Genomic DNA, 56,795 nt, shown 5'->3' on the forward strand with positions numbered 1-56,795 from the left:
CGTATGCGTACAAGCAGTGGGAGCCTACTTTGTTAGGTGACTGCGTACCTTTTGTATAATGGGTCAGCGACTTATATTCAGTGGCGAGCTTAACCGAATAGGGGAGGCGTAGCGAAAGCGAGTCTTAATAGGGCGCTTTAGTCGCTGGGTATAGACCCGAAACCGGGCGATCTATCCATGGGCAGGTTGAAGGTTAGGTAACACTGACTGGAGGACCGAACCGACTACCGTTGAAAAGTTAGCGGATGACCTGTGGATCGGAGTGAAAGGCTAATCAAGCTCGGAGATAGCTGGTTCTCCTCGAAAGCTATTTAGGTAGCGCCTCATGTATCACTGTAGGGGGTAGAGCACTGTTTCGGCTAGGGGGTCATCCCGACTTACCAAACCGATGCAAACTCCGAATACCTACAAGTGCCGAGCATGGGAGACACACGGCGGGTGCTAACGTCCGTCGTGAAAAGGGAAACAACCCAGACCGTCAGCTAAGGTCCCAAAGTCATGGTTAAGTGGGAAACGATGTGGGAAGGCTTAGACAGCTAGGAGGTTGGCTTAGAAGCAGCCATCCTTTAAAGAAAGCGTAATAGCTCACTAGTCGAGTCGGCCTGCGCGGAAGATGTAACGGGGCTCAAACCATGCACCGAAGCTACGGGTGTCACCTCTGGTGACGCGGTAGAGGAGCGTTCTGTAAGCCTGTGAAGGTGAGTTGAGAAGCTTGCTGGAGGTATCAGAAGTGCGAATGCTGACATGAGTAACGACAATGCGAGTGAAAAACTCGCACGCCGAAAGACCAAGGTTTCCTGCGCAACGTTAATCGACGCAGGGTTAGTCGGTCCCTAAGGCGAGGCTGAAAAGCGTAGTCGATGGAAAACAGGTTAATATTCCTGTACTTCCAGTTATTGCGATGGAGGGACGGAGAAGGCTAGGCCAGCTTGGCGTTGGTTGTCCAAGTTTAAGGTGGTAGGCTGAGATCTTAGGCAAATCCGGGATTTCAAGGCCGAGAGCTGATGACGAGTGCTCATTAGAGCGCGAAGTGGTTGATGCCATGCTTCCAAGAAAAGCTCCTAAGCTTCAGATAACTGGGAACCGTACCCCAAACCGACACAGGTGGTTAGGTAGAGAATACCAAGGCGCTTGAGAGAACTCGGGTGAAGGAACTAGGCAAAATGGCACCGTAACTTCGGGAGAAGGTGCGCCGGTGAGGGTGAAGCACTTGCTGCGTAAGCCCACGCCGGTCGAAGATACCAGGCCGCTGCGACTGTTTATTAAAAACACAGCACTCTGCAAACACGAAAGTGGACGTATAGGGTGTGACGCCTGCCCGGTGCCGGAAGGTTAATTGATGGGGTTAGCGCAAGCGAAGCTCTTGATCGAAGCCCCGGTAAACGGCGGCCGTAACTATAACGGTCCTAAGGTAGCGAAATTCCTTGTCGGGTAAGTTCCGACCTGCACGAATGGCGTAACGATGGCGGCGCTGTCTCCACCCGAGACTCAGTGAAATTGAAATCGCTGTGAAGATGCAGTGTATCCGCGGCTAGACGGAAAGACCCCGTGAACCTTTACTATAGCTTTGCACTGGACTTTGAGCTTGCTTGTGTAGGATAGGTGGGAGGCTTTGAAGTGGGGACGCCAGTTCTCATGGAGCCATCCTTGAAATACCACCCTGGCAACCTTGAGGTTCTAACTCAGGTCCGTTATCCGGATCGAGGACAGTGTATGGTGGGTAGTTTGACTGGGGCGGTCTCCTCCCAAAGAGTAACGGAGGAGTACGAAGGTGCGCTCAGACCGGTCGGAAATCGGTCGTAGAGTATAAAGGCAAAAGCGCGCTTGACTGCGAGACAAACACGTCGAGCAGGTACGAAAGTAGGTCTTAGTGATCCGGTGGTTCTGTATGGAAGGGCCATCGCTCAACGGATAAAAGGTACTCCGGGGATAACAGGCTGATACCGCCCAAGAGTTCATATCGACGGCGGTGTTTGGCACCTCGATGTCGGCTCATCACATCCTGGGGCTGAAGCCGGTCCCAAGGGTATGGCTGTTCGCCATTTAAAGTGGTACGCGAGCTGGGTTTAGAACGTCGTGAGACAGTTCGGTCCCTATCTGCCGTGGACGTTTGAGATTTGAGAGGGGCTGCTCCTAGTACGAGAGGACCGGAGTGGACGAACCTCTGGTGTTCCGGTTGTCACGCCAGTGGCATTGCCGGGTAGCTATGTTCGGAAGAGATAACCGCTGAAAGCATCTAAGCGGGAAACTTGCCTCAAGATGAGATCTCACTGGGATCTTGAATCCCCTGAAGGGCCGTCGAAGACTACGACGTTGATAGGTTGGGTGTGTAAGCGCTGTGAGGCGTTGAGCTAACCAATACTAATTGCCCGTGAGGCTTGACCATATAACACCCAAGCAATCTGCGCACGAAAGCAGATTGTGGTGGTGAAGACGAAAGACCCGAAAGTTCGCAACATCACAAATCACATATCCGAATTGGCTGAGGGTGCTGCAAGGCATTCACGGCAACAGAATTTCTTGACGACCATAGAGCATTGGAACCACCTGATCCCATCCCGAACTCAGTAGTGAAACGATGCATCGCCGATGGTAGTGTGGGGCTTCCCCATGTGAGAGTAGGTCATCGTCAAGATTCATTTCGCAAAACCCCTATCTGCGCGAGCAGGTAGGGGTTTTGTCTTTTCTGCACTCCAAAAACAAACACGTCCCCCCTGTAAGAGCGGCCTCGCCGAGGCGTCGGACCAGTCGAAATGGGGCGCGCAGCGGCCCCAGGGTTTGTGCATCACGCTGATATCGCCGGGGCCGCTTTGCGGCCCTTTCCGACCGGTCCGACGCCTCGGCAAGGCCGCTCCACACAGGGATCCGTTTGCTGACGATCATGCAAATATCCCTTGCTCGTCGGCTACCTCACATCGCTTCGTCACAGGTGCGACAATATTGCCGTCACAATTAAGTGACTTCCCCGCACCTACCCTGCGTCAAGGCTTAGGTTCGGGGCAATCCTGGCCCCCGGACAGAGCGATGCCAGCGTACCGTGCTGCGCATTTCTGGACTTTCAACCGTCCTATTACTTGAGGTAAGAAGCAAGATGGCCAAGGCCGCCGATGTCGTTGTGCAATGCCTGGAAAACGAAGGTGTCGAGTATGTGTTCGGCATCCCCGGCGAGGAGAACCTCGACCTGCTCGAGTCCCTGCGCAAGTCGAAGATCAAGCTGGTACTGACCCGCCACGAGCAATCCGCGGGCTTCATGGCCGCCACCTATGGCCGCCTGACCGGCAAGACCGGCGTCAGCCTGTCGACACTCGGCCCCGGCGCGACCAACCTGGTGACCGCCAGCGCCTATGCCTACCTGGGCGGCATGCCGATGATGATGATCACCGGCCAGAAGCCGATCAAGAAGTCCAAGCAAGGCCGTTTCCAGATCATCGACGTGTGCGGCATGATGGACCCCATCACCAAGTACACCCACCAGTTCGCCTCGGCCGACAACATCCCGGCGCGCATGCGTGAAGCCTTCCGCCTGGCTGAAGAAGAGAAACCGGGCGCCGTGCACCTGGAACTGCCGGAAGACATCGCCGCCGAGCAGACCGACGCTCTGCCGATCCCGCGCAGCCTTCACCGTCGCCCGCTGGCCGAGCACGTGGCCATCGAAGCCGCCGTGCAGAAACTGCAGAACGCCCGCAACCCGATCCTGGTGATCGGCGCCGGCGCTAACCGCAAGATGACCGCCAAGGTCCTCAAACAGCTGATCGACAAGACCGGCATCCCGTTCATCACCACCCAGATGGGTAAAGGTGTGGTCGACGAGCGTCATCCGCGCTTCCTGGGCAACGCCGCGCTGTCCTCCGGTGATTTCGTGCACCGCGCCGTCGAAGCCGCCGACCTGATCGTCAACATTGGCCACGATGTCATCGAGAAGCCGCCGTTCTTCATGGTCCGTGGCGGCACCGAAGTGATCCACGTCAGCTTCCGTTCGGCCGAGGTCGATGCCGTGTACTTCCCGCAGGTGGAAGTGATCGGCGACATCGCCAACGCCGTGTGGCAGATCAGCGAAGCGCTGACCGACACCAGCCACTGGGACTTCACCCGCCTGATGGCCATCCGTGAAGCCAACGAAGCGCAAATCGCCGAAGGCGCCGACGATGACCGCTTCCCGGTCTACCCGCAGCGCATGGTCGCCGACATCCGTCGCGCCCTGCCGTCCGAAGGCATCGTCGCCCTGGACAATGGCATCTACAAGATCTGGTTCGCCCGCAACTACAAGGCGCACAAGCCTAACACCGTGCTGCTGGACAACGCCCTGGCGACCATGGGCGCCGGCCTGCCATCGGCCATGGCCTCGCACCTGGTGTACCCGGATCGCCCGGTCATCTCGGTGTGCGGCGACGGCGGCTTCATGATGAACAGCCAGGAGCTGGAAACCGCGGTGCGCTTAGGGATGCACATCACTGTGGTGATCCTGCGTGACGACGGCTACGGCATGATCCGCTGGAAACAGGCCAACATGGGCTTCACCGATTTCGGCCTGGACTACGGCAACCCGGACTTCGTCAAGTACGCCGAAGCCTACGGCGCCAACGGTCACCGGGTGGAAAGCGCCGAAGCTTTCCTGCCGCTGCTCGAGCACTGCATCAAGACCCCGGGCGTCCACGTGATCGACTGCCCGGTGGACTACAGCGAGAACGACCGCATCCTCAACAGCGAGCTGCGTGAGCGCGCGCTGGCGGTCTGACGGCTGACGGCCCTATCGCGGGACAAGCCCGCTCCTACAGGGATTGCACAACACCTGTAGGAGCGGGCTTGTCCCGCGATTGCTTTTGTTCTGGTTACATTTCCCTCAATGCCTTCCCCCATGTGCTAGGGTGCACCCAAATTTCCGCCCTAGGACACCCGCCATGCTCCCCGCACTCAGCGAAAAAGAACTCGACCGCCTCGAAGACCTGCTGATCACCTACGGCAATGACTATTCGGTGCTCAATCTTGCCGAGCTCAATGGCTTTTTCACCGCTTTGGCCAGCTCCCCCAACAGGGTCAACCCCGAGCAATGGCTGCCTGCTGTCGCCGGCGGCAAGGTGCCGAAGTTCAAGAAGCCCGCCCATGAAGAAGCCTACACCGCGCTGATGCTGCGTTATGCCAGCCAGGTGGCGGAAGAACTGGCCGACGATCCCGAGCACTTCGAACCGCTGTTCGAGCAGAGCGAAGGCGAAGAAGGCCCGACGATCATTCTCGAAGAATGGTGCTTTGGCTACATGCGCGGTACCCAGGTGGCTGAGTGGAGCGAATTGCCGCCGGAGCAGGATCGCCTGCTCAAGGCCATTTCCCTGCATGGACTGGAAGACAATTTCGAGCTGCTCGATTCGATGAGCTTCGATGAGCATCAGGCTTGTGTACCGCTGGTGGTCGAGGCGGCGCAAGGGTTGTATCAGTACCAGAAGCAGCACCGTCATTGAGATCGTAAGCGCGGGCTTGCCCCGCGAGTGTAATTATTCCGCCTGGCGAAATACTGGATTGCTCCCAGCACTGATTCTGCTGTCGGGCGATTCAGTGCAGCATGTCCTCCAGCAGCGCCACTCCCGGCGCTGATCCGGAGCCCCGCACATGCCAAGCCCGATCAAGCTGTACAACTTCCCCAAGTCCGGCCACGCCCACCGCATCGAGCTGATGCTGTCGCTGCTCGAACTGCCCACCGAGCTGGTCTTCGTCGACCTGGCCAAGGGCGAGCACAAGCAGCCAGAATTTCTCGCCATCAACCCGTTCGGCCAGGTGCCGGTGATCGATGACAATGGCATCGTTATCGCCGATTCCAACGCTATCCTGGTCTACCTGGCCAAGGCCTACGGTGGTGAGCGCTGGTTACCTGCAGATCCGGTCGGTGCCGCTCGTGTGCAGCGCTGGCTGTCGGTGGCCGCAGGTCCCCTGGCCTTTGGGCCGGCAGCGGCACGTCTGGTGACGGTGTTCGGTGCCTCGTTCAACACCGATGAAGTCATTGGCCGTGCCCACACCCTGCTCAAGGTGATCGACGCCGAACTGGCCAAGGGCCCATTCCTGGTCGGTGACCAGGCGACCATCGCCGATATCGCCAACTACTCGTATATCGCCCACGCGCCGGAAGGCAACGTGTCGCTGGAGCCATACCGCAACGTGCGCGCCTGGCTGGCCCGGGTCGAGGCGCTGCCGGGCTTCGTGCCGATGCCGCGCACGGTCATTGGTTTGCAGACCACCCTCTGAGTCCCGAGGAATGCCGCCATGCAATCGCCCTGGCATGCAGGTGAAAAACGGCTGCAGGAGCACGTCGGTGTTGCAGAGCGCATGGAGGCGTTCGGGCAGAAGGTCATTCGTGACCATATGCCCGACCAGCATCGCACGTTCTACCAGCAGCTGCCGTTCATGGTGGCCGGAGCGGTGGACGCTGCAGGCAAACCCTGGGCGACGTTGCTCGAAGGCCCGGAAGGCTTCGTCAGCTCGCCCGATCCACGGCAACTGTTGATCGGCGCCGACCTCGCCAGCGACGATCCGGCCACGCCGGGTCTGGTGGCGGGTGGCGCTATCGGCCTGCTGGGGATCGAGCTGCACACGCGGCGGCGCAATCGCCTCAATGGCCTGATCCGCCGGGCCAGTTCCGGCCAGCTGGAGGTGGTGGTCGAGCAGTCGTTCGGTAACTGCCCGCAGTATATCCAGCTGCGCGAGTACACCCGCGTCGACGAACCGCCGCAGGGGCGCCGGGACTCGGTGGCTCTCGATGGCGTAACCCGCGCGATGATCGAAAGCGCCGACACCTTCTTTGTCGCCAGTTACGTCGATCAGGACGGTGGCCAGCGCTCGGTGGATGTATCCCATCGCGGAGGCCGGCCTGGTTTCGTCAGGGTCGAGGGCAATCGCCTGACCATTCCCGACTACGCCGGCAACCTGCATTTCAACACCCTCGGCAATCTGCTGGTCAACCCGGTCGCCGGCCTATTGTTCGTCGACTTCACTACGGGCGATGTGCTGCAGGTTTCCGGGCGCACCGAGGTCATGCTCGACAGCCCGCTGATCAGCGCCTTCGAAGGCGCCGAGCGGATCTGGACCCTGGACATCGAGCAGGTGGTGCTGCGCCGGGCTGCCGTGTCGCTGCGCTGGGCCTTCCAGGAATACGCACCCACCAGCCTGATGACCGGCACCTGGCGCGAGGCCGAGCAGCGCCTGCAACAGCGCGAACGGCAGCGTCAATGGCTGACCTGGCGGGTACTGCGCATCGAGCGGGAGAGTCGCGATATCCGCTCGTTCCATCTACAACCCGAGGATGGCGCTGCGGTGGCCTTCGCCCCTGGCCAGCATATTCCCGTGCGTTTGCGCATCGATGGGGAGACACCGCTGATCCGTACCTACAGCCTGTCCAGCGCGCCGTCCGACGGCTTCCTGCGTATCAGCGTCAAGGCGCAGGGGCCGGCGTCGCGCTATCTGCATCAACAGGTGAAGGTTGGTGATCGTCTGGAGGTGCGCCAGCCCATGGGCAGCTTCACCCTGGATCAGCAGAGTGACCGGCCACTTGTTCTGATCGGTGCCGGCGTTGGCATCACCCCGTTGATCGCCATGCTCCGCGAGCAGCTGGCCAAAGGGCAGGGGCAGCGTATCCACCTGTTCCACGGCGGGCGCACACTGGCTGACCTGCCGTTCCAGCAGGAGCTTGCCGCGCTCCAGCAACAGGCCAATGGCTTGCTGCGCATCCATCGTGCCCTGAGCCAGCCTGAGCCCTCGGCCGTGCCGGGGCAGGACTACGAATTCGCCAGCCGCCTGGGCATCGGGCAGATCAAGGCCACGTTGACACTGGACGACTACGACTTCTACCTCTGCGGCCCGGCCAGCTTCACCCAGGACCTGTACGAAGGCCTGCGCGGGGTGCATGTGCCCGACGCCCGCATCCATGCCGAAGCCTTCGGCCCTTCGACCCTGCGCCGCCACACCGACGACAACCAGCCCACGTTGCAGCAGCCCCCACCCGCCAGCGAGGCGGTGCCGGTGTACTTCGCCAGCTCCGCCAAGGAAGCGCGTTGGACGCCGGACAGCGGCACGCTGCTGGAACTGGCGGAAAGCCGTGGCCTGTCGCCGGACTTCAGTTGCCGAGGAGGCTCCTGCGGTACCTGCAGGACCAAACTGGTCAGCGGCCAGGTCCACTACCCGAACCCGCCCGCCGAATTGCCCGAGCCCGGCAGTGTGCTGATCTGCTGCGCCATCCCCGCCCAGGCCGAGGACGGCGTGCAGCCCCTGGTACTGGAGCTCTAGCGTGACCACGGCGATAATCGCCCCACGACAACGCGTGGGGCGCGGCATGGACCAGATCCACCTGATGAAAGTGTTCGTGGCCGTGGGCGAGCTGGAAAGCTTCGCCGCCGCCGCACGCCGCCTGGCCATCTCGCCGGCGGCGGTGACCCGCGCCGTCAGCGCCCTGGAGGAACAGCTCGGAGTCAAGCTGCTGCTGCGCACCACCCGCAGCGTGCGCCTGACCGAGGCCGGCGGGCGCTACCTGGAGGACACCCGGCATATCCTCGCCAGCATCGTCGAGGCCAACGAAGCCGCCGCCGGCATCAACGCTGCGCCCAAGGGCGACCTGGCGGTGACCGCACCGATCCTGTTCGGCAAGAAGTTCGTCATGCCGTGCATCGTCCGTTACCTGCAGCAGTACCCCGAGGTGGATGTGTCGGCGTACTTTCTCGACCGCGTGGTGAACCTGGTGGAGGAAGGCATGGACGTGGCGGTGCGCATCGGCCAGTTGCCCGACTCGGGCCTCAAGGCGTTGCGCGTGGGCAGGATGCGCCGCTTGCTGTGTGCCTCGCCCGAGTACCTCGAACGCCACGGCACGCCGCGCCATCCCTCGGAATTGCAGAAGCACGAAGTCATCGCCGCCGGCACCCTGTCGCCACGCACCGACTGGCGCTTCGGCGCCATCGACGACCCGACGCTGATCCGCATGAAGCCACGCCTGACCGTGACCAGCAACGACGCCGCCATCGCCGCGGCCAGTGCCGGGCTCGGGATTGCACGGTTGCTGTCGTACCAGGTGGCGGATGAAGTGGCGGCCGGGCGCTTGCAGGTGATCCTGGCTGAATACGAGGAAGCGCCGTGGCCGATCCATATCCTGCATCGGGAGAGTAAATATGGCTCGACCAAGGTGCGGACCTTTATCGATATGTTGGCCGAGCATTTGCGTAGCCAGGTGCACTTGGCTTGATCCAGATAGCTGGGGCTGCTGCGCAGCCCTTTCGCGGCACAAGGCCGCTCCTACAGAGAGATGCGCGTTCCCCTGTAGGAGCGGCCTTGTGCCGCGAAAGGGGCGCAAAGCGCCCCCAGCAATCAAGCGCCTGAAAGCGCCGCACACTCCGCCAGCACCCTCAACCCGCCCATCACCTCTGGCGTAATCACCCGCCCCAGGCACACCCGTAACCCAGTGCCACACTTCCCATCGGCAAAGAACATCCCGCTGGCGCCGACATTGCAGCCACGCTCCGCCGCAAGCCGCTGCAGCGCCACCACGTCCGTCCCTTCCGGCAATTCGATCCAATGGATAAACCCACCCTGCGGCGCCACATACCGCGTCCCCGGCGGAAACGCCGAGCGCACCAACGTCTCCATCACTCCGGCCTGCGCCGCCAGCCGGCCGCGTAGCTTGGCGCAGTGCTCCTCCATGTACCCCCGGCCGATGAACTCATCCAGCACCCGCTGGGCCAGGCTCGACACCGCCAGGTTGCGCGAAAACAATTGGGCCAGGATCGCATCCCGATACCGCCCAGCCACGCACCAGCCCACCCGGTACCCCGGCGCCACGGTCTTGGAGAACGACGAGCAATAGATCGTCTGCCCCGTCTCGTCGTAGTGCTTGATCGCCTTGGGCCGCTGCGCCTCGTCCACCAGGTCGAAGAAGATATCGTCCTCGATGATCGGCACATCCGCTGCCTGCGCCAACTGTGAGAGCCGTGCCCGCGCCGCGTCGGGCATGATGAAGCCCCGCGGGTTCTGCAGCGTCGGGTTGAGGAACACTACATTGACCTTGCCGCGCTTGAGGGCCCACTCCAGGTGGTCGAGGTCCATGCCGCTGTCGGCGTGGGTGCGGATGGGCAGGGCGCGCATACCCAGGCGTTCGATGGTTTGCAGGATGCCGTAGTAGGTCGGCGTCTCGATGGCCACCGTGGCGCCTGGCCGGGCGACGGCTTCGAGGGCCAGTTCGAGGGCGATGGTGTCGCCGGAGGTCACCAGGACTTCGTCCGGGCCGCAGGCAACGCCACGTTGCAGCATCAGACCGGCAAGGCGTCGGCGCAACGAGGCGAGGCCTGGTGGGGCAACCAGGCCGGCCAGCGGTTGGTCGGCCTTGGCGGCCAGGCTCGCCAGGCACTTGTTCAGCAGAACCTGGGGTGTGAGCTCGTCGTGCAACACGGCAGAGCTCAATGAGAGGTGGGTGTTGCTGGCCGCCTGGGCGAGCATCGCCACCACCGCGTGATTGACGTTGACAGTGACACTGGCCAGATCGAACCCCTGTACTGCGGCTGCGCCCTTGGCGACGAAATAACCCACTCGCGGCGTGGCCTGCACATAGGCATTGGCCTCCAGCTCCGCCAAGGCCCGCTGCACGGTGGCGATGCTGCTGTCAAACAGCCGCGCCAGTTCGCGCACCGAGGGCAGTTGCATGCCGCTGGGCCATTCGCCGCTGTCGATCTGGCGCAGCAGCCAGGCGTTGACGGTGTGCCAGCGTTTGTCGGGCTTGGGGTTGCGATCCATGGCGGCCTTGTGTGGTGTCAAGCGGGGGCCCCGGAAAGGTAGAGCAAAACCGTGCCCGTTGCAGCCACGATGACGATACTCAGCAGCACCAGGGCGAAGCCGAAGCGGATTAGCCCATGCTCTTCCTCACGGTCGGCCCCGGCCAGCCCGATGACCAGCGACAGGATCGACAACGAGCCCAACGCGCCATGCCCCGCGGCGCTGTTGGCCATGGCGGCCAGCCATGGGCCATGGGCGCTGGATAATGCCGCAATGGACGGCATCACCAGCGTGGTGCCGCCGACATTGGAGCCTGTCACGTAACCGGCCAGCCCGGCCAGCAGCGACACCGTCGAAGCCAGCGATACGCCCGACATCGCTTGCAGCGCGCGTTGCACCTCGACCAGGAAACCGGCCTTGACCATCACCTGGGAAAGCAGCAGGAACAAGAAGATCGTCGCCACTGGAAAGCGCGCCCGTTTGACCAGCGCCTGCCAGGGAAAACCCGCGCCTTGGCGCGCGGTCATCATCAGCACCACCAGCAGCAAGGCTAGTCCCGGCGACGCCAGCGGTTTCCACGACACGTTATTGCCGTGCACCACCCACAGCCCGTCCCAGCTCGACAGCAGGAACAGCCCCCGCGTGGCGATGATCACCCCCAGCAAGGCCAGGTACGGCCATGCCGTCTGCGGCCAGCGCACCAGGGCCCCGCGCCGCGCCCAGGAAAGCCCCAGGCCGACGCACACCACCGCCAGCCCGGCCAGTACCCCAGCGGCTTCGGGGCCAATCCAGCGGTTGATTACATACAACATCGCGCTGAACAACAGCGAGATCAGCCCCAGGCCGAGCCACGCCTGTACGCTGCGAACCCGTGCCAACGCCAGTGCCACAGCCGCAAGGGCCAGGAACACCGGGGCGCTGACCAGCGCCGAATGGCTGCCCAGTTCCTGCGCCGGCACATGGGCCAGCAACGCGCCGATCACCGTGGCCAGCCCGAGCGTGCCCCAGGGCATCACCACCATGCCGGCCAGGGCCATCTTCATGCCGACCTGACGCGAGAACAGCCCCATCAGCAGCGGCACCGTGGCGATCAGCGATACGCCGAAGCCGGTCATCGCCTCCAGCAACGGCGCCAGACCCAGCACGATGAAGATCACCTGCATCGGCGGCGTCCAGCCCAGCTCCCGCACCCAGGCGCCGATCGCCTGCGGGGCGTTGGCGCGCTCGACCAGGATGACGAAGGCCAGCCCCGGAACGATCACGCAGGCGGTGCTGAGGAACAGGATCAGGGTGTCTTGCAGGATGGCGCCGGACACCGCCGCCGACAGCGGCTGCGCGGCGCCCAGGCCCCACAGCAGCAAGACACCGGCCACGCCGGCCAGCGCGGCCTGCACGGGGGGGCGGCGCAGCAGCAGGATCAGGGCGATCACCAGGCCTATGGGGGACATTTGCAGCAGCAGGGCAGCCATGATGTGGGTTCCTTTAGCCATCCAGGGAGTGAGGTGGAGGGTGAAGGGCGGGCGCCTGCTGAAACAGATACAGCGCCCGGGCGATTTTCAATACAGCCCGGGAGTGGGGTACTGCGGTGTTGGGAAGGAGCAAGGGCAAAGTAGTGGTTTGGGGGAGCATCGAACGCTGATGCTGAGCAGCCCGTTTGCTCAAAGCCCCTCGCCAAGATAGAGGCGGTGTACTTCACCGATCCGCTTACTGGCCGAGACCGGGACGCCTGCATCCTGGGCAAACCGCGGCCATTGTGCGACGGCTTCGCAGACTTCCTTGATGATCTGTCGTGCGTTCATGCCGCGAACCTGGCTGGCCACGCTCAACAGATCATCGAGGGTGAAGTCGTCGCGCTTGCCGTTCACGGTCATCTGGTGGCTATCGACCCAGAAGCTGCCAGGCAGGTAGGAATAGGACACGTCATACGCCGGCGTCAGGTACCAAGTGCCGTCGGTGTCCATCATGAAGGCTGTGTTCTTGGTGTGATCGTCCTGGTTGCGCGCTACCAGGTTGAAGACCATACGGCGGTAGAACTGTTCGGCGCCATCGCGGGAAATCCGCAGTGCGCGCATCACCCCGAAGGCCTCGGCATAGGAGTATTGGCCAGGCTTGCGGAAGTCGGCGTGGTCGAGTGCGCACAAGGTCGCGACGTGGATCTTTTCACCTTCGGTCGTGCGGTCGAAGCGCCGGGTCATGAAGTGAGCGCGTCCACCTTCCTCCAGCAATCGGCACTCGGTCATGGTGATGCCGGCCGCCTTGGCCATCAGGTGGTAGGCGTACTCGATGCGCCCGTAGCCTTGCGAGTCCGCCAGTACGGTCGAGTCCTTGGCCACATCGAACTTGAGTAACCAGTACTCGAAGCCCGGCGGCGCGGTGACCTGGCCCGAACGGATCTCGCCTTCGGCATTCATGGCGATCACCGCCTTTGCCCGGGCGCCGCCTGCGCTGGTACCGATCTGGATGAGGTGCTGCAGGGCGCTGTCGTCCAGCGACGGGTCCTTGGCATCCAGGCGTTCAGCGATCGACTCGCGTTCGGACAACACCTCGCTGGCCAGGCGCACCAGTGCATCGATATGGATGCTCTCCCCCTTGTCCCGCTCGGTAGCCATCGCCGGACGATACTCCAGAGCGCCCATGCCGCGCTTGCCCTGGTACAGCAGGCGCTCGACCGGGGTGAACGTTGCCTTGTCACGCCCCTGCTGGGCCAGCCAGGCATCGATCAGCGCGTTGCCGAAATCATCGGGCAGCGAGTCGGCCAGGATCGAGGGCAGGCCCTTGAAGGTTTCGCGGTCCAGCCCCTGGAACACGTAGGTGTAGTCCTGGCGCAAGGGCATGTGGACCGGCGAGATCTCAAGGCCGGTCCTGATGAACTCGGGGGTGTATTCGAACTCTCCGATCTGGGTCTGCGTGTTCCAGTTGAGCGCGCCTACATACACATCCCAGAGATAGATCCGTGCAATCACCAGCTGTCATCCTTGTCGGGTTTCGGGCCACCAATGAGCGTGGGCTTGCCGATAGGCGTCCTGATTCCGTGTTCAGGTACCGGCGGTGTAGCCCGTGTGACGGTCGCCCGTATCCGCTGTTTGCCCTGCATTTTTGCCAGTTGCACGGGGCTGGTCCTGACGTCCTCGATGAGGGAGGCGAGACGATCAAGCTCTCCCAGCACCCTCAGGACGGCAATCACGTTCACCAGGGTGCCTTTGCCTGCCGTGAGCTTGCGGTAGGTCTCCCGGGAAATCCCGGCTTCATGGGCGACGATGTCCTGGCCAATATTACGCTTCAGGCGGATAGCCTCAATGCGTTGGCCGATCTCGTTGGCGATAGCGTCGTCAGTCATTGATATGGCTTTCATAACGCCTTGGATCCTATGCTTAAAACGCCGTTATTGACCTGAATGCCTAGGATTCTAGGCTTTGTATAGTGCGCTTGAAAGAAAAATCCGCTACTGGATAAAGACTAGTTTTATAGGCGTTAAGTGCACATTTTAGTGTTTTTACCAAGAATCCTAGGCGTTGTCTGATCCTGGTTTCCGCGGCGGATTTCAGCGATTGGTTTACCACATTTCGTTTCGCGCAGAACGGGCTACCGCATCGAACGTCCCGAAGTGACCAGACCTGCCAGCACCTTCTCCAGTTTCACCACCGCCTCCCTCATCTCAGCGGGTGTCAGTGCCGCAAAGCCCATCAGCAAGCCGGCATCGTTCCTCGGCACCGCGTACAAGCTGCCCAGCCCCAACAGATCGATGCCCACACCGCGTGCCGCCCTGACCACGGCGTCTTCAGACAGGCCCTGCACGAAATGACAGGGCATCTGCAGCCCGCCGGCGGGCACCTGCGGCACGAGAAACGCCCCCAGGTGCCTGCGCAGCAGATTCGCCAGCACATCCCGGCGCTCGGCGTAGAGCGCGCGCATGGCCCGCACATGGGCGTTGAAGTGCCCGCCTTCCATGAAGCGGGCCAGGGTCAGCTGGGCGATGGAGGCGTTATGCCCGTCCTGCAGCGTGCGGGCGGTGGTCATCGGCGCGACGAGCTGGGGCGGCAGCAGCAGGTAGCCGATGCGCAGGCCGGCGAACAGCGATTTGGTGAAGGTGCCGATGTACAGCGTGCGCTCGTGTGGGTCCAGGCCCTGCACGCAGGCGGTGGGGCGGCCGGCGTAGTGGAACTCGCTGTCGTAGTCGTCCTCGATGATCCAGGCGCGTTGCTGGCGGGCCCATTCGATCGCCAGCAGGCGCCGGTCCAGCGTCAGGGTCGCGCCGGTCGGGTATTGGTGCGAAGGGGTGAGGAACACCGCCCGGGCATCCGGCGCCAGCCGGGCCATGGCGTCCACCTGCAGACCGTGCGAGTCCACCGGGACCGGCACGCATGCCAGGCCGGCGGCGGTGACGGCTTTGCGGGTGCCCTGGTACAGCGGGTCCTCGACCAGCACCTGGTCGCCGGCGTCCATGAGCACTTGGGCGCACAGGCCAAGGGCCTGTTGCGAGCTGGTGAGGATCAGGATGCGCTCGGCGGATGCCTGGGCCCCGCGCTCGAGGTTGAGGTAGTCGGCGATTGCCCTGCGCAAGGGGGCCATGCCCTGCGGCTCGCTGTGTTCCAGCGCCTGCGTGCCGTACTCCTTGTACACCTGCCGCTCCAGCTTCTCCCAGATGGCCAGGGGGAAGTGCCGGCTTTCGGCCACGCCCGGGGCGAAGGGGCGGGGCGACTGGAAGTTGTGGACGCCACCGCTGTGCAGAATCGCTGTGCCTCGGCGGCTCAACTGCACAGGGGCTTCGCTGTGTGTCGGGCGTTGGCGCTTGCGCGACGGCAGGCACCGGGCCCGTTGCGACACGAAGCTGCCGCTGCCTACGCGCCGCTCGATAAAGCCCTCGGCGTGCAACTGGCTGTAGGCCGACTCCACGGTATCCCGCGAGACGCCCAGGGACTGGGCCAGCGGGCGCGAGGCGGGCAGCGCCTTGCCCACCGGCAGTGCGCCGTCGAGGATCAACTGGCGGATCGCCCGTTGGATACGCACATGCAAGGCCAGCGCGCCGTGGGCGGGGTCGTTGATCCAGGCTTTCACCGATTCCAGCTGCGCGTGTTTGAACATTGGCCTGATTCCCTGGCTGATGGACCTGATTTATGGCTGCCAATGCCGGGGGCGCAAAGCGCCCCCGGCAATCTCAAGCCCTACCCCTATCCAGAACCCCAAAATGGTCTGGCTATTACCAATCAATTGGCAGGTAAAAACCAACCACTTATCCGCTATAAAACCCCAGCCCGCAAGCAACCACCAAGGAAGGCAAGCGCTACGGGCAGGCCGGCCCCCTCACTCATTCACACTGCTTTGCCCAAAAGGGGTTCCACCAATGACCACCACCCAACTACCCGTCTTCATCCGCGAAGTGAAGCAAACCGACCTCCAGCCCTGGCACGACTACTGGGTGCAATACCAGGCCTTCTACCAGGTAGACCTGGGCCCAGCCATCACCGAGCGCACCTGGGCCCGCTTCTTCGACCCGACCGAACCCATGCACTGCGCCGTGGCCACCGACGGCGAACAGCTCTTCGGCTTCGTCCACTATGTGTTCCACCGCTCGACTTGGGGACGCAACGACTTCTGCTACCTGGAAGACCTGTTCGTGTGCCCGAGCGCCCGCGGGCGGATGCTCGGCAAGCAACTGATCGAGTTCGTCCAGGACCAGGCCCGGCAGCAGCAGTGCGACCGCCTGTACTGGCATACCCAGGAGACCAACCGGACTGCGCAGCGGTTGTATGACTGGATTGCCGAGAAGCCGGGGGTGATCGAGTATCGGATGCCGTTGAATATTGCTAACTAAGCCTGTCACTGTCTGTGCTGGCGCCATCGCAGGGCTGTGCGACATCCACCCATAGCGCAAACCTGTAGGAGCGGGCTTGCCCCGCGATGGGCCGCAAAGCGGCCCCAATGTACCGAATGATCGATAACTGATTCAGGCCTAGCCGTTGATGGTCTTTCGAGTGCTATTGCGTGAGGGCCGCAAGGCGCTTGGCGGTGGTCTTGCAGTGCTCTCTAGATGCGCGGCGCTTCGCGGGTAAACCCGCTCCCACAGTTTATTTCGGGCCAGTCTCTCCTGTGCCATTACCTGGTCCGCCTTGATAGTACGGCGGGGTCTCAGCGTGTGCGTTGCCGCCGCTCCACATGACTCAAGGCATGCACCAAGGCAGGCACCGGTACTTTCACAGGAACTATTGGCCCGAAACAAACTGTGGGAGCGGCCTTGTGCCGCGATGCGCCGCGCGGGCTGCGCTCGATCTGGTAGGCGCTACAGGATCCCCGACGAACACCTTTCGGCCCTCACGCAAACACTTTGAAAGCGAACACAATAAAAAAGGCTGCCCGAGGGCAGCCTTCTGGAGTAGCTGGACAAATCAGTCCCAGCTCAGAGCACCACCAGTCTGGTACTCGATAACGCGAGTCTCAAAGAAGTTCTTCTCCTTCTTCAAGTCCATGATCTCGCTCATCCATGGGAACGGGTTGGTAGTCCCCGGATACTCTTCCTTCAACCCAATCTGAGTCAGTCGACGGTTGGCAATGAACTTGAGGTAGTCCTCCATCATCGCCGCATTCATGCCCAGCACGCCGCGTGGCATGGTGTCACGGGCGTATTCGATCTCCAGCTGGGTACCCTGCAGAATCATCTGGGTAGCCTCTTCCTTCATCGCGGCATCCCACAGGTGCGGGTTCTCGATCTTGATCTGGTTGATCACGTCGATGCCGAAGTTCAGGTGCATGGACTCGTCGCGCAGGATGTACTGGAACTGCTCGGCGACGCCGGTCATCTTGTTGCGGCGGCCCATGGACAGGATCTGGGTGAAGCCGCAGTAGAAGAAGATGCCTTCCAGTACGCAGTAGTAGGCGATCAGGTTGCGCAGCAGCTCTTTGTCGGTCTCGACGGTGCCGGTATTGAACTCAGGATCCGAGATGGCGCGGGTGTACTTCAGGCCCCAGGCGGCTTTTTTCGCGACCGACGGGATCTCGTGGTACATGTTGAAGATCTCGCCTTCATCCATGCCCAGCGATTCGATGCAGTACTGGTAGGCGTGGGTGTGGATCGCCTCTTCGAAGGCCTGGCGCAGGATGTACTGGCGGCACTCGGGGTTGGTGATCAGGCGGTACACGGCCAGGGCCAGGTTGTTGGCAACCAGCGAGTCGGCGGTGGAGAAGAAGCCGAGGTTGCGCATCACGATGCGGCGCTCGTCTTCGGTCAGGCCGTCCATGCTCTTCCACAGGGCGATGTCGGCGGTCATGTTGACCTCTTGCGGCATCCAGTGGTTGGCGCAGCCGTCGAGGTACTTCTGCCAGGCCCAGTCGTACTTGAACGGGACCAGCTGGTTGAGGTCGGCGCGGCAGTTGATCATGCGCTTTTCATCGACCGCGACGCGGGCCGAGGAGCCTTCCAGCTCGGCCAGGCCTTCGGCGATGTCCAGGGCGTCCAGGGCAGCCTTGGCGCGCTTGACGGCGTCGGAGTCGGCGGCGGTGGCGGCGCGGGCTTCCAGGGCGGCGGCACCGCCGGCGCTGTCGAGCTTGTCGAGGGTGGTGGCTGCGGCCTGCGCGGGGGTGTTTCCTTTGGCGGCGACTTCACCGTCTTCTTTGTCGAATTCGTCCCAGCTCAGCATCGTATTAAGCTCCTGCGTGAGGGTTACCTACGGCAACCGTTGGATTTAGAAAGAGGTTTTGCGATACCGCATATGCCACTCGGCTTGGGTGGGGGAGGCCGACCTCCCATCGCATCGATAATCTATTCGGGCTAGTAACCACTTGTTCACGATCTGTCGGGTGTCGTAACAAGTAGGAAATGCATGGCCTCAGATACAGGCGTTTCGCCTGCATTGGGCAGCTTTTCGCCCTTTCAAAGGGCGCGCATTATACCGGAATCACTACCCGCTGGGGTAAGGCGGGATCCGGTCTGATGTACATTTCGACCGGCGTTAAGGACGGTCGTTCGTTCGCTTAGCGAGTGGTAGCGGGAAAGGAGTTTAGCTCAGAGCAACAATATATGGTGTCTTTTTTTGTCAAAAGGCACCATATGTTGATTTTGAGCAAGGCCTGCGGGGGGAGTCCCAGTGAGGGGCGCGTTGCGGAAGGGGGAGGGAGAGGCCATCCGTGGCCAACGTCACCAGCATTATTACGGGTGAGTATTTTTCCAGCCTATACGTCTAACGTGTGAGTCCATTTAGAAACGCCGGCTTTGGACAGGTAGTCGACCAATGGACGCGAGCCAAAGAATTGAAGCCTGCTTCCCAAGCGGTACGCAAGGGCTGACTGGTCGATCCTGAATCCCAGGGCTCGTGCCGCGCTTGTCAGATGGAGGAGAAGACCGTCGTTATCTCCATTGGTGGCTTTGGCATCGAAAACGGCGAAATCAATCCAGCCGCCGTTCTGTCCCCGTTCTCTGAGGTGGGCCATTCGAATTTTCATAATGCAGCCCCCTAGCGGTCTTTGTTCGATTGAGATACGAGCGAAGCAGCAAGTGACTTGCTGTTTGCACTGTATTTCTCGCTCTGAAGGACCTTGGAAGCAGTGGCCTCCATAGCAGCACCAGTTTGTTTACTGGTATGAGCCTGCGCCAATGCCGACGCGGCAAGGCTTTTTGCGATGGCTGATGCGCTGGGATCTCGAAGCGTCTCAGATGCCAGATGGGCGATGTTGTCGGAGGTGTTTTTTCTATTTGTTGCCATGGTGGTACCTATCTATAGACATGATTAAGGATCATGCTTCGAGGGACCACTGAGCAGTGAGCCATTGACGTGTTCGTCTGAATAAGGCTCAATTGCACACCCTCGAAGGCTACTCGTAACTGTTTGGCTTTGGACGGAGCGGGTGATTGCGTTAGGTCGCCAAACTCAGACGCAATCGCTCGCTAGCTTTCCAATTCCGTGTCCAGCCCTGGACACCAGTAGGTCATCGCATAAGCGATCAACCATTCTTTCAGCACAATCCCTTTGTGCCATCGCTGCCAACCTTTCCCAGCGTCCTTCTTGCTGACCACTAATCATTTAGTGTGGCTGACATTCGTATCTGTAATTTTTCAATCTTGCGTTGGTTAGTCGGGGCCGGTTAAAGCCCCGACTTTCTCAGACACTCACTGGCAGGCTTCGCAATCCGGCTCGTCGATGGCGCAGGCCTTCGGTACCGGGGCAGGGCCGGCGGCCTGGACCGGGGCGCTGTCGCCGCCGCTCGACACGGCGTTGAGCTTGCCGGTGTTGATGGTCGACTTCTCGGTGCTGGTCGCGGCCAGGGCACGGAGGTAGTAGGTGGTCTTCAGACCACGGTACCAGGCCATGCGGTAGGTCACGTCCAGCTTCTTGCCCGAGGCACCGGCGATGTACAGGTTCAGCGACTGGGCCTGGTCGATCCACTTCTGGCGACGGGAGGCGGCGTCGACGATCCACTTGGTCTCGACTTCGAACGCGGTGGCGTACAGGTCCTTCAGCTCTTGCGGGATACGCTCGATCTGCTGAACCGAACCGTCGTAGTACTTCAGGTCGTTGATCATCACCGAGTCCCACAGACCGCGGGCCTTCAGGTCGCGGACCAGGTACGGGTTGATCACGGTGAATTCGCCCGACAGGTTCGATTTCACGTACAGGTTCTGGTAGGTCGGCTCGATCGACTGCGACACGCCGGTGATGTTGGCGATGGTCGCGGTCGGCGCGATGGCCATGATGTTCGAGTTACGAATACCTTTTTGCACGCGCTCGCGCACCGGTGCCCAGTCCAGGCTCTCGGTCAGGTCGACGTCGATGTACTTCTGGCCACGGGCCTCGATCAGGATCTGCTGGCTGTCCAGCGGCAGGATGCCCTTGGACCACAGCGAACCCTGGAAGGTCTCGTAGGCGCCGCGCTCGTCGGCCAGGTCGCAGGAAGCCTGGATCGCGTAGTAGCTGACCGCTTCCATCGACTTGTCGGCGAACTCGACGGCAGCGTCCGAACCGTACGGGATGTGCTGCAGGTACAGCGCGTCCTGGAAGCCCATGATGCCCAGGCCGACCGGGCGGTGCTTGAAGTTCGAGTTACGCGCTTGCGGCACCGAGTAGTAGTTGATGTCGATCACGTTGTCGAGCATGCGCACGGCGGTGTTCACGGTGCGTTGCAGCTTGGCGGTGTCCAGCTTGCCATCGACGATGTGGTTCGGCAGGTTGATCGAGCCCAGGTTGCAGACCGCGATCTCGTCCTTGTTGGTGTTCAGGGTGATCTCGGTGCACAGGTTCGAGCTGTGGACCACGCCCACGTGCTGCTGGGGCGAGCGCAGGTTGCACGGGTCCTTGAAGGTCAGCCATGGGTGGCCGGTCTCGAACAGCATCGACAGCATCTTGCGCCACAGGTCTTTGGCCTGGATGGTCTTGAACACCTTGATCTTGTTGTACTCGGTCAGGGCTTCGTAGTACTCGTAGCGCTCTTCGAAGGCCTTGCCGGTCAGGTCGTGCAGATCAGGCACTTCCGATGGCGAGAACAGGGTCCACTTGCCGTCATCGAAGACGCGCTTCATGAACAGGTCAGGGATCCAGTTGGCAGTGTTCATGTCGTGGGTACGACGACGGTCATCACCGGTGTTCTTGCGCAGCTCGATGAACTCTTCGATGTCGAGGTGCCAGGTTTCCAGGTAGGCACACACGGCGCCCTTGCGCTTGCCACCCTGGTTCACGGCGACGGCGGTGTCGTTGACCACTTTCAGGAATGGCACGACGCCTTGCGACTTGCCGTTGGTGCCCTTGATGTACGAGCCCAGGGCGCGCACCGGGGTCCAGTCGTTGCCCAGGCCACCGGCGAATTTCGACAGCATGGCGTTGTCGTGGATCGCGTGGTAGATGCCCGACAGGTCGTCCGGCACGGTGGTCAGGTAGCAGCTGGACAGCTGCGGACGCAGGGTACCGGCGTTGAACAGGGTCGGGGTCGAGGCCATGTAGTCGAAGGACGACAACAGGTTGTAGAACTCGATCGCACGGGCTTCCTTGTCTTTCTCTTCCAGCGCCAGGCCCATGGCCACGCGCATGAAGAACACCTGCGGCAGCTCGAAGCGCACGCCATCCTTGTGGATGAAGTAGCGGTCGTACAGGGTCTGCAGGCCCAGGTAGGTGAACTGCTGGTCGCGCTCGTGGTTGATCGCCTTGCCCATGCGCTCCAGGTCGTAGCCTTTCAGTGCTGGGTCGAGCAGCTCGAACTCGACGCCTTTCTCGACGTAGGCCGGCAGGGCCTTGGCGTACAGGTCGGCCATCTCGTGGTGGGTGGCGCTGTCGGCGACGTTCAGGAAGCCCAGGCCTTCGGCGCGCAGGGTGTCCATCAGCAGGCGGGCGGTGACGAACGAGTAGTTCGGCTCGCGCTCGACCAGGGTACGGGCGGTCATCACCAGGGCGGTGTTGACGTCCTTCAGGGCCACGCCGTCGTACAGGTTCTTCAGGGTTTCGCGCTGGATCAGGTCGCCATCGACTTCGGCCAGGCCTTCGCAGGCTTCGCTGATGATGGTGTTCAGGCGGGCCATGTCCAGGGGCGCGAGGCTGCCGTCGGCGAGGGTGATGCGGATGCTTGGGTGCGGCTCGACCACGGCTTCGGCGTTGGAGCGGGTAGCGCGCTCTTTGGCGCGCTGGTCGCGGTAGATCACGTAGTCGCGGGCGACTTTCTGCTCGCCGGCGCGCATCAGGGCCAGTTCGACCTGGTCCTGGATTTCTTCGATGTGGATGGTGCCACCCGATGGCATGCGACGCTTGAACGTGGCGGTGACCTGCTCGGTCAGGCGCGCGACGGTGTCGTGGATGCGCGACGAGGCGGCGGCGGTGCCGCCTTCAACTGCGAGGAACGCCTTGGTGATGGCCACGGTGATCTTGTCGTCGGTGTAGGGGACGACAGTGCCGTTGCGCTTGATCACGCGCAGTTGGCCAGGCGCGGTGGCGGCCAGATCCTGGTTCGAATCGGCGGCCTGCGGCGCTTTGCCCTGCGGGTTCTCGCGAGTTGTGTCGGTTTGCATGGGTGGGTGTCTCCACAGTTTCTATAGTGTTCAGGCGCCTGTCGGGCGCCCACCGTTCCGTCCACTTGCTCGATGGCCGTCGCGGGGATGCGTCATGCGCGCGCATCCGCCCGCTCGGGCTTACCGACTTCGGGACAGATCAGGAATAAGGGGCAATAACCTGCCGCTCCCTGGCCGAAGTCAAAGGTTCTGGGCGTACCCAAAATCTGTTGCTGATGAGTGCTGGGCCTTGCCTGCAACACTCATACCCGAACAAGGCTGTCTGGAGCCTTGCCTCGGTCGCCGCCGCTGGAGCGGTTTGGCTGCTGGAATCACGTTAAGTTCACCCAGAAAATTCGCTTGAATTTGCCTGTTGACTTGTGTTTGTGATTTTGCACGAAACCCAATATCTAGTGGTTCGCTGCGATGGGGATACAAGATAATGCGGTATTGGGGGCTTTGCAAGGCGCGCGCCTGTGGATAAGTTGTGTGTACTTTGTGAGTGATTCGTGGGTATCGGCTGTAGGCCTTGTCCCAAGTGGTTTGCACTATTTTTACCGCTGCGGCGCCCCCGCGCAGATTTCTGCGGGCGCGCACCCTATCACAAAAAACGGTTCAGTCCAGCGGCATGCGATGTGGTTGGCAGGGGTGGGGGCGGGACGTAGTATCCGGGGCTGACATTGCGCTTTGGTGAAGGTGGATTTTCGCCGGAATCAAAGGCTTGTGCAGCCTGTACCGGCCTCTTCGCGGGCAAGCCCGCTCCCACGGGGACAGGTACAAGCAGAAATACCCGACCAGAATCACAAAACCAAAAGGGTAAGGCCATGGACCAGCCAATCAACCGCATCCTGATCGTCGAGGACGACCAGCGCCTGGCCGAACTCACTGCCGAATACCTCCAGGCCAACGGCTTCGAGGTGGCGGTGGAGGGTGATGGCGGTCGCGCCGTGCGGCGCATTATTGACAGCCAGCCAGACCTGGTGATCCTCGACCTGATGCTGCCCGGCGAAGATGGCCTGAGCATCTGCCGGCGGGTGCGCGGCCAGTACCCCGGCCCGATCCTCATGCTCACTGCCCGCAGCGACGAACTCGACCAGGTCCAGGGCCTGGACCTGGGGGCTGACGACTATGTGTGCAAGCCGGTGCGCCCGCGCCTGCTGCTGGCGCGCATCAACGCGCTGCTGCGCCGTAGCGAGGCCCCGGAGCGGCGCCAGGAGCTGAGCTTCGGCCCGCTGCATATAGACAGCCGCCAGCGCGAGGCGCGCCTGGGGGGCCAGTTGATCGAGCTGACCGGCGCCGAGTTCGACCTGCTCTGGCTGCTGGCCAGCAACGCCGGGCGGGTGTTGTCCCGCGAGGAGATCTTCACCTCGCTGCGCGGTGTCGGCTATGACGGCCAGGACCGCTCCATCGATGTGCGTATCTCCAAGATCCGCCCCAAGATCGGCGATGACCCGATCACCCCGCGGCTGATCAAGACCCTGCGCAGCAAGGGCTACCTGTTCGTCGGCGAGGCGCCATGAACTCGATCTTCCTGCGTATCTATGGCGGCATGCTCGCGGTGCTGGTGCTGGTGGCCGTGCTCGGCGTGCTCAGCCTGCACCTGGTCAACGAGATTCGCGCTGGCCAGCACCGCGAGCGCCTGGCCCAAGGCACCTTCAGCCTGATGGCCGACAACCTGGCGCAGCAGAACGCGGTGGAGCGCACCCGTTCGCTGGTGATCTGGGAGCGCCTGCTCGGCGTGCCACTGGACGTGCAACCGCTGTCGGCGTTCACCCTCGACGGCAGCCAGCGCGCGCGCCTGTACCGTGACCTGGTGGTGGTGGAAAAGACCGGTCCCCATGCCGCCCGCGTGCTGCGCCGGGTCGGCCACGAGGACCTGCTGTTGGTGGCCGAGGTCAAGCAGATCAGCGAGCAGCTGGCCCGCGCCACGCTTTATCTGTTGGCCGATGAGCTGGTGCGCTACCCGGTGACCGAGCAGCAGGCGCGTCTGGCGCAACTGCGGCGGGACAAGGGCTTCGGCTTCGACGTGGCCCTGCAGCGCATCGAGCGCGCCGCCCTGGATGACGACCAACGGCGGCGGGTGGAGGAGGGCGACACGGTGATGGCGCTGGGCCGGGACGGCGACTCGATCCAGGTGTTCTCGGGGCTGTCCGGTTCGCCCTGGGTGCTGGAGATCGGCCCGCTGTACCAGCTCAACCCTTATCCACCGCAGTTGCTGGTGCTGATCGCTTTCCTGGGGTTGTGCCTGATCGGCTTGGTGGTCTATCTGCTGGTACGGCAGTTGGAACGTCGGGTGTCGGGCCTGGAGGTGGCCGCCACGCGCATTGCCCAGGGTAGCCTTGATACCCGCGTGCCGGCCGGCGACGCCGACTCGGTGGGGCGTTTGGCCGAGGCGTTCAACGGCATGGCCGAGCACCTGCAACGCTCGCTGACCATGCAGCGCGAGCTGGTGCGGGCAGTGTCACACGAGCTGCGCACGCCGGTGGCGCGGTTGCGCTTCGGCCTGGAGATGATCGAGAGTGCCAGCACCGAGCAGGCCCGGGCCAAGCATTTGGCGGGCATGGATGGCGATATCCAGGACCTGGACAAGCTGGTCGACGAAATGCTCACCTACGCCCGCCTGGAGCAGGGCGCGCCGGCGCTGCACTTCCAGGTCGTGGACCTGGACGCCTTGCTGGCGCGGGTGATCGACGAACTGGCGCCGTTGCGCGCCGAGGTGCGCGTGCTGCGGGGGGAATGTCACGGCCTGGACGGCGGTGGTGCCTGGGTCGAGGCCGAGCCGCGCTACCTGCACCGGGCCTTGCAGAACCTGGTGCGCAACGCCATGCGCCATGCCGAGGGCGAGGTGCGCCTGAGCTACCAGTTGGGCCAGGAGCGCTGCCGCATCGATGTCGAGGACGACGGCCCCGGTATTCCGGAGGGGATGTGGGACCGCATCTTCACCCCCTTCACCCGCTTGGACGACAGCCGCACCCGGGCCTCGGGCGGGCATGGGCTGGGCTTGTCGATTGTACGGCGGATCATCTACTGGCACGGCGGCCGGGCGCGGGTCGAGCGCAGCGCCGCGCTGGGCGGCGCCTGTTTCAGCCTGAGCTGGCCGCGCGAGCAGCCACGCGATTAAACGCTGACCAGGCTTAGCAGGTGACCGTCCTGCAGGCAAAACTGGCCGTCCAGCTCGGCGCCATGGCGCCATTCGTCCGACAGGTCGGTGAGCAGGCGCAGGCGGGCGTGGCCGTCGGCGGACCAGTCGAGCAGTTCGGCGTGTTCGAAATAGAAGCGCTGTCTGGTGAGCGGGTAGAGCGTCTTGAACAGGCTTTCCTTCAGCGAGAAGGTCAGGGTCACGGCCAGGGCTTGCTGGCTGCGGTCCAGGCGTTCCAGCTCGGCGGGAGTGAGGATTTCCCCGGCCAGGCGCTCGGCGCGCTTGTCGCTGAGCAGGGTTTCCTGGTCCAGGCCCAGGCCTGCGCCTTGGGCTGATACCACGGCCGCCGCCCAGCCTTGGCCATGGGTGATCGAGCCATGGATGCCGGCGGGCCAGATGGGGGAGCGGTCCTCGTGGGTGGCCGGCACATAGTCACGGCCATCCAGGCGTTGTAGTGCCTCGCGAGCGCAGACCCGGCCGGCCAGGTACTCGGCCTGGCGCTTGGCCACCGAGCGTTGCAGGCTGGCGGTCGGCGTGATGCCGGCGCGCTGGAAGTCGTCGGGGGCGAGCCTGGCCGGGTCGAAGGCGCAACTGACCAGCACCGCGCCGGGGACCGGGCGGGGCAGGGGCCAGTGGTGCTGGAGCGGGGCGCAGCAGGTGGGGAGTCTGTTCATGGTCGGTATTGTGCCAGCCTGGTGGCTGGTGGTGGAGCAGATATTTGGGGGCTGCTTTGCAGCCCTTTCGCGGCACAAGGCCGCTCCTACAAGGCCATGCGGTCTCCTGTAGGAGCGGCCTTGTGCCGCGAAAGGTCCGCAAAGCGGCCCCGGCAATCCTCAGTCAAACGCCGTCTTGAAAAACGCCTGCATATCCTTCCACGAGCTTTCATCCGCCGCCTTGTCATAGCCGATATCCGGCCCGCCATGCCCACCATGCCCCAACCGATCCGCATCCGGATTGGTAAAACCATGCTTGGCTCCCGGAATACCGACAAACTTCATGTCGGCCCCGGCATCGTGCATTTCCTTCTTGAACGCCACCACCTGCTCTGGCGTGACCATGCTGTCGGCCTCGCCGTGTTCCACCAGGATCTTCGCGCGGATCACGCCGGGCTTGGCCGGTGTCTGGGTCACCAGCGCGCCATGGAAGCTCACCACGCCATCGAGTTTCTCGCCCCGGCGCGCGGCATCCAGCACCACCTTGCCGCCAAAGCAGTAGCCGATGGCCGCCAGCTGGTGCTTGTTGGTATTGGGCTGGATCTTCAACAGCTCAAGCCCGGCATCGAAGCGCCGGGCGGCGGCGGCCGGGTCCTTCATCGCCGCCGCCATGAATGCCTGGGCGTCGGCGGGGTGCTCGGTGTTCTTGCCGTCGCCGTACATGTCGATGGCCAGGGCGTTGTAGCCCAGCGCCGCGAGGTCGCGGGCGCGGCGCTTGGCGTAGTCGTTCAGCCCCCACCATTCATGCACCACCACCACGCCCGGGCGCTTGCCCTCGACGGCGTCGTCGTAGGCGTAGTAGCCGACCAGGCGCTTACCGTCGGCATCCTGGTAGGGGATCTCGCGGGTTTGCACCGCCGCCTGGGCAAGGCTGGCGCTGCACAGCAGGGCGAGGGCAAGCAGGGTACGCATGGTCAGGCTCCTTGTTCGGTTCGTTCAGCCAAGGTTCAGGCCGGGTTCAGCAGGGGTTCAGGGCGCCCTCCCTACTCTAGCCCCCAGACAGCAACAACGCATCCAACCCGGAGTACCTGAACCATGAAAACGCTCAACACCCTGATCGCCGCCATGGCGGTTTGCGCCGCCGGCCTCACCACCGCCGCCCAGGCCGACGACAACTTCGCCAGCCTGACCTACGGCCAGACCAGCGACAAAGTACGCAAGTCCGGCCTGCTGCAACGCAACACCGACGGTCTGAACGCCGACGGCATCATCGGCAAGGACAGCACCTGGGGCGCGCGCCTGGGCAAGATCAACGACCAGGGCCGCTACTACCTGACCTACGACAACGTCTCGGGCGACCACGGTGGCGTCAAGCTGCGCCAGGAAAACCTGCTCGGCAGCTACGACCTGTTCCTGCCGGTGGGCGATACCACCAAGCTGTTCGGTGGCGGCAGCCTGGGCATGACCAAACTGACCCAGGATTCGCCAGGCGCCAGCCGCGACACCGATTACGGTTACGCCGTCGGCCTGCAGGCCGGTGTGATCCAGGAAGTCACCGACAACACCTCGGTGGAGCTTGGCTACCGTTACCTGCGCAGCAACGCGGCCACCGAGATCAGCGCCCATGGTGGGCCCAAGGAAGGCACCCTGCGCCTGACCAGCAGCGCGCAGACCTACCTGGCGGCTACCTACAAGTTCTGAGGTCGCTGTTATCCTGTGCAGGCCTCATCGCGGGCAAGCCCGCTCCCACAGCTGGTGCACAACCCTGTGGGAGCGGGTTTACCCGCGAAAAGGCCGGTACAGGCATTCGATTTGAAAGGAGATCTGCATGAAATTGCTGGTGGTCGAGGACGAGGCGCTGCTGCGTCATCACCTGTTCACCCGCCTCGGTGAAGGCGGCCATGTGGTGCAGGCGGTGGCCAACGCGGAAGAAGCCTTGTACCAGGCCGAGCAGTACAACCACGACCTGGCGGTGATCGACCTGGGGTTGCCAGGCATGAGCGGGTTGGACCTGATTCGCCAACTGCGCAGCCTCGGCCAGACCTTCCCCATCCTCATCCTCACCGCGCGCGGCAACTGGCAGGACAAGGTCGAGGGCCTGGCCGCCGGCGCTGACGACTATGTGGTCAAGCCGTTCCAGTTCGAAGAGCTGGAGGCCCGGCTGAACGCCTTGCTGCGCCGCTCCAGCGGTTTCACCCAGTCGACCATCGCCGCAGGCCCCCTGGTGCTCGACCTCAACCGCAAGCAGGCGACGCTGGACGAGCAACCGCTGGCGCTGACCGCCTACGAATACCGTATCCTCGAATACCTCATGCGCCATCACCAGCAGGTGGTGGCCAAGGATCGCCTGATGGAGCAGCTGTACCCGGACGACGAGGAGCGCGACCCCAATGTCATCGAGGTGCTGGTTGGTCGCCTGCGGCGCAAGCTCGAGGGCGACAACGGCTTCAAGCCGATCGACACCGTGCGTGGCCTGGGTTACCTGTTCACCGAGCGCTGCCGGTGATCCGTTCCCTGCGAGTGCGCCTGATGCTGGCGGCGGCGCTGCTGGCGTTGCTGTTCATGCTGGCGCTGCTGCCGGCGTTGCAGAAGGCCTTCAGCCTGGCGTTGCAAGAGTCGATCGAGCAGCGCCTGGCCTCGGACGTGACCACCTTGATCTCCGCCGCGCGCATCGAAAACGGCCAGTTGCAGATGCCGGCGCTGCTGCCGGACGAGCGCTACAACCTGCCCTACACCGGCTTGCTCGGTTATATCTTCGACCGCCAGGGCACCTTGGTCTGGCAATCGCGGGCCACGCGCAACCGCAACATCAACTATCACCCGCGTTATGACGGGCGCGGCAACGAATTCGCACGTATCCACCAGGACGATGGCGAGGAGTTCTTCGTCTACGACGTCGAGGTCAAGCTGCTGGGCGGCAAGAGCGCGGCGTTCAGCATCGTCGCCCTGCAGCCGCTGCGCGAATACAAGGACACCCTCAGCGGCCTGCGCGAGAAGCTCTACCTCGGCTTTGGCGCGGCGCTGCTGGCGTTGATGGCGCTACTCTGGGCCGGCTTGACCTGGGGTCTGCGCTCGCTGCGCCAGCTCAGCGTCGAACTCGATGCCGTGGAGAGTGGCGCCCGTGACGGCCTGAGCCGTGAGCATCCGCGCGAGCTGCTGCGCCTGACCGGCTCGCTCAACCGCCTGCTGCGCAGTGAGCGTGAGCAGCGCCAGCGCTACCGCGATTCGCTCGATGACCTGGCCCACAGCCTGAAGACCCCGCTGGCGGTGTTGCAGGGGGTGGGTGAGAGTCTGGAGCACGCAGATCGCGAGCAGGCGCGGGTGCTGCAGAGCCAGATCGAGCGCATGAGCCAGCAGATCGACTACCAGTTGCAGCGTGCCAGCCTGCGCAAGAGTGGCCTGGTCCGCCATCAGGTCGAGCTCACGCCGTTGCTCGACAGCCTGTGCAGCACCCTGGCCAAGGTGTACCGCGACAAGCAGGTGGTGGTCAGCCTCGATGTGCCGGCCCAGGCGCGGGTGCCGATGGAGCAGGGCGCCTTGCTCGAGCTGCTCGGCAACCTGCTGGAGAACGCCTACCGGTTGTGCCTGGGGCAGGTGCGGGTGCGCCTGGAAGAAGCGCCGGGGCAACTGGCGCTGTGGATCGAGGACGATGGTCCAGGGGTGCCGCCCGACCAGCGCGAGCGCATTCTCGAGCGTGGCGAGCGGCTCGACCGCCAGCACCCGGGGCAGGGGATCGGGCTGGCGGTGGTCAAGGACATCATCGACAGCTATGACGCTGAATTGAGCCTGGGTGATTCCGAGCTGGGCGGCGCGGCGTTTCTCATCCAGTTCCGCCTTGACTGACGATCTGTAGGAGCCAGCCTCGCTGGATCCTGCAAGGTGCGGGCGGAAATCCGCCAATGCCACCTGTACGATTTCCGCCATCGGGCGGAAATCCGCCATTTCCTACCGGTATTTGCGCCCCGTCCCAGGGCATTCCCACCCCGTAAACATTGGCTGTGCACCTCGAGTGGGCATTTTGGCATCGCCTTTGCTATTCACCTGGCAGAGGCCTGCCCAGGCGCTCAAACACAACGACAAATCCCTCCGGATGCAGGAGGGTTCGCGATTCAGGTGCCCCGACATCCTGGGAAGGATGCGCCGGCCCACTTGAGGAAAATCTAGCCATGACGACTCGTCAGCCGCTGTACAAATCGCTGTATGTCCAGGTGATCGTCGCCATCACCATCGGTATCCTGCTCGGCCACTACTACCCGGAAACCGGGGTTGCCCTCAAACCGCTGGGTGACGGCTTCGTCAAGCTGATCAAGATGGTCATCGCCCCGATCATCTTCTGCACCGTGGTCAGCGGCATCGCCGGCATGCAGAGCATGAAGTCGGTCGGCAAGACCGGCGGCTACGCGCTGCTGTACTTCGAAATCGTTTCCACCATTGCCTTGATCATCGGCCTGGTGGTGGTCAACGTGGTCCAGCCCGGCGCCGGCATGCATGTCGATGTCAGCACCCTGAACGCCAGCAGCGTGGCCGCCTACGCCGCCGCCGGCGCGCAGCAGACCACGGTCGGCTTCCTGCTCAACATCATCCCCAACACCGTGGTCGGCGCCTTCGCCAATGGCGACATCCTGCAAGTGCTGATGTTCTCGGTGCTGTTCGGCTTCGCCCTGCACCGCCTGGGCAGCTACGGCAAGCCGGTGCTGGACATGATCGACCGCTTCGCCCATGTCATGTTCAACATCATCAACATGATCATGAAGCTGGCCCCGGTCGGCGCCTTCGGTGCCATGGCCTTCACCATCGGCCAGTACGGCGTGGGCTCGCTGGTGCAGTTGGGCTACCTGATGGCCTGCTTCTACATTACCTGCCTGCTGTTCATCCTGGTGGTGCTGGGCGGTATCTGCCGCGCTCATGGTTTCAGCGTGCTCAAGCTGATCCGCTACATCCGTGAAGAACTGCTGATCGTGCTGGGCACCTCGTCCTCGGAGTCGGCCCTGCCACGCATGCTGGCCAAGATGGAGCGCCTGGGTGCGAAGAAGTCCGTGGTTGGCCTGGTGATCCCCACTGGTTACTCGTTCAACCTCGACGGTACCTCGATCTACCTGACCATGGCCGCGGTGTTCATCGCCCAGGCCACCGACACCACCATGGACATCACCCACCAGATCACCTTGCTGCTGGTGCTGCTGGTGGCGTCCAAAGGTGCCGCGGGCGTCACTGGCTCGGGCTTCATCGTCCTCGCCGCGACCCTGTCGGCCGTCGGCCACCTGCCGGTTGCCGGCCTGGCGCTGATCCTGGGTATCGACCGCTTCATGTCCGAAGCCCGCGCCCTGACCAACCTGATCGGCAACGCCGTGGCCACCGTGGTCGTGGCCAAGTGGGTCAAGGAGCTGGATACCGACACCCTGCAGGCCGAGCTGGCATCCGGCGGCGCGCCGCTGGTGGACACCCGTCCGACCGACGACCTGGGCGTGGCCGAAGGCCCGGCGCGTTGATCACCTCGCGGTAAGTGCAAAAGCCCATCTTCGGATGGGCTTTTTCATTTCTGGCGTTGCTGCAACCAGGGCGAACATTCATGGGGGAGGTGGTAGATAGTTATCTACGGTTGTGACTCTGCGGTGGGTAGATTGGATTTCGCTGGGGGCACACGGCTTGGCCTGATAGGCGCTCCAGCTATCCGTATTCCGACCGAAAAAGGAAATCATCCGATGAGCAAACCCCATGATGTGCAAACCACTACCACGATCACTTTGCAGGGAGGCTGCGGTGATGACGTATTGGTCGGGGGAACTGGAAATGATGTGATTGCCGGGGGCAGGGGGCGTGATGTACTTGAGGGTGGCAAGGGCGACGACTACCTGATTGGTGGCAAAGGCGACGATGTGCTGGATGGCGGCATGGGCGCCGACCGCCTGTATGGCGGCAGGGGCCATGATGTGCTGATTGGTGATAGCGGTAGGGATGTGCTCAGGGGCGGCAAAGGCAACGATTTTCTCGAAGGGGGCCGGGGCACCGATATCCTGAGCGGTGGCCAGGGGGCGGATGTGTTCGTGTTCTCGAAGCTCGCCGATATGGGCGTGGGCACGCGGCGCGATATCGTCACCGATTTCAATGGTGCGGCCGGTGATCGCATCGACTTGCGTGGCCTGGCGAAATCCGAGGGGCTCGACGGCCTGGTCTTTGTGGGGGCTGCCGCCTTCACCGGAGTTGGTCAACTGCGTTTTGAGAGTGAGATCCTGTCTGGTAACTTACGCGGTAGCCTGAAGCCGGATTTCGAGATCAAGTTGACTGGCGTGGCAACCTTCAAGGCTGAATATCTGATGCTGTGAACCTGACGCTTGCGTGTTTATCCATCCGTTGCCGTTCCACGCGCTGGGCATGTCATTCGACCCGGGTCTCGCCGCTGTACACCAAAATCTCCCGGCATCGCCGGCACAGATAACGCCGCCCCTGGCGCACCAGCTTGTGCCGTTGCGCGGTGAACGGAAAGTCGCTTTGCGGGCACGGGCAACGGTAGATGTAGCGCGTGGCCACGCGCCGCTGCACTTCGTAGTTGTGGCAACGGTTCGGCGGCAGTTCGTAGACCCCGCGCATGATCAACTGCCACTCCTCGCCATGGGCCTGGATGCGCTCGCCGAACAGCTGGTGGGCGACCAGGTGGGCGACTTCGTGGGCCACGGTCTGGCGCAGGAAGTCTTCCTGGTTCTCGCGGTACAGCTGCAGGTTGAAGCGCAGCAGGTTCTCGTGCAGGTGGGCGACACCGGCTTTTTGCCCGCGCAGCTTGAAGCTCACCTGCGGGCGCGGGAAGGGGCGTTTGAAGAAGGTTTCGGCTTGCTGGTAACAGGTTTCGACGCGTTGTTTGAGCAGCTCGGGCATGGCGGGGCAATTCTCCTGACCGGGCATTATGCCGCAAGCGCGGCCAAGGCGCCGAACCGCTGGTCAACACGAAACGAGGCCGCCTTGCGGCGGCCTCGGCTGATGCCCCAGTGTTGGTTCGATCTAGTTGGTATACACGGGCCCCACGCCCAGCCCCCAGATGATCACGGTGGCGGCCATGATCGCCACCAGCACCACCAGGCCCACCGCCAGCACGGAGCTGGAGAACAGGAAGCCTTCATCGGAGGGTATGTTCATGAACGTCGGCAGCCCGACATACAGCAGGTACACCGTGTAGCAGATGGCCGCCGTGCCGATCAGCATGCCCAGCCACAGGTGCGGGTACAGCGCCGCGAGGCCGCCGATGAACAGCGGCGTGGCGGTGTAGGTGGCGAAGGCGACGCATTGCGCCATGCTCGGGTTGGCGTCGTAGGTGCGTGCCATCCAGTGGATGAAGGCGCCCATCACCGCCACCCCGGCGAGCATCGCCAGGTACGACATGATGCTCATCCAGATCGCGCTTTCCATGGTCAGCATCACCGCTGGCCGGTCACCGATCACCCAGCCGACCTGGGTGGTGCCGATGAAGGCCGAGACGGCGGGGATCGCCGCGAGGATCAGCGTGTGCGTCAGGTACATGTGGCTGATGCTTTCTTCTTCGCCACGGATTTCCCGCCACTCCTGGTCGGGATGGGTAAACAGCCCCACAACGTGATGAATCATGCCGGTCACTCCTATTGGTTGCCAAACGCCCCCCAGATGGAGCGCCTGCGGCCCGAGGCCGAACACCGATGCAAGCGGTAATGTGGCCTTATGTCGCAGTATAGGAAGCCGTTCCCCGCATAAAACCGGCTTTTTAGAGCAAATTGCGCTGTCAGCGGCGGTGCTGATTCCCTTGAAGTCTTTATCGGATTGGCCTACTGCCTTGCCCGGTTTGTGCGTAAAATAGCCGGCTTTTGTCACACCTCGCGGATCCAAGCGCTATGGGCACCCTCTCGGTCAACCAGAACAAACTGCAAAAACGCCTGCGTCGTCTCGCCGGCGAAGCCATCACCGACTACAACATGATCGAGGATGGCGACAAGGTCATGGTCTGCCTGTCCGGCGGCAAGGACAGCTACACCATGCTCGACGTTCTGTTGCACCTGCAGAAGGTGGCGCCGATCAAGTTCGACATCGTCGCGGTGAACATGGACCAGAAGCAGCCCGGCTTCCCCGAGCACGTGCTGCCGGCCTACCTCAAGGAACTGGGGGTCGAGTACCACATCGTCGAGAAGGACACCTACTCGGTGGTCAAGGAGCTGGTCCCGGAAGGCAAGACCACCTGCTCGCTGTGCTCGCGCCTGCGCCGCGGCACCCTGTACACCTTCGCCGACGAGATTGGCGCGACCAAAATGGCCCTGGGCCATCACCGCGACGATATCGTCGAGACGTTCTTCCTCAACATGTTCTTCAATGGCGCGCTCAAGGGCATGCCGCCGAAGCTGCGTGCCGACGACGGTCGCAACGTGGTGATCCGCCCGCTGGCCTACTGCAGCGAGAAGGACATCCAGGCCTACTCGGACATGAAGGAATTCCCGATCATTCCGTGCAACCTCTGTGGCTCGCAGGAAAACCTGCAGCGTCAGGTGGTCAAGGACATGCTGGTGGAGTGGGAGCGCAAGCACCCGGGCCGCACCGAGAGCATCTTCCGCGCCTTGCAGAACGTCGCGCCGTCGCAGCTGGCCGACCGCAACCTGTTCGACTTCACCAGCCTGAAGATCGATGAAAGCGCCACGCCGCGCTTCCTCGACGTGCTGAATATCTGACCCATGCGCGATTACCAGTGGCTGCATGAGTACTGCCTGAACCGCTTCGGCTCGGCCCAGGCACTGGAAGCCTTCCTGCCGCAGCCGCGCACCCCGGCGCAGCTGCGCGATATCCCCGACGACCGCTACCTGTCGACCTTGGCCCTGCGCGTGTTTCGCGCCGGGCTCAAGCACAGCCTGGTGGACGCCAAGTGGCCGGCGTTCGAACAGGTGTTCTTTGGCTTCGATCCGCACAAGGTGGTGCTGATGGGCGCCGAGCACCTGGAGCGGCTGATGCAGGACGAGCGCATCATCCGCCACCTGGGCAAGCTCAAGAGCGTGCCGCGCAATGCGCAGATGATCCTCGATGTGGCGAAGGAGAAGGGCAGCTTTGGCGCGTTCATCGCCGACTGGCCCGAGACCGACATCGTCGGGCTGTGGAAGTACCTGGCCAAGCACGGCAACCAGCTCGGTGGGTTGTCGGCGCCGCGCTTCTTGCGCATGGTCGGCAAGGATACCTTCATCCCCACCGACGACATGGCGGCGGCGTTGATCGCGCAGAAGATCATCGACAAGCCACCGACCAGCCAGCGCGATCTGGCGCTGGTGCAGCAGGCGTTCAATCAGTGGCACGCCGAAAGCGGGCGGCCACTGTGCCAGTTGTCGGTGATGCTGGCGCATACCGTCAACCACTGAGATCGCTGGGGCCGCCGTGCGGCCCTATCGCGACACAAGGCCGCTCCTACAGGAGTATGCGTGCCCCTGTAGGAGCGGCCTTGTGTCGCGATAGGGCTGCAGAGCAGCCCCGGAATCAGCTCCCTTCGCCGGCCATGCGCCGCTCGAACTGAAACTTCCAGCGCACATACAGTAGCCCGGCCACGAACAGCCCCAGGCTGACCAGCACCTCGACCCAGCCAAACAGCGCCCGTGCCGGATCGAACGCCGCCAGCACGCCCTTGATGAAGTAGATGTTGACCACGAAGCAGGTCCAGGCATGCGCCCGGGCGCTGCCCATGAGCATACCCGGCAGCAACAGCAGCAGGGGAATCAGCTCGATGGCCAGGATCACCTCGACCCGCGCCCCGTGCAGGTTGGCGAACCACAGGTTGTTCACCACCAGCAGGGCGATCAGGCCGAAGAAGCAGGCCAGGCTCAGGGCGCGGGTGATCCGCACCCGCGGCGCCAGCCAGTCCAATGGCGGCAAGACCTTCGGCTTTCTAGCCACGCTCGCCCCCCAGGGCCTTGGCCGTTTTCGCCAGGCGCTGCCCGAGCGCGCGGCACAGGGTGATTTCGTGTGGGTCCAGTTCGCGCTTGCCGTCGGCGCCGGCATGGTGGCTGGCGCCATACGGGGTGCCGCCACCGCTGGTCTCGAGCAGCGCCGACTCGCTGTAGGGCAGGCCGGTGACCAGCATGCCGTGGTGCATCAATGGCAGCAGCATCGACAGCAGGGTGGTTTCCTGGCCGCCGTGCAGGCTGGCGGTGGAGGTGAACACTGCCGCCGGCTTGCCCACCAGTTCGCCGCCCAGCCACAGGCTGCTGGTGCCGTCGAGGAAATACTTGAGTGGCGCGGCCATGTTGCCGAAGCGGGTCGGGCTGCCCAGGGCCAGGCCCGCGCAGTGGCGCAGGTCGTCGAGGGTGGCGTACAGCGCGCCGCTGGCCGGGATGTCCGGGGCCACGGCTTCGCATTCGGTGGAAATCGCCGGCACGGTGCGCAGGCGGGCTTCCAGGCCGGCCATCTCGACGCCGCGGGCGATGTGCCGGGCCATCTCGCTGGTCGAACCGTGGCGGCTGTAGTACAGCACCAGGATGTAGGGCTCGCTCACGGCAGGATCTCCAGGACCTTCTCCGGCGGCCGGCCGATCACCGCCTTGTCGCCGGCGACCAGGATCGGGCGTTCGATCAGCTTGGGATGTTCGACCATCGCCTTGATCAGTTGGGCGTCGCTCAGGGCCGGGTTGGCCAGGTCGAGCGCCTTGTATTCGTCTTCGCCGCTGCGCAGCAGTTGGCGCGCGCCGATGCCCAGCTTGCCGAGCAGCCGTTCGAGGGTGGCGGCGTCCGGCGGGGTCTCGAGGTAGCGCACGATGGTCGGCGCCAGGCCGCGTGCTTCGAGCAGTTCCAGGGCGCCGCGGGATTTCGAGCAGCGCGGGTTATGATAGAGGGTCAGTTCGGTCATGACGGGTCGCATCCAGCGGGGTGTGGCGGCTATTCTAACCGCAGCGACCGACTTCAATGCTTGAAAACTTCGAGAAGGATTGACCCATGGCAAGGCGTTTGGCAGCTGCACTGGCCATCACCGCGAGCCTGTTGCTCGGCGGTTGCGGTGCGGACTACGGCGTGGACCAGCACGGCAACACGGTGAAGGCTGAACAGATCGACGGGCACTGGCTGGTGCTCAACTACTGGGCCGAATGGTGTGGCCCGTGCCGTACCGAAATCCCCGAGCTCAATGCCGCGGCGAAGCAGTGGGATGCCCAGGGCATCAAGGTGGTGGGGGTGAACTTCGATGGCCTGCAGGGCGCGGACCTGAAAGCCGCCGCCGATACCCTGGGCATTGGTTTCACCGTGCTGGCCCAGGATCCGGCCGAGCGCTACGAGCTGCCGCGCAGCGAGGCGCTGCCGGTGACCTACATCATCGACGACAAGGGCAAGGTACGTGAGCAACTGATGGGCGAGCAGACGCTCGAAGGCTTGCAGGCGAAGATCAAGGCGCTCAAGGGCGTTTGAAAGCAGCTGCAAGCTGCAAGCTGCAAGCTGCAAGCTTCAAGCTTCAAGAAAAAAGTGCAGGCACCGCGATTTGCTCTTTCTTGCAGCTTGCAGCTTGCAGCTTCTGTCAGCCTTCCTCAGGCCAGAACCGCAGCGGCTTGCCCTCGGCCGGCCAGAAGCGGATCTGCTCGATCGGCGACACATCCCAGCGCTGCACCGTCTCCAGCGCCTGCAAAAAGCGTTTTTCCTGGTCCATCAGCGCCGGCGCGCACAGCTTGCGGGTCTTGCCGACCTTGCCGAAGCTGATGCGCTCGCCATCCAGCGTGTAGGGCGCGAACCAGTGGTTGCAGCCGCCGTTGCCATAGGCCCGGCCATCGCTGGCCAGGGTCAGGGTCAGGTGGCTGTAGTCGATCAACGGGCGCTCGCCGATCCATTCCAGCAGGTAGCTCTGCTCCTGCTGCAGTTTCGATGGCGGCGCGGCACAGCCGATCAGGCCGGTGGCGATCAGCACGCCGGTCAGCAGCTGTTTCACTCAGGCACGCTCCCGGCACTGCGGGCACAGGTGCTTGTCGCCTTTGCTGGCCCAGCCCAGTTCCTGGATGCGCGCGCTGGCGGCCGGGGCCTGGCCTTTCTTGCCCAGCTTGGCGTCGTTGGCGAACTCGAAGTCCAGTACTGCATCGCAGCTGTCGCACTTGACCTGCCACTGGAGAATTTCCAGCTCATTGAAGACCGGGCCCTGGGCCACGGCGACCCACTGGCCGTGTGGGTTGATCAGGTGACGCACGGTCTCGACGGTCAGGCGCATGGACAGGTCCTTGCTGCCCTTGAGGGTCACCAGCAGGACATCGCCCTTCTGGATCGAGCCGCCGTTGCCGGTGACCTGATAGCGGCCGGGTACCAGGGCGCGGCACTCGATCAAGGTGTGTTGCGGGTTGAAAAGGGTGTAGCGGAAATCGTGTTCGACCATGGGTCCTCCAGAAATGCCGCGTATCCTAGCATCATCCCGTGACCAGATTCTGCGGATTGCCTGCCGCCCAGCGGGCGATGTTGTCCAGGGTGGTGGTGGCGATCGCGTCCAGCGCCTCGCGGGTGAGGAACGCCTGGTGCGCGGTGACGATCACGTTGGGGAAGGTCAACAGCCGCGCCAGTACATCGTCCTGCAGCGGCTGGTCGGAGCGGTCCTCGAAGAACAGCTGCGCCTCTTCTTCATACACATCCAGCCCCAGGTAGCCGAGCTGGCCGCGCTTGAGCGCGTCGATCAAGGCCGGCGTGTCGACCAGCGCGCCGCGCCCGGTATTGATCAGCATCGCGCCGGGTTGCAACTGGGCCAGGCTCTGGGCGTTGATCAGGTGGCGGGTGTCTGCGCTCAGCGGGCAGTGCAGGCTGATGATCCGCGATTCACGCAATAGCTCGGGCAGCTCCAGGTAGCGGGCGCCGAGGGCCAGCAGTTCGGGATTGGGGTAGGGGTCGTAGGCCAGCAGCTGGCAGCCGAAACCGGCCATGATGCGGGCGAAGGCGGCGCCAATCTGGCCGGTGCCGACCACGCCGACGGTCTTGCCGTGCAGGTCGAAGCCGGTCAACCCATGCAGGGTGAAGTCGCCTTCGCGGGTGCGGTTGTAGGCCCGATGCAGGCGGCGGTTGAGGGCAAGGATCAGTGCCACCGCATGTTCGGCCACGGCATGCGGCGAATAGGCCGGCACCCGAGCCACGGCCAGGCCCAGGCGCTGGGCTGCTACCAGGTCGACATGGTTGTAGCCGGCCGAGCGCAGGGCGATCAGGCGCGTGCCGCCGGCGGCCAGGCGGGCGAGGACCTGGGCATCGAGCTCATCGTTGATGAAGGCGCAGACCACCTCGAAGCCGTTGGCCAGGGCCGCGGTATCGAGGGTCAGGCGCGCGGCTTGGTAGTGCAGCTGCAGGGTGCTGCCGTGGGCGGCACGGGTGAAGCTTTCCTGGTCGTAGTGCTGGCTGCTGAACAACAGGGCGCGCATGGCTGGGTTCCTTTGATGTGAGCGTTGCCAGTCTAGGCCAGTGGGCAGGATCGGTATTGATCTGGGCGGGCTTGATGCGTCGCTTCAATTGAAGATCGCCGGGGCGCAAAGCGGCCCCGGCGAGTCCGTACCCATGGCCATCAGGCGTGCTGGCGAGCTTGGGCCGCCAGCCGTTCGATGGCCAGGTCGAGGTCGTCGAGCGCCGCCTGGGCCTGCGGGCTGTCCTGCTTGAGCAAGGTTTCGCTGCGCTGGCAGGCGGCGCGCAACTGCGGTACGCCGCAATAGCGCGAGGCACCGTTGAGGCGATGCACCCGTTCGATCATTGCCGTGCGGTCGGCGGCGTCGCGGGCGGCCTGGATGGCTTCGCGATCGGCGGCAAGCGAGGCCAGCAACATGGCCAGCATGTCCGCCGCCAGGTCCGGCTTGCCGGCTGCCAGGCGCAGGCCTTCCTCTGGGTCGAGCACCTTCAGCTCGTCGCTGTCCGGCAAGCGTTCGCTGGCCCGCTCCTGCTGGGGCGCGCCCAGGCTCAGGCCGGTCCACTTCATCACCACCTGGGCCAACTGGCGCTCGCTGATCGGTTTGGTGAGGTAGTCGTCCATGCCGCTATGCAGCAGGGCGCGTTTCTCGTTGGCCATGGCATGCGCGGTAAGCGCGACGATCGGCAGCGGCTGGCCACTCTGACTGCTTTCCCAGCGGCGAATCTGCTCGGTGCAGGCGCGACCATCCATCCCCGGCATCTGCACGTCCATCAGCACCAGGTCGAAGGGCTCGTCCTGCACCACCTGGACCGCGGTGTATCCGTTGTCGACGGCCAGCACCTCGGCGCCCATGCCTTCGAGCAGGGTCTGTACCAGCAGCAGGTTGGCCGCGTTGTCGTCGACACAGAGGATCTTCGGCATGCGCTGGCCGCTGTTCACGCGCTGCTCGCTCAAGGGGCGGCGTGGCTGTACCAGTTCCAGCAGCAGGCGGCGGATCTTGCGGGTGCAGGTAGGCTTGGCCAGCAGTTGGCCGTGGGCGTTGGGCAGATAAGGCAGGTAGAGCGGCTGCTCGGTGGTCGGGCACAGCGCCACGCACTGGCAGCCCAGGCCTTCCAGTCGTTGCAGGTAGTGGCCGAGCTGTTCCGGGGACAGGCTGCCGAGATTGACCCCGAGCACGGCGAAATCGAAGGGCTGGCCAGCCTGGCTGGCGGCCTGTACCGCCTGCAGCAATTGCTCGCAGGAGGCGAACAGGCTCACCGACAGGCCGCAGTCCTGCAGTTGGTGCTCCAGCGCCTGGCGGGCCAGGTCGTGGCCGTCGACGATGGCCGCGCGACGCCCCTGCAGGGCCGGCAGCGGTTGCTCTTCGCCGTCGTCATGGGCCTTGGGCAGGTTGAGGCTGATCCAGAATTGCGAGCCTTCGCCCGGGGTGCTGTCGACGCCGATCTCGCCGCCCATCTGCTCGATCAGGCGTTTGGAGATCACCAGCCCCAGGCCGGTACCGCCGGGTTGGCGCGACAGCGAGTTGTCGGCCTGGCTGAAGGCCTGGAACAAGGTGCGCACATCCTGGGGTGACAGGCCGATGCCGGTGTCCTGCACACTGATGCGTAGTTGCACGCTGTCTTCCTGTTCGTCGTCGAGCATGGCTCGCACGACGATGGTGCCTTCGCGGGTGAACTTGATGGTGTTGCTCACCAGGTTGGTGAGGATCTGCTTGAGCCGCAGCGGGTCGCCGACCAGCGACAACGGGGTGTCGCGGTATACCAGGCTGAGCAGTTCGAGCTGCTTGGCGTGGGCGGCCGGGGCGAGGATGGTCAGGGTGTCCTGGATCAGGTCGCGCAGGTTGAACGGAATGCTGTCGAGCACCAGCTTGCCGGCTTCGATCTTGGAGAAGTCGAGGATCTCGTTGATGATCCCCAGCAGGTTGTCGGCGGATTTCTCGATGGTGCCCAGGTAGTCGAGCTGGCGCGGGCTCAGCTCGCTTTTCTGCAACAGGTGGGTGAAGCCGAGGATACCGTTGAGCGGGGTGCGGATCTCGTGGCTCATGTTGGCCAGGAACTCCGACTTGATACGGCTGGCTTCCAGGGCCTCCTTGCGCGCCATGTCCAGTTCGATGTTCTGGATCTCGATGGTTTCCAGGTTCTGGCGCACATCCTCGGTGGCCTGGTCGATGCTGTGCTGCAACTCCTCGTGGGCGCTGTGCAGGGTTTCGGCCATGCGGTTGATGCCGCCGGCCAGCTCATCGAGCTCATGGCTGCCCAAGGCCGGCAGGCGTTCGTCGAGGTGGCCGTCCTTGAGCTGGTTGACCGCGTGCTTGATACGGTTGATCGGGCCATTGATGGTGCGGCTCATACGCAGGGCGAGCAGGGCGGTCAGGCTCAGGCAGGCGAGGATCAGCAACAGGCTGGTGAACAGGTTGCGGTAGCCGCGCAGCAGGGTGCCGTCGTGGGACAGTTCGATCTCGACCCAACCCAGCAACCGCTCGGCTTCGGCAGGCACGGCATCGGTGGCCAGGTCGCGATGATGGCCGAACACTGGCATCAGGTAACGGGTGGCATCGTTGCCGGTACGTTGCAACAGCTGCGTGCCGGTGCCGCCACTGGGCGCCTGGTTGAGCATGCTCGGCCCGGCGTGGGCCAGGCGGGTGCGGTCGGCGCCGAGGAAGGCCACCGCGCGCACATCGGGTTGCTCCAGGGCCTGGGCGGCGATGCGCTCGAGCTGCGCCGGGGCCTGGCGGGCGAGTGCCGGTGCCGCCAGCGGGGCCAGTTGCTCGGCGATCATCTTGCCGCGTTGCAGCAGTTGCGTGCGCAGGTCGCTTTGCTGCAGCCAGGTGAAGTAGCTGCCCAGCACCAGGGCCATCAGGCTGGCGGGCAGCAAGGCCAGCAGCAACACGCGGCTGCGAATTCCCAAACGGTCGAGCACACCTGTCTCCTGTCATGTGCTTAAGGGCGCGGTTCGCGCTTCAGCGGGAACGTTACTCCGGGTAGGGGGGCAATGCACCCACTTGTGTTTGATTTTGTTTCAAGAAGTAGGACGCGAGCCTGCTTCCGACGTCGAATCGGGTGGAATCCTACGTTTCGCTGGTCGCAGTGCGGTTGCCTGGCGGGAGCGCTTGTCCAATAATTGCGTAACTGAGAATTGATGGCAGTTGCCAATGCATCCTGTATCTATCCACGCTCCCCATATCCTCGCCATCGAGGACGATCTCGTGCTGGGCGCCTACCTGCATGAGGAACTGCAGCGCGGCGGCTTCCATGTCACCTGGTGCCGCAACGGCCTCGAAGGCCTGGCGGTCGCCGACCGGCAAGCCTTCGACCTGGTGCTGATGGACATCCTGCTGCCGGGCCTCAATGGTCTCGACGCTTTGGCCAGCCTGCGCCGGCACAGCGCCACGCCGGTGATCCTGATGTCGGCGCTGGGGGCCGAGGCCGATCGCATCAGTGGTTTCGAGCGTGGCGCCGACGACTACCTACCCAAACCGTTCAGTTTTGCCGAGTTGCGCGTGCGCATCGAGGCGATCCTGCGGCGGGTGGCCTTTGAACGCCGCTCCCAGGCGCCGCGCGAGGTGGCGGCCGGGCAGTTGCAGTTCGATGAGCAGGGCTGCGACGTCAGCCTGGCGGGGGTGCGAGCCGGGTTGACCCCTAGCGAATACCGCCTGCTCGAGACCCTGCACCGCAGCACCGATGAAGTGCTGAGCAAGCCCTTCCTTTACCAGCAGGTCCTGCAGCGCGGCTATTCGCGCCATGATCGCAGCCTGGACATGCACGTCAGCCAGATCCGCCGCAAGCTCAAGGCCATCGGTTATCACGAGCGCCAGGTCCGCACCGTGTGGGGCAAGGGTTACGTCTTTGGCGCGGGCGAGGTCGACTGAGGCATGCTCGACCGCCACTCGCTGTTCTGGAAACTGGCTGTCCTGCTGGTGGGCTTTTGCCTGCTGATGATTGGCCTGAGCTACACCTGGGGTCGGCACATGGAAACACAGGATGCCTTTCTGTCCGAGCCGGCCCGGCAGGTGCTGCGCGGCTATGCCCAGGAGGCCGAGCAGGCCTGGCGGGAGGGCGGGCAGGCGGGCGTGGATGCCTGGCTGCGCGACATGGCGGAGCGTGAGCACGGCTGGGCGGGGGTGCTCGACAGCGATCTGCAACCTTTGGGCAGCGCCGACCTGGACTCCAGCCAGACCCAGCGCCTGACCCGCCTGCGTGGTGTCGATTGGCCCATGAGCCGGCGCAGCATCGGCCAGCCTTGGCTGCGCCTGCCGTTTCCCGGTGCTCCGGAACAGGGCATGCTGGTGATTGAATTGCCCGAACGCTTCAACCCCGGTCAATACCGGCTGTTCTGGCGCGTCATCACCAATGGCGTGATCCCGGGGGTGTTCACCTTGCTGCTGTGCGTAGGCTTGTACCGCATGCTGATCGTACCCCTCAACCAGTTGCGCGAGCAGGCCAATGCCTGGCGCGCCGACCAGCTTTCGGCACGTCTGGACGCCCGCACCACCCAGCGCCCCGATGAGCTGGGCGAGCTGGCCCGCGCCTTCGACCAGATGGCCGAGCGCTTGCAAGGCACCGTGGCGCTGCAGCAGCAATTGCTGCGCGACCTGTCCCATGAAATGCGCACACCACTCAGCCGCCTGCGGGTGGCCTGCGATGGCGAGACCGACTTGCCGCGCCTGCGTGAGCGCCTGCACCGCGAAGTGGACGCCATGCAGCAACTGGTCGAAGGCACCCTGCAATTGGCGTGGCAGGACGCCGAGCGGGCGCCGATGCATCTCGAGCCGATCCAGCTCCAGGCGCTGTGGGACGTGCTCAGCGAGAATGCCTGCTACGAGAGCGGCTGGGACGCGGAACGGCTGCGCTGCGCGTTGCCGGCCGAGTGTTGGGTGCTGGGCAATCTCAACCACCTGGCCCAAGCCCTGGAGAATGTGCTGCGCAATGCCATCCGCCATTCGCCGGCCCAGGGCGTGGTGCGCTTCAGTGGGTGGCGCGACGGCAACCACTGGCGCATCGACCTGGAGGATGACGGTGGCGGGGTGGCCGACGCCGACCTGGAGCGGATCTTCGCGCCGTTCTCGCGACTGGACGGTTCGCGACCGGGGGACGGTGGCTTCGGCCTGGGGCTGAGCATTGCTCGTGGCGCCATCGAGCGTCAGGGCGGGCGAGTGTGGGCGGTCAATGGCGAGCGCGGGCTACGTGTGTGCCTGCGCCTGGTTGCGGCGCCTGGTTCGCCCGCAAGGCTGGCGCCTACAAGCGAATCATCCGTTAACTTATAGCCAGCGGTTATAGCATCCGACGATTGCGTGATATGGCCGCGCAGGGTTTGCCGGTATGATAGGCGCCCCTGCCGTCCGGATTGCGAAAACGCCCATGACCTTGCAGTACCCCACCATCGCCGATTGCGTCGGCCACACGCCTCTGGTTCGCCTGCAACGCATTGCCGGGGCTACCAGCAATACCCTGCTGCTCAAGCTCGAAGGCAATAATCCGGCGGGTTCGGTCAAGGACCGTCCAGCGTTGTCGATGATCACCCGTGCCGAGTTGCGCGGGCAGATCAAGCCGGGTGACACGCTGATCGAGGCTACCTCGGGCAACACCGGCATCGCCCTGGCCATGGCCGCGGCGATCAAGGGCTACAAGATGATCCTGATCATGCCCGACAATTCTACCGCCGAACGCAAGGCGGCGATGACCGCCTACGGCGCCGAGCTGATCCTGGTGACCAAGGAAGAGGGCATGGAGGGCGCGCGCGACCTCGCCGAGAAGCTGCAGGCCGAAGGCCGCGGCCTGGTGCTCGATCAGTTCGCCAACGGCGACAACCCGATTGCCCACTACAACAGCACCGGCCCCGAAATCTGGCAGCAGACCCAGGGCACCATTACCCATTTCGTCAGCTCCATGGGCACCACCGGCACCATCATGGGCTGCTCGCAGTACCTCAAGGAACAGAACCCGGCGGTGCAGATCATCGGCCTGCAGCCGATGGAAGGCTCGGCCATCCCCGGTATCCGCCGCTGGCCCCATGAGTACCTGCCGAAGATCTTCGATGCCACCCGCGTCGATCGAGTCGTCGACATGTCCCAGCAGGAAGCCGAGGACACCACGCGCCGCCTTGCCCGCGAAGAGGGCATTTTCTGTGGTGTGTCCTCCGGCGGTGCAGTGGCGGCGATGCTGCGTCTGTCCCAGGAAGTCGAGAACGCGGTGATGGTCGCCATCATCTGCGATCGCGGCGACCGTTACCTGTCCACCGGCCTGTTCGACGCGACCTGATGTCCAGAAAGAAAAGCAACAGCGGCCTGCGCTTCCAGCCGGCCGGCGGCAACCGTGCCCCACAGGTCCCCGTGGGCAAGAAACAGCGCCTGCTGATCGAGCGCGTGTCCGGCGATGGCCGGGGCATTGCCTTTGTCGAAGGGCGCACCTGGTTCGTCAGTGGCGCGTTGGTCGGCGAAGAGGTCGAGGCGCGCGTGCTGGCGGCGCGTGGCAAGGTGGTCGAGGCGCGCCTGGAGCGCGTGTTCCTGCCCAGCCCGCAGCGGCGCGAGGCACCCTGCCGGCATTACGCCCGCTGCGGCGGCTGCAACCTGCAGCATGTGCCCCATGCCGACCAGTTGGCCCTCAAGCAGCGCCTGCTGGCCGAGCAGTTGCAGCGGGTTGCCGGGTTGCAACCCGAGCAATGGGCCGCGCCCCTGAGCGGGCCGGAGTTCGGTTACCGGCGCCGGGCGCGGGTCGCCGTGCGTTGGGATGCCAAGGCGCGCCAGCTGGACGTGGGTTTTCGCGCCGAGGCCAGCCAGGACATCGTCGCCATCGACGACTGCCCGGTGCTGGTACAACCCTTGCAGAATATTTTCCGCCATTTGCCCACCGTACTGCGCAGCTTGAGCAAGCCGCAGGCGCTGGGGCATGTGGAGCTGTTCAGCGGCACCGCCGAAGCGCTGCTGGTGCGTCATGTGGCAGCGTTGCCTGCTGAAGACCTGGCGCGCCTCGAGGCATTCTGCGCCGAAGCCGGCGCCCAGTTGTGGCTGCAGGGCGAAGGCCAGCCGGCACCGGTGGACGCCGCGGCGCAACTGGGCTTTGCCCTCGAGCCCTGGGGGCTGGAGCTGGCCTGGCGACCCGGGGACTTCGTCCAGGTCAACGCCCAGGTCAACACCTTGATGATCCAGCAGGCCCTGGCCTGGCTGGCGCCGCAGGCCGATGAGCGGGTGCTGGACTTGTTCTGTGGCCTGGGCAACTTTGCCTTGCCCCTGGCGCGCCAGGCGCGCGAGGTGGTGGCGGTGGAGGGCGTGCAGGCCATGGTCGAGCGCGCCGAAGCCAATGCCCGGAACAACAATGTGCATAACGCACGGTTTTTTCAGGCCGATTTATCGCAGCCTTTGGCGGGCGCCGGATGGGTCGCCGAGGGCTTTTCTGCGGTACTCTTGGACCCACCGCGCGACGGCGCCTTCGAGGTGGTGCAAGGCATCGCCCGGTTGGGCGCCCGGCGGCTGGTCTATGTATCGTGCAACCCGGCCACGCTGGCGCGAGACGCCCAGGTGCTGGCGGGGCAGGGGTACCGGTTAAAAAGGGCCGGGATTCTCGACATGTTTCCTCAGACGGCACATGTCGAGGCCATGGCGTTATTCGAAGCGGGCTGACCGGGTCAGCCCTCTTGGTGCGGTCTTCAGGGAACGACGGCGGCACAGGTGATAGTCAGCATGCCCGCGTGGCGCGCTGTATGGAAAGGTAAAGCAAAGATGGTACAGGTGAGAGTGCACCAGCCGGTCAACAATGACGGCAGTATCAATCTCGAAGCATGGCTCGATCATGTGGTGAGCGTCGATTCGCAGCTCGATCGCCCGGCGCTCAAAGAGGCCTGCGAGTTCGCCCAGGAAGTCGAGAAAAAGGGCAACCCGGCCAAGCATTCCTGGGCTGACGGGACGTCCAGTTTCCAGGCGGGGCTGGAGATCGCCGAGATCCTCGCCGACCTCAAGCTCGACCAGGATTCGCTGGTTGCAGCGGTAATCTACCGCTCGGTGCGCGAAGGCAAGGTGACCCTGGCCGAGGTCGGCCAGCGCTTTGGCCCGGTGGTGTCCAAGCTGATCGACGGCGTGCTGCGCATGGCCGCCATCAGTGCCAGCCTCAGCCCGCGCCAGTCGCTGGTGCTGGGGTCACAGGCGCAGGTGGAGAACCTGCGCAAGATGCTGGTGGCCATGGTCGACGACGTGCGCGTGGCCCTGATCAAGCTCGCCGAACGTACCTGTGCCATCCGCGCGGTCAAGGCCGCCGATGACGAGAAACGCCTGCGGGTGGCCCGCGAGGTGTTCGACATCTATGCGCCACTGGCCCATCGACTGGGTATCGGTCATATCAAGTGGGAGCTGGAAGACCTGTCGTTCCGCTACCTCGAGCCCGACCAGTACAAGCAGATCGCCAAGCTGTTGCACGAGCGCCGGCTGGACCGCGAGCGCTTCATCAGCGACGTGATGAACCAGCTGCAGAACGAATTGCTCGCCACCGGCGTCAACGCCGATATCAGTGGCCGGGCGAAACATATCTATTCGATCTGGCGCAAGATGCAGCGCAAGGGCCTGGAGTTCAGCCAGATCTACGACGTGCGCGCGGTGCGCGTGCTGGTGCCGGAGGTGCGCGACTGCTACACCGCGCTGGGTATCGTGCACACCCTGTGGCGGCACATCCCCAAGGAGTTCGACGACTACATCGCCAACCCCAAGGAAAACGGCTACCGCTCGCTGCACACTGCGGTGATCGGCCCTGAGGGCAAGGTGCTCGAGGTGCAGATCCGCACCCACGCCATGCACGAGGAGGCCGAGCTCGGTGTCTGCGCGCACTGGCGCTACAAGGGCACCGACGTCAAGCCCAGCTCCAATCACTATGAAGAAAAGATCTCCTGGCTGCGCCAGGTACTCGAGTGGCACGAGGAGCTGGGCGACATCGGCGGCCTGGCCGAACAGCTGCGGGTTGATATCGAGCCGGACCGGGTCTACGTGTTCACCCCCGACGGCCACGCCATCGACCTGCCCAAGGGCGCCACGCCGCTGGACTTCGCCTACCGCGTGCACACCGAGATCGGCCACAACTGCCGTGGCGCCAAGATCAACGGGCGTATCGTGCCGCTCAACTACAGCCTGCAGACCGGCGAGCAGGTGGAGATCATCACCAGCAAGCACGGCAGCCCGAGCCGCGACTGGCTGAACTCCAACCTGGGCTATGTCACCACCTCGCGGGCGCGGGCCAAGATCGTCCACTGGTTCAAGCTGCAGGCGCGCGACCAGAACGTCGCCGCCGGCAAGACCCTGCTCGAGCGTGAGCTGAGCCGCCTGGGCCTGCCCCAGGTGGACTTCGAACGCCTGGCCGAGAAGGCCAACGTCAAGACCGCCGAGGACATGTTCGCCGCCCTCGGCGCCGGTGACCTGCGCCTGGCGCACATGGTCAACGCCGCCCAGCAGTTGCTCGAGCCCGAGCGCCTTGAGCCGGTCGAACTGATCCCGCGCCAGGCCCGTGGCATCCGCGCGGGCAAGCGCAGCGATATCCAGATCCAGGGTGTCGGCAACCTGCTCACGCAGATGGCCGGCTGCTGCCAGCCGCTGCCGGGCGATGCGATCGTCGGCTATATCACCCAGGGCCGCGGCGTGAGCATCCACCGCCAGGACTGCGCTTCGGTGCTGCAACTGGCGGGCAAGGAGCCGGAGCGAATGATCCAGGTCAGCTGGGGGCCGATCCCGGTGCAGACCTATCCGGTGGACATCGTCATCCGCGCCTACGACCGTCCGGGGTTGCTGCGCGATGTGTCGCAGGTGCTGCTCAACGAGAAGATCAACGTGTTGGCGGTCAACACCCGTTCGAACAAGGAAGACAACACCGCGCTGATGTCGCTGACCATCGAGATCCCCGGCCTGGATGCCCTTGGGCGCTTGCTGGGGCGGATCTCGCAGTTGCCCAACATCATCGAGACGCGGCGTAACCGTACCCCTTGATACCGAGGTGGCTTCTTCGCGGGTGAACCCGCTCCCACAGGTCACTGCATGCCAGGCCTCCGTGGGAGCGGGTTCACCCGCGAAGAGGCTTACACCAAAGGACCTGTTGAACAATGACCTACACCCTTGAAGACCTGCTGCACCTCATGGCCCGCCTGCGCGACCCGCAATATGGCTGCCCCTGGGACCTCAAGCAGGACTACGCGAGCATCGTCCCGCACACCATCGAGGAAGCCTACGAAGTCGCCGACACCATCGAGCGTGGCGACTTCGAGCATCTTCAGGGCGAGCTGGGCGATCTGCTGTTCCAGGTGGTCTATTACAGCCAGCTGGCGCGGGAAGAAGGGCGTTTCGAGTTCACCGGCGTGGTCGACTCGATCACCCGCAAGCTGATTCGCCGCCACCCCCATGTATTCCCCACCGGCGAGCTGTATGCGCCGCTGGACACCCCGGCGCTGAGCGAAGCCCAGGTCAAGTCGCGCTGGGAAGAGATCAAGGCCGAGGAGCGCGCCGAAAAAACCGCGCCCGAGCAACTTTCGCTGCTCGACGACGTGCCGGCGGCATTGCCTGCGTTGTCGCGCGCCGCCAAGCTGCAAAAGCGTGCGGCCACCGTCGGTTTCGACTGGCCCGAGGCCCTGCCGGTGCTGGACAAGGTGCGCGAAGAGCTGGACGAAGTGCTGCAGGCCATGGCCGATGGCGACAGCGACGCGCTGGAGGACGAGCTGGGCGATCTGCTGTTCGCCACCGTCAACCTGGCCCGTCACCTCAAGCACGACCCGGAAAACGCCTTGCGTCGCGCCAATCGCAAGTTCGAACGGCGCTTCCGATTTATCGAACAGGCATTGCGCGAGCAGGGCCTGTCCATCCAAGATCGTACCCTCGACGAGCTGGACGCCCTGTGGGGCGAGGCCAAGCGTCAGGAAAAGAACCTGCCCAGCTGCGGCTGAGCTGATGCATAAGTGAGTGAACACCGATGAGCCTTTCCCTTCGCGACCAATTGCTCAAAGCCGGTCTGGTCAACCAGAAACAGGTTTCCCAGGCCAACAAGGCCGAGAAAAAACAGAAACGCCTGGAGCATAAGGGCCAGGTCGAGGTGGACGACAGCCAGCAGCGCCTGGCCAAGGACGCCATGGCCGAGAAGGCCAAAAAGGACCAGGAGCTGAACCGCCAGCTGCAGGAGAAGGCCGAGCAGAAGGCCCGCGCCGCGCAGATCAAGCAATTGATCGAGGCGACCCGCCTGCCCAAGCTGACCACCGAGGACTACTACAACTTCGTCGATGACAAGAAGGTCAAGCGCATCGCCGTCAACGCCCTGATGCGCAGCAAGCTGAGCAACGGCGCGCTGGCGATCGTCGCCCACGGTGGTGGCTATGAGGTGATCCCGCGCGAAGCGGCGGTGAGGATCCAGGAGCGCGACCCCCATCGCATCCTGTTGCTCAATACCCATGTCGAGGAGGCCGACGAGGACGATCCGTACGCGGCCTACAAGATCCCGGACGATCTGATGTGGTAAGCATGAAAAACCCCGCCTAGGCGGGGTTTTCTTATTGAAGACTGGGTCATTGCGACGCGCGCTGATTCTCGAGGTACTCCAGTTCCATGCGGTATTTCTGAGCCAGGTGTTCTTCGTGGAACATACCGACCAGTTGGCCCTGCTGGCGCACCTCCCAGATCCGCAAGCCAGAGGCTTGGCTTTCGTGGGACATTTTCGATTCGTCGCGTTCGGTTACTTGGACTGTCATCGTTAAACTCCACTTCTTCGGTTGGCTGCGGCACTCTGTCGCAGGACTCCTTTATAGAATTTGTTAGCAGGCTAAGTAAATAAAACGGCGATGAAACAAGTTTCATGTAGGAGCGGCCTCGTGCCGCGAAAGGGCTGCGCAGCAGCCCCGGTAATTTTGCAGGATGCCAAGATCCTGGGGCCGCTGCGCAGCCCTTTCGCGGCACGAGGCCGCTCCTACACAGGGGAGAGCGATGTGCAGCAAAAAAGAAGCCCCGCACAAGGCGGGGCTTCGGGTATTGCCAGCAGCGGTATCAGTTACCCTTGACCGTCTTGCCGTCCACCGTGCCATCCTGCAGCACGATCACGTATTCCTTGCCATCGGTCTCGACCTGGCGCAGCTGCACCAGCAGGTAGTCCCAGTCCTTGGCGAACCACAGCTCGGTGATGCGCTTGCTCTGGCTCGGGTCGCGCACGCGCTCGACCTTGACGGCTTCGACCTGGCCGGTCTTGGTGGCGACTTTCTCGGTGCCAAGCACGCGGAAGTCGTAGGTGTCGATCTCGTCACCGTCGACCACCTGGTAGGTCATGCTCTTCTTGCCAGCCGCCACGTCGTGCTGCAGCGCCAGTTGATAGGACGACTTGTCCAGCACGCCACGGTTCAGTGGCAGGCTGATGGCGTCGCCGCGGTCGCTGCCAGTGACTTTCTTGCCGGTCCAGTCGAAGGTCAGGTCGACCTTCTTGGCCTTGCCCAGGCCACCACGCTCGAAGTGGTACTTCTGCGGCAGCAGGGTGTCGTTGTCCATGCGCAGGGTGCTTTGCTCGGTCAGGCTGGCGATCATCATGGAGGCCTTGAAGTTAAGGTCCCAGGTACCGTTGGCATTCTTGACCAGGCTGCGTTCGGCGGTGCCGCTCATGGGCAGCTGCTTCCAGTCGGCGGTGTAGCTGGCCGCGAAAGGCTTCAGATCAGCTGCCTGGAGGGGCAGGGCAAGCACGGCGAGAGCCAAGAGCAGGGCGCGACGCATAAATTCTCCTAGGATCGAATCAAGTGACCGCTGGCCGCCAGCGGCTGGCCATCCAGTAATGCACCCTGTTCGCCCAGACGCAAGCGTCCTTCGGCGAACCAGCGCACCGCCAGCGGGTAGATCAGGTGTTCCTGCAGGTGCACGCGCTGGGCGAGCGCCTCAGGGATGTCATCCGTTGCAACCGGCACCACAGCCTGTACGACCAGAGGGCCGCCATCGAGTTCCTCGGTGACGAAGTGCACGCTGCAGCCGTGCTCGGTGTCGCCGGCCTCCAGCGCGCGCTGGTGGGTGTGCAGGCCTTTGTACTTGGGCAACAGTGACGGATGGATGTTCAGCAGGCGGCCCTGGTAGTGGCGCACGAAATCGCCACTGAGGATACGCATGAAGCCGGCCAGCACCACCAGGTCGGGCTGGAAACCGTCGATCAGCGCCATCAGCGCCGCGTCGAAGGCTTCGCGCCCGTCAAACCCGGTGTGCGACAGCACGGCGGTTTCAATGCCGGCGACCTTGGCCCGCTCGAGGCCATAGGCATCGGCACGGTTCGAGATGACCGCGCCGATGCGTGCCGGGCTGTCGCTGGCGCTGTTGCTGTCGATCAGTGCCTGCAGGTTGCTGCCGGAGCCCGACAGCAACACGACTACATTGCAGGGCATCAGTGTGCCTTGAGGTTGTGCAGCTCGACCTGGGCGGCGCCTTCGGCGGCCACGTCGATACGGCCGATCACCCACGGTTGCTCGCCTTCGGCGCGCAGCACGTTCAGGGCGTTGTCGACCTGGTCCTGGGCCACGCAGATGACCATGCCCACGCCGCAGTTCAGTACGCGGTGCATTTCATGCTCGTCGACGTTGCCTTTTTGCTGCAGGAAGTCGAACACCGCCGGGCGCTGCCAGCTGGCCACGTCGACCACCGCCTGGGCGCCTTTTGGCAGCACGCGCGGGATGTTGTCCAGCAGGCCGCCGCCGGTGATGTGGGCCATGGCCTTGACCGCGCCGGTCTGCTTGATCAGTTGCAGCAGCGGTTTGACGTAGATGCGGGTCGGCGCCATCAGCAGGTCGGCCAGCGGCTTGCCGTCGAGCTGGGTGTTGTCGATGTCGGTGCCGGACACTTCGAGGATCTTGCGGATCAGCGAGTAGCCGTTGGAGTGCGGGCCGGAGGACGGCAGGGCGATCAGGGCATCGCCGGTGACCACTTTCGAGCCGTCGATGATCTCGGCCTTTTCCACCACGCCGACGCAGAAGCCGGCCAGGTCGTAGTCCTCGCCTTCGTACATGCCCGGCATCTCGGCGGTTTCACCACCGACCAGCGAGCAGCCGGCCAGTTCGCAACCGGCGCCAATGCCGGTGACCACGGTGGCGGCCACGTCGACGTTGAGCTTGCCGGTGGCGTAGTAGTCGAGGAAGAACAGCGGCTCGGCGCCGCACACCACCAGGTCGTTGACGCACATGGCGACCAGGTCCTGGCCGATGCTGTCGTGCTTGTTCAGGTTCAGTGCCAGGCGCAGCTTGGTGCCGACGCCGTCGGTGCCGGAGACCAGCACCGGCTGCTTGTAGCCGGCCGGGATCTCGCAGAGGGCGCCGAAGCCGCCCAGGCCACCCATGACTTCAGGACGTGCGGTGCGCTTGGCGACGCCCTTGATGCGTTCGACCAGTGCTTCGCCGGCGTCGATGTCTACACCGGCGTCTTTGTAGCTCAGGGAGGGTTGCTTGCTCATTGATCCAGGCCTTTAAGAGGGAGGGATTCTAGAAAACGACCATGACGGCCGGGGCCGACGGGAAAGCGTTCGGTTGCCTGTGACGTCACTGGTCTGCGAAGGCGCGCGATTTTATCAGGGTTGCCCCCCAGCGACCATCCTCAGGCCGACGGGCAGGCCGGAAATCTGGGCAAAAAAATGCTTTCAGCCGATGCGGCTGGTTGCCGCGCCAGTGCCTGTATAAGGTATAGGCATGGCGACGCTGGCGGATCGCCGCGAGGGTGGAGCATTTTGCCACGTCGCGCGGTCACAGCTGACAGCCCCGGGCGCGTCGCCCCATGGTTATCTGGACAGGAATCCCCAATGCGTCTTTTCAATTACCTCGCTGGCGTCTGCCTGGCATTGGCTGGCACCGTGGCGCAGGCCGAAGCGGTCTCTGGCTTGTATCAGGTGCGTGAGCCCGTCGACGGGCAGGGCGGCGAAGCCCGCGCCCAGGCCACCGCCAAGGCGCTGGACACCCTGGTGTTGCGCTTGACCGGCGACCCCAAGGCGCCTCAGAGCCCGGCGCTGGCCAACCTGCGCAAGGATCCGCAGCAGATCATCAATCAGGTCGGCACAGAGGCCGGGCCGCCGGAGGCGGTGCTGGTCGAGTTCGACCCCGGCAGCACCGAGCGCGCGCTGCGCCAGGCCGGCCTGGCGCTGTGGGGCAGCAACCGGCCGTCGATCCTTGGTTGGTGGTTGAACGACAGCGTCGAGGGCAGCAGCCTGGTCGGTGACGGCCAGGCCGCCGCCGAGCCGCTGCGCCGCGCCGCACAACACCGCGGCCTGCCGCTGCGTCTGCCGCTGGCCGACCTGCAAGAGCAGCTGGTCGGTAATGCCCAGCATATCGAGGGCAATGATCCAGCGCCGTTGCGCGAAGCGTCCGAGCGCTACGGCGCCGATGCGCTGCTGGCCGTGCATGCCCGCGAAGCGGATGGCAAATGGCAGGGCAAGTGGCAGCTGTGGCTGGGCGACCAGCGCGAGCAGGGCAGCGCCGAGGGCGCCGACCAGGCGGCCCTGGCCGATGCGGTGCTGCTGGTGGTGAGCAACCGCCTGGCGCCGCGCTATGTCACCCGTCCGGGGGCCGGCAGTGATTTGCAGGTGCAGGTCCAGGGCATGAACCTGCAGCGCTACGCCGAGCTGAGCCGGGTCCTCGAGCCTTACGGGGCACGGCTGCAGATGGCCGATGGCGCTACCCTGACCTACGGCGTCAGCGCCAATCGCGAGCAACTGCGCGCCCAGTTGACCCTGGCCAAGCTGCAAGAGCTGCCCGCCGAGCCGGCGGCTGCGGTGGCGCCGGTGTCGAGCGAACCCGGCTCGGCAGCGCCTGTCGCGGCGGCGAAGCCGTTCGACGGCCTGCGTTTTCGCTGGTAAGGAGCGCCAAGAATGACTGACATGCGTCGCTGGATCTGGCTTGGCGCGGCACTGGTGATTGCCGTGCTGCTGTATTTCCTGCACAACATCCTTTCTCCGTTCCTGGTCGGCATCCTGCTTGCCTACCTGGCCGATCCGCTGGTCGACCGTCTGGAGCGCCTTGGGCTGTCACGCACCTGGGGCGTGGTGGTGGTGTTCAGCCTGTTCACCTTGGTCTTCCTGGCGCTGTTGCTGGTGCTGGTACCGATGCTGGCCAAGCAGTTGGTGCGCCTGTACGAGCTGGCGCCGCAGATGCTCGACTGGCTGCAGCACGTAGCCCTGCCCTGGGTGCAGAGCCGTCTGGGGCTGGCCGACGGGTTCTGGAAGTTCGACAAGATCAAGTCCGCCATCGCCGAGCACATGGGCCAGACCACCGATATCGTCGGCGTGCTGCTGTCCCAGGCCACGGCCTCGAGCCTGGCGTTGATCGGCTGGCTGGCCAACCTGGTGCTGATCCCGGTGGTCGGCTTCTACCTGCTGCGTGACTGGGACCTGATGATGGCCAAGCTGCGCAGCCTGTTGCCGCGCCAGCGCGAACCCCAGGTGGTGGGGCTGGCCGGTGAGTGCCATGAGGTCTTGGGCGCGTTCGTGCGCGGCCAGTTGCTGGTCATGCTGGCGCTGGGCGTCATCTATTCCACCGGGCTGATGCTGGTAGGGCTGGAGCTGGGCCTGCTGATCGGCATGCTGGCCGGATTGGCGGCGATCGTGCCGTACATGGGCTTCATCATTGGCATTGGCGCGGCGCTGATCGCCGGTTTGTTCCAGTTTGGCGGCGACTTGTATCCGATGCTGGGTATCGTCGCGGTGTTCATGGTCGGCCAGGCCCTCGAAGGCATGGTGCTGACGCCGCTGCTGGTGGGCGATCGCATCGGTCTGCATCCGGTGGCGGTGATCTTCGCGATCCTCGCCGGCGGCGAGCTGTTCGGCTTTACCGGGGTGCTGCTGGCGCTGCCGGTGGCGGCGGTGATCATGGTGCTGCTGCGGCACGTGCACGACCTGTACAAGGAGTCGGACATGTATGCCGGGGAGAACGATCCGGAGCTATGAGCCATCGCCGGGCAAGTGGTGCAACTAATTGATTTTACTTGTGCTATTTCCCTCGCCGATTGTGCCGTCCGCGTTGCGGGTATAGACTTTGCACACTGTTC

Annotated in this window: 48 protein-coding genes and 2 rRNA genes (1 of these 50 cut by a window edge); 27 read left to right on the forward strand and 23 right to left on the reverse strand. The window is 63.8% G+C overall.

Annotated elements, in window-relative coordinates:
• From HU772_RS06000 to HU772_RS06030, 7 genes are all read left to right on the forward strand, one after another.
• A 23S ribosomal RNA gene (locus HU772_RS06000) occupies positions 1-2,386 on the forward strand; it begins 507 nt to the left of the window's first position.
• A 133-nt stretch (positions 2,387-2,519) separates the two neighbouring features.
• Positions 2,520-2,635: ribosomal RNA gene (rrf, locus tag HU772_RS06005) — 5S ribosomal RNA — on the forward strand.
• A gap of 456 nt (positions 2,636-3,091) precedes the next feature.
• The gene (locus HU772_RS06010) at positions 3,092-4,735 is read left to right on the forward strand and encodes an acetolactate synthase large subunit (RefSeq protein ID WP_102685196.1); all 1,644 of its coding nucleotides are present in this window, start codon (positions 3,092-3,094) and stop codon (positions 4,733-4,735) included.
• A 163-nt stretch (positions 4,736-4,898) separates the two neighbouring features.
• Positions 4,899-5,453 (forward strand): UPF0149 family protein, encoded by a 555-nt coding sequence (locus HU772_RS06015; RefSeq protein WP_186655354.1) that lies wholly within the window; start codon positions 4,899-4,901, stop codon positions 5,451-5,453.
• Positions 5,454-5,601: 148 nt separating this feature from the next.
• A complete protein-coding gene (locus tag HU772_RS06020) occupies positions 5,602-6,231 on the forward strand; it encodes a glutathione S-transferase family protein (protein ID WP_186655357.1) in 630 nt (209 codons plus the stop codon).
• Positions 6,232-6,249: 18 nt separating this feature from the next.
• Positions 6,250-8,265: a pyridoxamine 5'-phosphate oxidase family protein gene (locus tag HU772_RS06025; protein WP_186655360.1), complete on the forward strand. Its 2,016-nt coding sequence runs from the start codon at positions 6,250-6,252 to the stop codon at positions 8,263-8,265.
• A gap of 46 nt (positions 8,266-8,311) precedes the next feature.
• Entirely contained in the window at positions 8,312-9,211 is a 900-nt protein-coding gene (locus HU772_RS06030; RefSeq protein WP_186656140.1) for a LysR family transcriptional regulator, read from the forward strand.
• A gap of 122 nt (positions 9,212-9,333) precedes the next feature.
• Here HU772_RS06030 and HU772_RS06035 read toward each other — a convergent pair whose 3' ends face one another.
• From HU772_RS06035 to pdxR, 5 genes are all read right to left on the reverse strand, one after another.
• Positions 9,334-10,752, reverse strand: coding sequence for an aminotransferase-like domain-containing protein (locus HU772_RS06035; RefSeq protein WP_186655363.1), 1,419 nt, complete (start codon positions 10,750-10,752; stop codon positions 9,334-9,336).
• A 17-nt stretch (positions 10,753-10,769) separates the two neighbouring features.
• Positions 10,770-12,200 (reverse strand): L-lactate permease, encoded by a 1,431-nt coding sequence (locus HU772_RS06040; protein ID WP_186655366.1) that lies wholly within the window; start codon positions 12,198-12,200, stop codon positions 10,770-10,772.
• Between the two features lie 189 nt (positions 12,201-12,389).
• Positions 12,390-13,694 (reverse strand): type II toxin-antitoxin system HipA family toxin, encoded by a 1,305-nt coding sequence (locus HU772_RS06045; protein ID WP_186655370.1) that lies wholly within the window; start codon positions 13,692-13,694, stop codon positions 12,390-12,392.
• The gene (locus tag HU772_RS06050; protein ID WP_186655372.1) at positions 13,691-14,068 is read right to left on the reverse strand and encodes a helix-turn-helix domain-containing protein; all 378 of its coding nucleotides are present in this window, start codon (positions 14,066-14,068) and stop codon (positions 13,691-13,693) included. The genes HU772_RS06045 and HU772_RS06050 overlap by 4 nt, the downstream gene beginning before the upstream one ends.
• Before the next feature lie 245 nt (positions 14,069-14,313).
• Positions 14,314-15,813 carry a MocR-like pyridoxine biosynthesis transcription factor PdxR gene (gene pdxR, locus HU772_RS06055; RefSeq protein WP_186655375.1) on the reverse strand — a complete coding sequence of 500 codons (1,500 nt, stop codon included), beginning with the start codon at positions 15,811-15,813 and terminating at the stop codon, positions 14,314-14,316.
• Between the two features lie 259 nt (positions 15,814-16,072).
• On the opposite strand from pdxR, the gene HU772_RS06060 reads away from it, so the two are divergent.
• Complete coding sequence (locus HU772_RS06060; protein WP_186655378.1) at positions 16,073-16,543, forward strand: GNAT family N-acetyltransferase; 471 nt, start codon at positions 16,073-16,075, stop codon at positions 16,541-16,543.
• 571 nt (positions 16,544-17,114) lie between these two features.
• Here the strand turns inward: HU772_RS06060 and HU772_RS06065 are convergent.
• The 3 genes from HU772_RS06065 to HU772_RS06075 all read right to left on the reverse strand — a co-directional run bounded on the left by HU772_RS06065 (position 17,115) and on the right by HU772_RS06075 (position 22,708).
• Positions 17,115-18,362 carry a ribonucleotide-diphosphate reductase subunit beta gene (locus HU772_RS06065; RefSeq protein WP_186655381.1) on the reverse strand — a complete coding sequence of 416 codons (1,248 nt, stop codon included), beginning with the start codon at positions 18,360-18,362 and terminating at the stop codon, positions 17,115-17,117.
• An 813-nt stretch (positions 18,363-19,175) separates the two neighbouring features.
• Positions 19,176-19,424, reverse strand: coding sequence for a hypothetical protein (locus tag HU772_RS06070; RefSeq protein ID WP_186655384.1), 249 nt, complete (start codon positions 19,422-19,424; stop codon positions 19,176-19,178).
• A gap of 404 nt (positions 19,425-19,828) precedes the next feature.
• Complete coding sequence (locus tag HU772_RS06075; RefSeq protein WP_186655387.1) at positions 19,829-22,708, reverse strand: ribonucleoside-diphosphate reductase subunit alpha; 2,880 nt, start codon at positions 22,706-22,708, stop codon at positions 19,829-19,831.
• Between the two features lie 803 nt (positions 22,709-23,511).
• On the opposite strand from HU772_RS06075, the gene HU772_RS06080 reads away from it, so the two are divergent.
• Together HU772_RS06080 and HU772_RS06085 are read left to right on the forward strand one after the other, a co-directional pair.
• On the forward strand, positions 23,512-24,207 hold the full coding sequence (locus HU772_RS06080; RefSeq protein WP_186655390.1) for a response regulator: 696 nt from the start codon (positions 23,512-23,514) through the stop codon (positions 24,205-24,207).
• Complete coding sequence (locus HU772_RS06085) at positions 24,204-25,808, forward strand: ATP-binding protein (RefSeq protein WP_186655393.1); 1,605 nt, start codon at positions 24,204-24,206, stop codon at positions 25,806-25,808. Before HU772_RS06080 ends, HU772_RS06085 begins: the two co-directional genes overlap by 4 nt.
• On the opposite strand, the gene HU772_RS06090 is transcribed toward HU772_RS06085, so the two are convergent.
• Both HU772_RS06090 and HU772_RS06095 read right to left on the reverse strand, forming a co-directional pair.
• Positions 25,805-26,500, reverse strand: coding sequence for a 4'-phosphopantetheinyl transferase family protein (locus HU772_RS06090; protein WP_186655411.1), 696 nt, complete (start codon positions 26,498-26,500; stop codon positions 25,805-25,807). The two genes, HU772_RS06085 and HU772_RS06090, sit on opposite strands and share 4 nt — an antisense overlap.
• Positions 26,501-26,659: 159 nt before the next feature.
• Positions 26,660-27,451, reverse strand: coding sequence for a dienelactone hydrolase family protein (locus tag HU772_RS06095; protein ID WP_186655413.1), 792 nt, complete (start codon positions 27,449-27,451; stop codon positions 26,660-26,662).
• Positions 27,452-27,574: 123 nt separating this feature from the next.
• Here HU772_RS06095 and HU772_RS06100 point away from each other — a divergent pair, with 123 nt between their 5' ends.
• The 5 genes from HU772_RS06100 to HU772_RS06120 all read left to right on the forward strand — a co-directional run bounded on the left by HU772_RS06100 (position 27,575) and on the right by HU772_RS06120 (position 32,802).
• Positions 27,575-28,180, forward strand: a complete 606-nt coding sequence (locus tag HU772_RS06100) for an outer membrane beta-barrel protein (protein ID WP_186655415.1) — start codon at positions 27,575-27,577, stop codon at positions 28,178-28,180.
• Positions 28,181-28,307: 127 nt separating this feature from the next.
• Complete coding sequence (locus tag HU772_RS06105) at positions 28,308-28,985, forward strand: response regulator (protein ID WP_028690933.1); 678 nt, start codon at positions 28,308-28,310, stop codon at positions 28,983-28,985.
• Positions 28,982-30,322 carry an ATP-binding protein gene (locus HU772_RS06110; protein ID WP_186655418.1) on the forward strand — a complete coding sequence of 447 codons (1,341 nt, stop codon included), beginning with the start codon at positions 28,982-28,984 and terminating at the stop codon, positions 30,320-30,322. The genes HU772_RS06105 and HU772_RS06110 overlap by 4 nt, the downstream gene beginning before the upstream one ends.
• A 323-nt stretch (positions 30,323-30,645) precedes the next feature.
• Positions 30,646-31,968 carry a dicarboxylate/amino acid:cation symporter gene (locus HU772_RS06115; protein WP_186655420.1) on the forward strand — a complete coding sequence of 441 codons (1,323 nt, stop codon included), beginning with the start codon at positions 30,646-30,648 and terminating at the stop codon, positions 31,966-31,968.
• Positions 31,969-32,181: 213 nt separating this feature from the next.
• Positions 32,182-32,802: a calcium-binding protein gene (locus HU772_RS06120; protein ID WP_186655424.1), complete on the forward strand. Its 621-nt coding sequence runs from the start codon at positions 32,182-32,184 to the stop codon at positions 32,800-32,802.
• 52 nt (positions 32,803-32,854) lie between these two features.
• On the opposite strand, the gene HU772_RS06125 is transcribed toward HU772_RS06120, so the two are convergent.
• On the reverse strand, positions 32,855-33,349 hold the full coding sequence (locus HU772_RS06125) for a SprT family zinc-dependent metalloprotease (RefSeq protein ID WP_186655427.1): 495 nt from the start codon (positions 33,347-33,349) through the stop codon (positions 32,855-32,857).
• 123 nt (positions 33,350-33,472) lie between these two features.
• Positions 33,473-34,072 carry a Yip1 family protein gene (locus tag HU772_RS06130; protein WP_186655431.1) on the reverse strand — a complete coding sequence of 200 codons (600 nt, stop codon included), beginning with the start codon at positions 34,070-34,072 and terminating at the stop codon, positions 33,473-33,475.
• Between the two features lie 260 nt (positions 34,073-34,332).
• Between HU772_RS06130 and ttcA the strand changes: the two genes are divergently transcribed.
• Both ttcA and HU772_RS06140 read left to right on the forward strand, forming a co-directional pair.
• Complete coding sequence (ttcA, locus tag HU772_RS06135) at positions 34,333-35,157, forward strand: tRNA 2-thiocytidine(32) synthetase TtcA (protein ID WP_011532643.1); 825 nt, start codon at positions 34,333-34,335, stop codon at positions 35,155-35,157.
• A 3-nt stretch (positions 35,158-35,160) separates the two neighbouring features.
• On the forward strand, positions 35,161-35,832 hold the full coding sequence (locus HU772_RS06140) for a DNA-3-methyladenine glycosylase I (protein WP_186655434.1): 672 nt from the start codon (positions 35,161-35,163) through the stop codon (positions 35,830-35,832).
• Between the two features lie 115 nt (positions 35,833-35,947).
• Here HU772_RS06140 and HU772_RS06145 read toward each other — a convergent pair whose 3' ends face one another.
• Genes HU772_RS06145 through arsC form a run of 3 tightly spaced genes read right to left on the reverse strand, consistent with a single transcriptional unit; the run spans position 35,948 to position 37,309 of the window.
• A complete protein-coding gene (locus tag HU772_RS06145) occupies positions 35,948-36,361 on the reverse strand; it encodes a DUF2069 domain-containing protein (protein ID WP_186655437.1) in 414 nt (137 codons plus the stop codon).
• A complete protein-coding gene (gene wrbA / locus HU772_RS06150; RefSeq protein ID WP_186655440.1) occupies positions 36,354-36,959 on the reverse strand; it encodes an NAD(P)H:quinone oxidoreductase in 606 nt (201 codons plus the stop codon). The genes HU772_RS06145 and wrbA overlap by 8 nt, the downstream gene beginning before the upstream one ends.
• Entirely contained in the window at positions 36,956-37,309 is a 354-nt protein-coding gene (gene arsC / locus HU772_RS06155) for an arsenate reductase (glutaredoxin) (protein ID WP_186655443.1), read from the reverse strand. Before arsC ends, wrbA begins: the two co-directional genes overlap by 4 nt.
• A gap of 86 nt (positions 37,310-37,395) precedes the next feature.
• Between arsC and HU772_RS06160 the strand changes: the two genes are divergently transcribed.
• Positions 37,396-37,860 (forward strand): TlpA disulfide reductase family protein, encoded by a 465-nt coding sequence (locus HU772_RS06160; RefSeq protein ID WP_186655446.1) that lies wholly within the window; start codon positions 37,396-37,398, stop codon positions 37,858-37,860.
• A gap of 106 nt (positions 37,861-37,966) precedes the next feature.
• Here the strand turns inward: HU772_RS06160 and HU772_RS06165 are convergent, their stop codons facing one another.
• From HU772_RS06165 to HU772_RS06180, 4 genes are all read right to left on the reverse strand, one after another.
• Positions 37,967-38,371, reverse strand: a complete 405-nt coding sequence (locus tag HU772_RS06165) for an META domain-containing protein (RefSeq protein ID WP_186655449.1) — start codon at positions 38,369-38,371, stop codon at positions 37,967-37,969.
• On the reverse strand, positions 38,372-38,806 hold the full coding sequence (locus HU772_RS06170) for a hypothetical protein (protein ID WP_186655451.1): 435 nt from the start codon (positions 38,804-38,806) through the stop codon (positions 38,372-38,374).
• A 31-nt stretch (positions 38,807-38,837) separates the two neighbouring features.
• Positions 38,838-39,827, reverse strand: a complete 990-nt coding sequence (locus HU772_RS06175; protein ID WP_186655454.1) for a 2-hydroxyacid dehydrogenase — start codon at positions 39,825-39,827, stop codon at positions 38,838-38,840.
• A gap of 140 nt (positions 39,828-39,967) precedes the next feature.
• Complete coding sequence (locus HU772_RS06180; protein WP_186655457.1) at positions 39,968-42,724, reverse strand: response regulator; 2,757 nt, start codon at positions 42,722-42,724, stop codon at positions 39,968-39,970.
• Between the two features lie 232 nt (positions 42,725-42,956).
• On the opposite strand from HU772_RS06180, the gene HU772_RS06185 reads away from it, so the two are divergent.
• The 7 genes from HU772_RS06185 to HU772_RS06215 all read left to right on the forward strand — a co-directional run bounded on the left by HU772_RS06185 (position 42,957) and on the right by HU772_RS06215 (position 51,273).
• On the forward strand, positions 42,957-43,673 hold the full coding sequence (locus tag HU772_RS06185) for a response regulator transcription factor (RefSeq protein ID WP_186655460.1): 717 nt from the start codon (positions 42,957-42,959) through the stop codon (positions 43,671-43,673).
• A gap of 3 nt (positions 43,674-43,676) precedes the next feature.
• Entirely contained in the window at positions 43,677-45,068 is a 1,392-nt protein-coding gene (locus HU772_RS06190) for a HAMP domain-containing sensor histidine kinase (RefSeq protein WP_186655463.1), read from the forward strand.
• A 94-nt stretch (positions 45,069-45,162) separates the two neighbouring features.
• A complete protein-coding gene (gene cysM / locus HU772_RS06195) occupies positions 45,163-46,062 on the forward strand; it encodes a cysteine synthase CysM (protein WP_186655466.1) in 900 nt (299 codons plus the stop codon).
• Complete coding sequence (gene rlmD, locus HU772_RS06200; protein WP_186655481.1) at positions 46,062-47,420, forward strand: 23S rRNA (uracil(1939)-C(5))-methyltransferase RlmD; 1,359 nt, start codon at positions 46,062-46,064, stop codon at positions 47,418-47,420. Before cysM ends, rlmD begins: the two co-directional genes overlap by 1 nt.
• Positions 47,421-47,519: 99 nt before the next feature.
• Complete coding sequence (relA, locus tag HU772_RS06205) at positions 47,520-49,760, forward strand: GTP diphosphokinase (protein WP_134691841.1); 2,241 nt, start codon at positions 47,520-47,522, stop codon at positions 49,758-49,760.
• A gap of 113 nt (positions 49,761-49,873) precedes the next feature.
• Complete coding sequence (mazG, locus tag HU772_RS06210) at positions 49,874-50,707, forward strand: nucleoside triphosphate pyrophosphohydrolase (protein WP_186655496.1); 834 nt, start codon at positions 49,874-49,876, stop codon at positions 50,705-50,707.
• Positions 50,708-50,733: 26 nt separating this feature from the next.
• Positions 50,734-51,273, forward strand: a complete 540-nt coding sequence (locus HU772_RS06215; protein WP_186655499.1) for a DUF2058 domain-containing protein — start codon at positions 50,734-50,736, stop codon at positions 51,271-51,273.
• 46 nt (positions 51,274-51,319) lie between these two features.
• Here the strand turns inward: HU772_RS06215 and HU772_RS06220 are convergent, their stop codons facing one another.
• The 4 genes from HU772_RS06220 to purM all read right to left on the reverse strand — a co-directional run bounded on the left by HU772_RS06220 (position 51,320) and on the right by purM (position 54,216).
• Positions 51,320-51,502 (reverse strand): hypothetical protein, encoded by a 183-nt coding sequence (locus HU772_RS06220; RefSeq protein WP_134691844.1) that lies wholly within the window; start codon positions 51,500-51,502, stop codon positions 51,320-51,322.
• A gap of 292 nt (positions 51,503-51,794) precedes the next feature.
• Positions 51,795-52,505 carry a DUF3108 domain-containing protein gene (locus HU772_RS06225; protein ID WP_186655501.1) on the reverse strand — a complete coding sequence of 237 codons (711 nt, stop codon included), beginning with the start codon at positions 52,503-52,505 and terminating at the stop codon, positions 51,795-51,797.
• 8 nt (positions 52,506-52,513) lie between these two features.
• Positions 52,514-53,158 carry a phosphoribosylglycinamide formyltransferase gene (gene purN, locus HU772_RS06230; RefSeq protein ID WP_186655503.1) on the reverse strand — a complete coding sequence of 215 codons (645 nt, stop codon included), beginning with the start codon at positions 53,156-53,158 and terminating at the stop codon, positions 52,514-52,516.
• The gene (gene purM, locus HU772_RS06235) at positions 53,158-54,216 is read right to left on the reverse strand and encodes a phosphoribosylformylglycinamidine cyclo-ligase (protein WP_186655505.1); all 1,059 of its coding nucleotides are present in this window, start codon (positions 54,214-54,216) and stop codon (positions 53,158-53,160) included. The genes purN and purM overlap by 1 nt, the downstream gene beginning before the upstream one ends.
• Before the next feature lie 342 nt (positions 54,217-54,558).
• Here purM and HU772_RS06240 point away from each other — a divergent pair, with 342 nt between their 5' ends.
• Together HU772_RS06240 and HU772_RS06245 are read left to right on the forward strand one after the other, a co-directional pair.
• The gene (locus HU772_RS06240; protein ID WP_186655507.1) at positions 54,559-55,608 is read left to right on the forward strand and encodes a DUF2066 domain-containing protein; all 1,050 of its coding nucleotides are present in this window, start codon (positions 54,559-54,561) and stop codon (positions 55,606-55,608) included.
• A 12-nt stretch (positions 55,609-55,620) separates the two neighbouring features.
• Positions 55,621-56,694 carry an AI-2E family transporter gene (locus HU772_RS06245; RefSeq protein ID WP_186655510.1) on the forward strand — a complete coding sequence of 358 codons (1,074 nt, stop codon included), beginning with the start codon at positions 55,621-55,623 and terminating at the stop codon, positions 56,692-56,694.
• Positions 56,695-56,795: the final 101 nt, after the last annotated feature.

The organism is Pseudomonas xantholysinigenes, assembly GCF_014268885.2.
In the GTDB taxonomy this organism is placed as follows: domain Bacteria; phylum Pseudomonadota; class Gammaproteobacteria; order Pseudomonadales; family Pseudomonadaceae; genus Aquipseudomonas; species Aquipseudomonas xantholysinigenes.

Bases quoted from the DNA above. Each gene is read 5' to 3' on its own strand.
- HU772_RS06010 (WP_102685196.1), top strand. From the start codon at position 3,092: ATGGCCAAGGCCGCCGATGTCGTTGTGCAATGCCTGGAAAACGAAGGT.
- HU772_RS06015 (WP_186655354.1), top strand. From the start codon at position 4,899: ATGCTCCCCGCACTCAGCGAAAAAGAACTCGACCGCCTCGAAGACCTG.
- HU772_RS06020 (WP_186655357.1), top strand. From the start codon at position 5,602: ATGCCAAGCCCGATCAAGCTGTACAACTTCCCCAAGTCCGGCCACGCC.
- HU772_RS06025 (WP_186655360.1), top strand. From the start codon at position 6,250: ATGCAATCGCCCTGGCATGCAGGTGAAAAACGGCTGCAGGAGCACGTC.
- HU772_RS06030 (WP_186656140.1), top strand. From the start codon at position 8,312: ATGGACCAGATCCACCTGATGAAAGTGTTCGTGGCCGTGGGCGAGCTG.
- HU772_RS06035 (WP_186655363.1), bottom strand. From the start codon at position 10,752: ATGGATCGCAACCCCAAGCCCGACAAACGCTGGCACACCGTCAACGCC.
- HU772_RS06040 (WP_186655366.1), bottom strand. From the start codon at position 12,200: ATGGCTGCCCTGCTGCTGCAAATGTCCCCCATAGGCCTGGTGATCGCC.
- HU772_RS06050 (WP_186655372.1), bottom strand. From the start codon at position 14,068: ATGACTGACGACGCTATCGCCAACGAGATCGGCCAACGCATTGAGGCT.
- pdxR (WP_186655375.1), bottom strand. From the start codon at position 15,813: ATGTTCAAACACGCGCAGCTGGAATCGGTGAAAGCCTGGATCAACGAC.
- HU772_RS06060 (WP_186655378.1), top strand. From the start codon at position 16,073: ATGACCACCACCCAACTACCCGTCTTCATCCGCGAAGTGAAGCAAACC.
- HU772_RS06065 (WP_186655381.1), bottom strand. From the start codon at position 18,362: ATGCTGAGCTGGGACGAATTCGACAAAGAAGACGGTGAAGTCGCCGCC.
- HU772_RS06070 (WP_186655384.1), bottom strand. From the start codon at position 19,424: ATGGCAACAAATAGAAAAAACACCTCCGACAACATCGCCCATCTGGCA.
- HU772_RS06075 (WP_186655387.1), bottom strand. From the start codon at position 22,708: ATGCAAACCGACACAACTCGCGAGAACCCGCAGGGCAAAGCGCCGCAG.
- HU772_RS06080 (WP_186655390.1), top strand. From the start codon at position 23,512: ATGGACCAGCCAATCAACCGCATCCTGATCGTCGAGGACGACCAGCGC.
- HU772_RS06085 (WP_186655393.1), top strand. From the start codon at position 24,204: ATGAACTCGATCTTCCTGCGTATCTATGGCGGCATGCTCGCGGTGCTG.
- HU772_RS06090 (WP_186655411.1), bottom strand. From the start codon at position 26,500: ATGAACAGACTCCCCACCTGCTGCGCCCCGCTCCAGCACCACTGGCCC.
- HU772_RS06095 (WP_186655413.1), bottom strand. From the start codon at position 27,451: ATGCGTACCCTGCTTGCCCTCGCCCTGCTGTGCAGCGCCAGCCTTGCC.
- HU772_RS06100 (WP_186655415.1), top strand. From the start codon at position 27,575: ATGAAAACGCTCAACACCCTGATCGCCGCCATGGCGGTTTGCGCCGCC.
- HU772_RS06105 (WP_028690933.1), top strand. From the start codon at position 28,308: ATGAAATTGCTGGTGGTCGAGGACGAGGCGCTGCTGCGTCATCACCTG.
- HU772_RS06115 (WP_186655420.1), top strand. From the start codon at position 30,646: ATGACGACTCGTCAGCCGCTGTACAAATCGCTGTATGTCCAGGTGATC.
- HU772_RS06120 (WP_186655424.1), top strand. From the start codon at position 32,182: ATGAGCAAACCCCATGATGTGCAAACCACTACCACGATCACTTTGCAG.
- HU772_RS06125 (WP_186655427.1), bottom strand. From the start codon at position 33,349: ATGCCCGAGCTGCTCAAACAACGCGTCGAAACCTGTTACCAGCAAGCC.
- HU772_RS06130 (WP_186655431.1), bottom strand. From the start codon at position 34,072: ATGATTCATCACGTTGTGGGGCTGTTTACCCATCCCGACCAGGAGTGG.
- ttcA (WP_011532643.1), top strand. From the start codon at position 34,333: ATGGGCACCCTCTCGGTCAACCAGAACAAACTGCAAAAACGCCTGCGT.
- HU772_RS06140 (WP_186655434.1), top strand. From the start codon at position 35,161: ATGCGCGATTACCAGTGGCTGCATGAGTACTGCCTGAACCGCTTCGGC.
- arsC (WP_186655443.1), bottom strand. From the start codon at position 37,309: ATGACCGAACTGACCCTCTATCATAACCCGCGCTGCTCGAAATCCCGC.
- HU772_RS06160 (WP_186655446.1), top strand. From the start codon at position 37,396: ATGGCAAGGCGTTTGGCAGCTGCACTGGCCATCACCGCGAGCCTGTTG.
- HU772_RS06170 (WP_186655451.1), bottom strand. From the start codon at position 38,806: ATGGTCGAACACGATTTCCGCTACACCCTTTTCAACCCGCAACACACC.
- HU772_RS06175 (WP_186655454.1), bottom strand. From the start codon at position 39,827: ATGCGCGCCCTGTTGTTCAGCAGCCAGCACTACGACCAGGAAAGCTTC.
- HU772_RS06185 (WP_186655460.1), top strand. From the start codon at position 42,957: ATGCATCCTGTATCTATCCACGCTCCCCATATCCTCGCCATCGAGGAC.
- HU772_RS06190 (WP_186655463.1), top strand. From the start codon at position 43,677: ATGCTCGACCGCCACTCGCTGTTCTGGAAACTGGCTGTCCTGCTGGTG.
- cysM (WP_186655466.1), top strand. From the start codon at position 45,163: ATGACCTTGCAGTACCCCACCATCGCCGATTGCGTCGGCCACACGCCT.
- rlmD (WP_186655481.1), top strand. From the start codon at position 46,062: ATGTCCAGAAAGAAAAGCAACAGCGGCCTGCGCTTCCAGCCGGCCGGC.
- relA (WP_134691841.1), top strand. From the start codon at position 47,520: ATGGTACAGGTGAGAGTGCACCAGCCGGTCAACAATGACGGCAGTATC.
- mazG (WP_186655496.1), top strand. From the start codon at position 49,874: ATGACCTACACCCTTGAAGACCTGCTGCACCTCATGGCCCGCCTGCGC.
- HU772_RS06215 (WP_186655499.1), top strand. From the start codon at position 50,734: ATGAGCCTTTCCCTTCGCGACCAATTGCTCAAAGCCGGTCTGGTCAAC.
- HU772_RS06220 (WP_134691844.1), bottom strand. From the start codon at position 51,502: ATGACAGTCCAAGTAACCGAACGCGACGAATCGAAAATGTCCCACGAA.
- HU772_RS06225 (WP_186655501.1), bottom strand. From the start codon at position 52,505: ATGCGTCGCGCCCTGCTCTTGGCTCTCGCCGTGCTTGCCCTGCCCCTC.
- purN (WP_186655503.1), bottom strand. From the start codon at position 53,158: ATGCCCTGCAATGTAGTCGTGTTGCTGTCGGGCTCCGGCAGCAACCTG.
- purM (WP_186655505.1), bottom strand. From the start codon at position 54,216: ATGAGCAAGCAACCCTCCCTGAGCTACAAAGACGCCGGTGTAGACATC.
- HU772_RS06240 (WP_186655507.1), top strand. From the start codon at position 54,559: ATGCGTCTTTTCAATTACCTCGCTGGCGTCTGCCTGGCATTGGCTGGC.
- HU772_RS06245 (WP_186655510.1), top strand. From the start codon at position 55,621: ATGACTGACATGCGTCGCTGGATCTGGCTTGGCGCGGCACTGGTGATT.